This window comes from Alphaproteobacteria bacterium (genome assembly GCA_026400645.1).
Taxonomy (GTDB): domain Bacteria; phylum Pseudomonadota; class Alphaproteobacteria; order Paracaedibacterales; family CAIULA01; genus JAPLOP01.
In genome coordinates, this window is sequence record JAPLOP010000037.1 from 1 (window position 1) to 57,671 (window position 57,671).

The following is a 57,671-nucleotide window of genomic DNA, read 5'->3' on the forward strand; positions in this document are numbered from 1 at the left end:
AGGCTGAACTTCGTCAGGCCGTGATCAAATATAATACGTATCGTCCTCATCGGAACTTGAAGGGATTAACACCTATGGAGTATATTCGGGATATCTGTTCCGAGGCTGCAGCGGAGTCTCATTTGATGTGAACCCGCACAACTGAAATGTTTCCCTTGCAAAGATACGGTCGCTAGTATTAAAGTTAACGGGTGATCGGGGTCGTAGCTCAGTTGGGAGAGCGCTACAATGGCATTGTAGAGGTCAGGGGTTCGATTCCCCTCGGCTCCACCAGATCTTTAGTCTTTATAACATATCCCCAACCAAACAAAATGTTGATCCAATGAGAGAAAAAAGTGATTACGATCAAGCTTTGGAGGCAGATCGTCCCGCAAAGAATGCAAGCCCCTACGATAGCTTAAAGCATCTAAAGATTTTAAAGAGCTATATCGCCCCCTATAAATTGCAAGTATTCCTGGCGTCAGTTTCTCTTGTGCTGGCGGCTGCCATGATTTTGGGTATTGGTGTTGGCCTTAAACACTTGATTGATCAGGGATTTGTCACGCAAAACTCTGACCGGCTTTTGATGATCCTTTTGGGTCTTTTTGGGTGTGTTGTTCTGCTGTCTTTGTCCAGTTTCGGGCGCACGTATTATGTATCATGGCTTGGTGAGCGAATCGTTGCTAATCTTCGGCTTGATGTGTTTCGTCATATGTTGCAGCTGGAGGTCAGCTTTTTTGAGCAAGTTCGCGTTGGGGAATTGATTTCACGACTTACAACAGATACCAGCTTGATTCAGATCCTGATCGGAACATCGGCGGCTGTGGCTGTCCGAAATATCCTGATTTTGGCAGGGGGGCTTTCGATGATGATTTTGATTTCACCGTTGTTAACGTTGTATTGTCTGGCAGTGATCCCCCTTGTTTTGATTCCAATTAGCCTGTTGGGGCGGCGGGTTCGTGTGGGATCCAAAATTGCGCAAAGTTCTCTTGCGGGGATGAGCGGGTATATTGATGAATTCAGAGGATACATTTTCATCGGCAGTTCATCGAAATTTGACACGATCTTGGCTAACATGCATCGTTATGATTCTGGTATTTACGGCCATTGTCCTTGTCTTTTGGATTGGGGTGCATGGGGTGACACAAGGGGATATGACGGCCGGAAGCTTGTCCGCGTTTATATTTTATGCCACAGCTGCAGCCGGATCAGCCGGATCATTCAGTGAGATTGTTGGCGATTTGCAGCGGGCAGCCGGGGCCGCAGATCGTTTGATTGAAATTCTGTCAATAGCGCCAACGCTGAACAGTGCCAACCCACGTTCGTTGCCAAAGCCCGCAAAGGGAATCTTGGCAGTTCATGGAATATCCTTTGCTTACCCTAACCATCCAGAACGTCCTATTTTAAAGAAATTAACCCTGTCCGTTTCCCCGGGTGAAAATGTGGCCATTGTTGGGCCATCAGGGGCCGGGAAAAGTACGCTTTTTGCCCTGTTGTTGCGGTTTTATGATCCGCAATCGGGTTCTATTTATGTTGATGGGATCGATATCAAGGATGTTCCGTTGCAGGAATTGCGCCAAAGAATTGGTGTCGTTAAACAGGAAACCGCTTTATTTTCCACAACCATTTATCAAAATATCTTGTATGGTCGCCCTGATGCCAACGAGGAAGACGTTTGGGAGGCTGCTGAACGGGTAAGGTTGAATGATTTTTTGACAACACTGCCCCACGGCATTCACACAGAAATTGGAACGCGGGGGGTTCGGTTGTCTGGTGGGCAAAAGCAGCGCATTGCCATAGCGCGGGCCATTTTACGGAATCCAAAGATTTTATTGCTGGACGAGGCAACAAGTGCCCTTGATGCTGAAAGCGAACAAGCGGTTCAAAGGGGGTTGAGTCATTTGATGGCATCAAGGACAACCCTGGTGATTGCGCATCGATTGGCAACGGTCCTGAGGGCGGATCGAATTGTCGTGATGGATCAAGGGGCGATCAGGGCCATTGGGACGCATGCGGAGCTTATTGACCAAGACAGTTTGTATCGCCAGCTTGCTTTGCTGCAATTTTCCGATGGGTTGATGCTGGGTGAACAAAATTCTCTTCGGAATTATTAAAGAACAGTTGGGATAGTCATGGCGATTATTTCGGCGATTGTGACAGGGATTTTTCTTTATCTGATGATCTGGCTGGTCGTTTTCCTGACGGTGTTGCCGTTGTGGATCAAGGTGGAGGATGAGCATCCCATTGGTTTTGCAACAAGCGCGCCATCGAATCCGCACATCAAAAGAAAGCTTGTTTTGGCAACGTATAGTTCATTTGTCATTTGGTGTGTAGCTTTGGCTTTGATTACCATTTTAACCCCATCTTAACTATTTCAGTGTAGGCTCAGATTAATAAAGATTAATTGAGCACATGCAATGACTGTTAATCCTGACGAATTTATGGCCGATGAATTTAAAGCCAGGCACGGATATTTACCCCTGTCGATTCAGGAGGAAGGATATCTGGCATTCTGTCAAAAACACCACATGAAAAATCCCTGGACCATTTGGGGAGAAATTCGATTTCGGGCGGATCCGGATCATGTTGTTTTGTTTGAGCAGGCGATCAATTTGGTTGTTCAGGCCCATGATATTTTGCGGACCAGTTTTCGGTATGATGGAGAACGGTGGGAGCGGGCTATTGCTGATAGCATGGTGTATTCATTGCCGTGTCATGATATTAAAGATCTGGAGGATGCGGAGAAGGCAGAGATTTTGGAGAATTTTTCCAAACTCAATCGACTGGCGGCGTTTCCAGTTTATGTGGCACCATTGTTTAGGTTGAATTTGATTCGGGTTACGGGTGATGAGTTTGTTCTTTTCAGCACTATCGAGCATTTGATATCTGACGGACTGTCATCTGGATTTTTGCTGGACCAGATATTTTTCATCTATCAATCGTTAATCGATGGGGAAACAAACAATGCCCCCGCTAAGCCCTATCTAACCTCAGTTCGACGTAAGAATCCCCAAAAACCTTGTCTTTTCCAGGAAAATCCTGGGTTGCTTTGTCGCTCCGCTCCTCGCAATGACGTCTTTGCGATGAGGGCGAAGCCCGAGGAAGCAATCCAGATAAGGGTTTTTTGGGGATTCTTACGTCGAACTCAGCTTAATGAATAGGCTGTTGGTCTTGAACGGTTAAAGAAAAACCAGCAATAGCACAAAGCACTTTCAGTGTTCTGAATTCGGGCTCCACTTTTCCTGCTAGTATACGGTAAAGGTGTTCCCGATTAAGGTGTGCCTTTTCAGCGATGCGTGTCACTGTATGATTTCGGGCCCGCAAAACATGATCCAGGGCAATCGCAGCAACACGGGGGTCGTCATCCTCAAAAGCTGCCGATAAATAAAGAGAGGCCTCTGTTGGATCCTTAAGGCTATTAATTAAGTACGAATCATAATCACGAAGTTTTGGCATCGTTTGCATCCTTTAATAATTTGCAATAGACTATCGATTTCTTGATATCTTTGTTTTGGCTGGATTTATCTCCGCCACATAACAAAACAACCAAAGTGTCTTCCTGTTTTGTAAAATAGATTCGATAGCCAGGACCATAATGAACACGAAGCTCGTAAACATCGGAATCCAAATGCTTTGCATCGCCAAACAACCCAAAACGGAGCCTGTCGATGCGGGTTTTCATGATCGCGGCTGCCTTTCTGTCTTTGAGTGCTGACAACCATGTAATGAGCGAGACTCACCGGAATCATCTTCAAAATAAGATATTTGATATGTCTTCATGCTTTAATGTAGCTTACAAACAACAAAAAATCAATCCTATAAAAACTAAGTCTGACATTAACCTCAAATTAATCATTCTTCCCTATAATAAATTAAATTAGAGATAAATAAAATTTTTTAACAATCGAATTTGGGAACAGAAAGATATAGTGTTTTTCTACGTGATCAATAGAGAGATAGCTTTTTGGATGGCCACACCGCCTTCGTCTGCTCGCCATGACAACGTCATTGCGCGAAGGGCACAGCCCGACAAAGCAATCCAGAAATCGCCCTGAACTCATGAAGATTTATTGAAAATGATATAAAAGCGCCCATATTGATGTTTCGTGCCAGGATGAATTTTTGGCACCGGATCTTGTTGAGCGGTGTCATGCGGTGAATTGTGCGCCAGTTGGATTGTTGGGGCAGCTGCGGTGGTAGGTATCGGTAAATTCAGAAATCGCCTTGAACTCAGGCTCTGTCTCTAAACTCCACATCACACAAGACCATCCCCCGTCCTCCCGCGACCCTGGATCAAGTCCTAGGGCAGGCTTTGATCGCGGGATCCACAACGGAATACATGGTTCCCGTGGTCAAGCCACGGGATGACGTGGGAAATTCTTATAAACCGACAAGAAAAAGACAGATATATCACCCTGATTTCTGCGGTATTTAGAGTTCAGGGGCAGAGTCTATGAATGCTTATTGAAAACGGCACTATGTTGACCAGTCCTCTAATTTATCAGGGCCATATCGGCGCAGGCCCACACAATCAACTACTAATCATGCTTTTTAACGGATACTCTATGCGATAATGTCGGGACAGAGCATAGTGTTGATTTTTATGATTTGTTCCTGGATGATCTCTTTTTGTTTTCTCATATAATAAAATGCAAAATCTGCAATCCCTGCTGGCCCTTTTTCCAGACCAAGCATTTCCACATCAAGCTGTTGCTGTTTTTGTTGGAATTGTTGCAGCTGGGCTTGTAGATCGTATTGATTCATATAAACATCCATGACCGTGAATCCCTTGCGCGGGTAATCTCTGGTATTATAATGCTCCATTCTACGAAAAAATCAAGATGAAAAGTAAAAAAAGCGTTAAGATAAGTATGAAAAAAGTGTCATTTATGCAAAAAAATGCTAAGGTTGGGTTGGTTTTAGAACTTATTACGTCTAGATAGTTAGGTAAAGTTATGACATCGTCTTTGGTCCCAACACAAACCAGCGATATTAAGCCCATTGCCATTGAAGAGGAAATGAAGCGTTCCTACCTTGATTATGCGATGAGCGTTATTGTTTCGCGTGCGCTTCCTGATGTTCGGGATGGCTTGAAACCTGTGCACAGACGTATTTTGTATGCGATGAAGGAAGCTGGAAACGAATACAACCGGCCGTATCGAAAATCAGCCCGCGTAGTCGGAGACGTCATGGGTAAATATCACCCGCATGGGGATATGGCGATTTATGATGCAATGGTTCGTTTGACGCAAAATTTCAGCTTGCGCTTGCCCTTGATTGATGGCCAGGGAAACTTTGGGTCGATGGACGGGGATCCAGCGGCAGCATCACGGTATACCGAAGCTCGCCTAGGTCGTTCAGCACATGATTTGCTAGAGGATATCGACAAGGACACCGTCGACTTTCAACCAAACTATGACGACACATTAACAGAACCAAAAGTCCTGCCGGCCCGTTTCCCCAACCTTTTAGTTAACGGCAGTAATGGCATTGCTGTTGGTATGGCAACAAACATCCCGACCCATAATTTGGGAGAAGTGATCGATGCGTGCTGTGCGCTGATTGATAATCCCGACCTTGGGTTAGCGGAGTTGATCCAGTTCATTCAGGGGCCGGATTTTCCAACGGGTGGGACAATCATTGGGCGCCGTGGCATTTGGGAGGCTTTTCGAACAGGGCGTGGAACCATTACAGTCCGGGGTAAGACATTTTTTGAACGTGTCCGCAATGAACGTGAAGCGATCATCATTACGGAAATTCCTTTCCAGGTTAACAAAGCGCGAATGATCGAAAAATTTGCTGAGCTGGTCAAGGATAAGGTTATCGAGGGGATCAGTGACCTTCGCGATGAATCAGACAGAGATGGCGTTCGTGTTGTGGTCGAACTGAAACGGGATGCCGTTCCCGATGTTGTGCTGAATCAGCTGTATCGGTATAGCCCCCTTCAGGGTGGGTTTAGCTTTAACATGCTGGCATTGGTTCATGGGCGCCCAGAACAACTTTCGCTTAAGCGTATTCTGGAGGCCTTTTTAGAATTCAGAGAAGATGTTATTCTGCGTCGCACGCGATATGAATTGGCACGTGCCCGGGAAAAGGCCCATGTGTTGATGGGTTTTGCGATTGCTGTGGCCAATATTGACGAGGTTATTGCGCTGATTCGTGCTGCCACCGATCGCCACATCGCCAAGGCCCAATTGATGGAACGAACTTGGGATGCCCAGGTGGTCGAACCGCTGCTGGCGTTGGTTGAAACGACAGCGGCTTGCACGGATACCCAATATCGGTTGACGGACATTCAGGCGCAAGCGATTTTGGATTTGCGTTTACATCGGTTGACTGGTCTTGAACGTGACAAGATCATGGCTGACTTGCAGGAACTGGTTGAACAAATTCAGGAATTTCTGGACATCTTGGGATCACGTCAGCGGGTTCTGGATATCATGAAAGCGGAACTTGTTAAGATCAAGGAACAATTTCCAAGCCCACGTCGTACCGAAATTGAAGAAGGTGATTTCAGTGTCAACATGGAGGATCTGATCCAACGCGAAGACATGGTGATTACGGTCAGCTTGGGTGGATATATCAAGCGTGTTCCATTGTCAACGTATCGCGCGCAACGTCGCGGGGGCAAGGGGCGTTCGGGCATGACAACAAAAGACGAGGATGTCGTTAATGATGTCATTGTGGCCAACACGCACAGCCAGGTTCTGTTCTTTTCCACGCTGGGCAAAGTATACCAGATGAAGGTTTATCAATTGCCTCTTGGGTCACCCCAGGCCAAAGGCCGGGCGATGGTTAACCTTTTGCCGCTTAGTGCCGGTGAAACGATTGCAACTGTTTTGATTAAGCCGGAGGGGACAGAGGTTGACAATGCATTCCTGATGTTTGTTACATCACACGGGAATGTCCGCCGGAATCGTTTGGAGGATTTTGCGAGTATTCAATCCAATGGAAAGCGCGCCATACGTTTGGATGATGGCGAGGAACTGGTTGCCGTTAAGCTGTGCTCTGAAACCGATGATGTTCTGCTCTCAACGGCAAATGGAATTTCGAATCGATTCCATGTGACCAGTATTCGTATTTTTGCGGGGAGAGATTCCAATGGTGTTCGGGGTATTCGTCTGGGCGACAATGACACAGTTATTTCAATGGCCATTTTGGGGCAAAGTCGCTTGACGATCGAGGAACGTGATGCGTACCTGCGTCAGGCGAACAAGCTTCGTCAGCAGGCCAACCAGGCGACGGAGACCGAGTCAGGCGAGGAAGAAGCGACCGAAGGGGCGACTATTTTATTATCCCCAGAACGGTTTGCTGAATTGGCTGCGCAGGAACAATTTATTCTGACTATCACCGAAAACGGATTTGGAAAGCGAACATCGGCCCATGCTTATCGTACAACAAACCGTGGCAGCCTGGGCTTTATTAATATTACCACCAACGAAAGAAATGGCGGCGTTGTCGCATCGTTCCCCGTTGGGGCTGATGATCATATTATGCTGGTGACGAATCAGGGGCAAATTATTCGCTGCCCAGTTAGCGATATTCGGATCACAGGGCGTGCTGCATTGGGCGTTATTGTCTTTAGGATTGATGAGGGCGAAAAAGTTGTTGCTGTCAGCTTGGTTCCAGGAGAGGAAGCGGAGGATGAGCAATCTGACGCGGTTGTTGAAGGTACGGAAGCTTAAGAATGACGGTGTTTGGGGGCGCTAACGAATTCAAGCAGCATTATGCCCACACGCGGACACGTGCCCTTAAATCTGCACAACAGCATTTATTTGATACAGTGTTGCCGACGGTTGATATTTCGGATCCAGGAACCATCAAGGTGGATTTTTTTCAAAATCGGCTTTGGATTGAAATCGGCTTTGGGGGCGGTGAACATCTTTGTCAGCAGGCGCTGCAAAACCCGGACGTTATGTTTATTGGGTGTGAACCATTTGTTAATGGGGTGGCCTCCCTTTTAAAGCTGATCCATCACCATACATTAAAGAACGTATTGATTTATCAGGATGATGCCCGGCTTTTGCTTAGGACGATCCCGAATCAGTCTTGTGAGCGTATTTTTCTGCTTTTCCCAGATCCCTGGCCAAAAAAACGCCACCATAAACGCCGCTTTATCCAGGACGACACCCTGGTCGAAATCCATCGCGTTTTGAAAAGAGGCGGGGAATGGCGCATCGCAACAGACCATGCAGATTATCGCCAATGGGTTATTGATATGTTTTCATCGCCCCTTGGTCGTACGCTTTTTCAGCCTATTCATGGGGATTTCATGGATCGTCCCGATATCGAATCATGGCCCCAAACACGCTATGAACAAAAAGCCGCAGAGGCGGGGAGAGCGTCCGCGTATTTTCGATATAGGTCTGTAAGTATTGATTAAAAAATATGGACATGACCGAGTCGATTATGAATATGAAAAGAAGTCCGTTGTCTAGGCGGTTATTTTTATGTCATAATACATTTTATTATTCTCTCGTGAGAAAATATATCCATGATTCATAAATTGACGGGAATTGTCGACAGTATTGTTGATGATGGTTTAATTATAGATGTGCAGGGTGTTGGGTATTTTGCCCATGCATCGGCCAAAACAATTTCACGATTGCCGGCGGTTGGTGAAAAAACAGCCCTATTTATCGAACACATCATACGACAAGACAATCAGCAGTTGTGTGGGTTTTTGGATCCCGAAGAACGACGATGCTTTCGGTCGCTTTTGGGTGTTCAGGGGGTTGGTGTAAAAGTCGCCATTGCACTGTTGTCTGTATTATCGCCCGCTGAATTATTTTCAGCCATTATCAGCCAAGATAAAACCGCACTGACCCGAGCCCCCGGTGTTGGCGCAAAAGTTGCCGGTCGCATCATTTCAGAGTTGAAAGATAAGAATTTAGACCTATCTTTAAGTATATTAACCTCTGCTGCGCACAACACACCACCGTCCACTGTGCAGGATGCTTTACTGGGGTTGATTGGTTTGGGATATTCTAGGGCGGAGGCCACCTTGACCCTGTCCCAAATTGTTCAGGAAAAGGGAAATGCAGAATCGGCAGAGACGTTAATTCGGATGTCATTGCAAAAACTTTCTTTTGTGAAATAGGGCCCCATGGATAAAATAATCGAGACATCCCCCGAAAGCAGACTGGTTGATCGACAAAAACAACCAGATGATTTTGTGACAGAGGATTCAAAAGAATTATCCCTGCGCCCGCTATCGTTGGATGATTTCACAGGGCAAGCCACAATACGATCCAACCTGAAAGTTTTTATACAGGCAGCAAAGTCACGCCAAGAAGCACTGGATCATGTCTTGCTATTTGGCCCGCCTGGCTTGGGAAAAACGACTCTGGCGCAAATTATTGCCAAAGAAATGGGTGTGGGGTTTAGGGCAACATCCGGCCCTGTGATTGCAAAGGCGGGGGATTTGGCGGCCGTTCTCACAAATCTTCAGCCCCACGATGTGTTGTTTATTGATGAAATTCATCGCTTAAATGTGGCGGTAGAGGAAATTTTGTACCCCGCCATGGAAGATTGTAAATTAGATATCATGATTGGCGAGGGGCCAGCCGCCCGATCCATTCGCCTTGATCTGCCGCCATTTACGCTTGTTGGGGCAACGACGCGGGCGGGTCTGTTGACGCAACCCCTTCGGGAACGATTCGGGATTCCTTTGCGGTTACAGTTTTACACGCTTGCTGAATTAACCCTGATCATCCAAAGGGCGGCCCGGATATTGACTGTATCCCTTTCAGAAGAAGGAAGCACAGAAATTGCCCGACGGTCCCGGGGAACCCCCAGAATTGCCGGGCGATTGTTGCGTCGTGTGCGGGATTTTGCCGCCGTTTCAAACGAACTAACAGTCACGGAATCAATCGCGATCAATGCTCTCAATCGATTAGACGTGGATCCATTGGGGCTTGATGCCCAAGACATTCGATACCTGCGTATGATTGCCGAATTTTACAAGGGCGGACCAGCAGGTGTTGAAACACTTGCGGCTGCCCTTTCTGAAGAACGCGATACATTAGAAGATGTGATCGAGCCTTATTTAATGCAACAAGGTTTTATTCAACGAACACCCCGTGGCAGAGTCTTGACAGATCGTGCCTATACCCATATTGGGCTGCCCATTCTTGACAGCCAACCCACGAACCAACTTCTTTCCTTTAAAACAAAGAAATAATCATGCCGACATTATCTAGTGTTTCTATTTTGAACGATTTACCGAACAACGAGACTGCCCCTGGGAGGGTCATTCATAATAACTACGCCCAAAAATTTTCATCCCCTGATTGCTATTCCTTGCTGACCGTTGATTTGAAAGCCATACAGCAAAATTATCTTTATTTATGTCATCGGGTAAAATCTTCGGAATGTGCGGCTGTGATTAAAGCTGATGCGTATGGCTTGGGGGCGGATACGATTGCCCTGGCCCTTTATGAAGTAGGGTGTCGGTCTTTTTTTGTTGCCTATAGCGACGAGGCGCTCTCCCTCAGAAAAACATTAAGTCGTTGCCAACAAAAATCGACCATCTATGTCCTGAATGGACCCTATCTTCCCGGTTGGTCAGAATTTTACCATGAACACAATTTGACTCCTGTTCTGAACACAATTGACGATATAGAGGAACGGCAACATCACGCAAAGCGTATTGGGGCAACCCTACCAACCGCATTGCATATCGATACAGGGATGAATCGTCTGGGTCTGCCTTGGTTGGATTATCAACGCTTACTGACTATGAATACGGTTGGGATTGAGTGGTGTTTGATCATGAGCCATCTGTCTTGTGCGGACGATTCCACACATTCAACCAATTTTAATCAGCTTCGGTTGACGCGAACCATACGGCAAGATTTTCCATCGGTTCCATTCAGTCTGTGTAATTCGGGGGGTATTTTCCTGGGCAGCGCTTATCACTATGATCTTGTGCGCCCGGGGATGGCCCTTTACGGGTTAAACCCGACGCCGGAAGCCCCGAACCCGATGATCCCATGTGTGGGCGCCTATACCAGGGTTTTGCAAGTGCAGGATGTTCGGGCTGGAAGTGCGATCGGATATGGCGAATCCGTTACAGCCACTGGGCCCATGCGTCTTGCAACCATTGCGGCTGGATATGCGGATGGCGTGCCGTGGCGTCTGAGTAATCAAAATGGTTACGTGATGGTTAACAATAAAAAAGCCCTAATTGTTGGGCGCGTTTCTATGGATTTGGTGTCCGTTGATGTGACAGAAATCCCCGAAGTCAGGCCCGGAGATTGGGTTGCTCTTATCAACAAAGACATCCCCATTGATGATTGGGCAGGTCGCAGTGGTATGATTGGGTATGAGCTGCTGTTAAAGCTTGGGAAACGATTTCAGAAGGTTTATACCCAATCTAAACAGAAATGTTGATTTTTATGTTGGCTATTTTTTCCATAAACGGCGATTCAAAAGCCTTGCATAGAATAGCTATGCGCGTCTTTTTCACCTTGTTTCTGAAAAAACTATCTGTCATAAAATTTCAACATTTTCATTCATCTTGGGTATATACTGATAGCGTGAGTGGCAGTCAGATTGAGTTTTCGTCATGTTGACATTATTGGCCCGCATTGGGCATATTTTCCTGGGTTTGTTGGGCAATTGCGGTCGTGTTGCCCTTTTTTTATTAAGCAGCATCCGGCATGGATTTCAACCACCCTGGTATGGCCGACAAATCTTCAATCAGCTGATTCAGATCGGGTTTTATTCCTTGCCTGTTGTTGGGTTGACGGCCATTTTTACAGGGATGGTGTTAGCCCTCCAAAGCTATACAGGGTTTTCACGTTTTTCAGCGGAGGGGGCAACCGCAACGGTTGTTGTGTTGTCGATGACCCGCGAACTGGGGCCCGTTTTGGCTGGGCTTATGGTGGCCGGACGCGTTGGTGCCGCCATGGCAGCCGAAATTGGAACCATGCGTGTTACAGAACAAATTGATGCTTTGACTACGCTTGCAACCAATCCATTCAAATACCTTGTTTTCCCACGCTTGCTTGCTGGTGTCGTGATGCTGCCAATCTTGGTCCTTGTGGCCGATATCATTGGCGTGTTTGGGGGATATTTAATTTGCACCTATAAGCTAGGGTTTAATCCCGCCAATTATCTTTATCAAACTCTTAAATACCTAGAATCTCAGGATGTTATTTCCGGTTTGATTAAAGCATCCGTCTTTGGATTAATTATAACGTTGATGGGGTGTTATCATGGATATCAATCTGGACGAGGGGCAGCCGGAGTCGGACGAGCCACAACGAATGCTGTTGTTTCGGCATCGATCCTGATTTTGTTTATGAATTACGCCCTAACGTCTTTGTTGTTTGAGAAATAGTCATGACAGAAAATAATACCGAAACTGCCGCAGGGCCAGAACCAAAAATCATCGTACGAAATTTATCCAAGGCTTTTGGTAGTAATGTCGTTCTTGATGGCATTCGGTTAACGTTAAAAGCCAACGAATCATTAGCCATCATCGGTGGATCTGGCAGTGGGAAATCCGTTTTAATTAAATGCATGTTAGGATTAATTGCTCCCGACAAGGGAAACATATGGATTCAAAAGCAAGAAGTAACAAAACTATCATCATATGAACGTCAACAAGTCATGCATCGATTTGGAATGCTTTTTCAAGGTGGGGCACTATTTGACAGCATGACTGTGGCTGACAATATTGCCTTTGGTCTTATTCAGGGACGCGGAATGGATAGCAAATCCGCTCGAAAAATTGCCCTAGAAAAATTAGATGCCGTGGATTTATCGTCATCTGTTGCTGATGTTTATCCCGCAGAATTATCAGGTGGAATGCAAAAACGCGTCGCTTTAGCCCGGGCAATTGCCGCCAACCCAGAAATCATCTTTTTTGATGAACCCACAACAGGATTGGATCCCATCGTCAGCGGAACGATTAATCAACTCATTCGACGGTGCGTCAAGGACCTCGGGGCCTCCACCATCACAATCACCCATGACATCAAAAGTTTACGCAAAATTGCCGATCGTGTAGGATTATTATTTAAGGGAAAATTAATTTGGACCGGAACCATTGCCGAAATGGATTCAACCGACAACCCTTATGTTTATCAATTTATTAATGGACTGCCAGAGGGTCCCTTTACGCAATAAGCAGAAAGAAAGTAACATCGTATGACTTTATTCCAAATCATCGATCATTCAACCGCTGTATTTCTTAAGCCAGAAAATCGTGAGGCCATTCGGTCAAACACCGAAGACGCGCTGGATCATTTAAAAAATCTTGCTCAATCGCTGCCTCTGTTTCAAAATCTTGATGCCGATTTCACCGAAATTTATCAAATGGCAGAAAAGTATCGCCACTTTGATGACGTCGTTTTTTTGGGCACTGGCGGGTCTAGTTTGGGTGGGCAAGCGATTGCCGCCCTTAGGGATACCCAATCCCCACGCTTTCATTTTATGGATAACATCGATTCGCACACATTTAATAAACTGTTCGAGACTATAAATTTGGAAAAGACAGCGGTAATTGCCATTTCCAAATCAGGCAACACGATGGAAACATTGATGCAGTTACGTGTTTGTTTGGATATATGGAAAAAGGATTCGATTGCTGATCATTTCTTGATTGTGAGCGAGCCCTGTGACAATGCCATTCGTCAAATTGCCAAAAAATACGATATCAATTGCCTGGATCATCCGACTGACATTGGGGGGCGTTTTGCTGCGCTTACAGTTGTTGGTGCGATTCCGGCCGTGCTTTCGGGAATTGATTTCGAGGCCATGCGTCGTGGCGCAAAAACCATCGTTGACCAGATCAAAAACGCGTCCGCCGACAATTGTGCGCCACTTTATCGGGCCGGAATTCATGTTGCCTATGCCAAGCAGGGGGTCAACCAGTCGGTTTTATTTCCGTACTGTGATCGCCTGAAATTGCTCGCCAATTGGTATTGCCAGTTGTGGGCCGAAAGTTTGGGCAAGAAAAATGCAGCTGGGGAATCTTGCGGAACAACACCGATTCAGGCCCTTGGTACCGTCGACCAACATTCCCAATTGCAGCTTTATCTTGATGGGCCACGGGACAAACTGTTTACCTTTATAACGCTCAATCACCAGGAATCAATCGCCTCCATTTCAGCCTGTTCGAAACTGACCCATCCGGCCCTTGTTGCCCTTCAGGGGAAAACAATGGGGGATCTGATGCTGGCGGAACAACGCGCCACAATCGATGTCATGCGCCACCAAAATTGCTCCGTTCGTGAGATAACAATTGATCGACTGGATGCAGAATGCCTTGGCGCGCTTATGATGAATTTTGTTTTTGAAACTTTGGCGGCGGCCTATTTGTTGCAGGTTAACCCCTTTGACCAGCCGGCCGTTGAAGCCGGAAAAATATTGGCAGTTGAGTATTTGCAAAAGATTTCTTGATGCGCATTGTATTTATGGGAAGTCCGGCGTTTTCCGTTACAATTCTTGACAGCCTGGTGACGGCCGGACACGATGTTGTGGCGGTGTATTGTCAGCCGCCGCGGAAAAAGGGGCGTGGGCATACGGTCCAAAAGGGCCCCGTCCACGAACGTGCAGAGTTGCTTGGGATTCCGGTTTTAACACCAGCATCCCTTAGGACCGACGACGCGCAGCGTGAATTTCAATCGCATACTGCGGAGGTTGCCATCGTTGCGGCCTATGGGCTTATTCTGCCGACTGCGATTCTTTTGGCGCCAACACGGAGGTGTATTAATGTTCATGCATCCTTGCTTCCAAGGTGGCGTGGGGCCGCCCCGATTCAACGGGCTATTTTGGCCGGGGATACTGAAACGGGCATTACGATTATGCAAATGGATGCGGGGTTGGATACGGGGGATATTTTGGCTATGGCGTCGATCCCCGTTACAACACAGACAACTACGCAAACCCTTCATGATGAATTGTCTGTGATGGGGGCAGGTTTATTGATTCAAACGTTGCAAAATCTTGATGAAATCACACCCATTCCGCAACCCATTGAGGGCGTGACCTATGCCCATAAATTAAGCAAGGACGAGGGGCTCCTCGATTTTTCCTTGTCGGCAAATGAATTGGGCCAAAGGGTTCGGGCGCTAAATCCATGGCCCGGAACATGGTTTGATCATGACGGGATCATCGTCAAGGTTTTGGAGGCTGAGGTTTTGGATCAGCCTGCGCCCGACAATGCGGATCACCCATGGATTATCCCGTGTGGGTCGGGATTTTTGTCGTTAAAAACAGTTCAGCGCGCAGGATCGAAACCCCTGAATGCTGCCGATTTTTTGCGGGGAATCCATTAGAAGGCCACGTAAGGTTTATACCATTTTCACAAATTATTAGTGAGTTTCCTGGATGGCCACGCTCTCTTCGTTCGTTCGCCATGACGTCATGGCGAGAAGGGCGCAGCCCGACAAAGCAATCCAGAGCTCATTAAGATTTATTGAAAGGGGGATTAAGCAAATATCTTCTGACTTTTTTGAACTACATTTCGTAAAAGTCTTGACTTTTCGGCAATTTGAAATATATTAGTCGCATGATCAGAGTACAGAAAAACATCATTTTAAAAGATCTGGAAAAGAAGATCGTTCTTCTTGTTGGGCCAAGGCAATCTGGCAAAACATACCTTGCAAAGGACATTGCACACTCTTTTCCCAATAGTCTTTATTTGAATTATGATCAGATCAATGACCGCAAGATTATACGGGGTCAATCATGGCTTGACCAAACCGATCTGCTTATTTTTGATGAGCTTCATAAAATGCCGGATTGGAAAAATTACATCAAGGGTGTGTTTGACACCAAATCAGACAAGATGCGCATTCTGGTCACGGGCAGTGCACGGTTGGATATCTATGATCAGTTGGGTGATTCCCTTGCTGGGCGATATTTTCGACATCGCTTGCTGCCAGTTTCGCTTTCTGAATTAAGACAAGCATCAGAAGCGGTAAATATCGACAGACTTCTGGAACGCGGTGGATTTCCGGAACCCTATTTCACGCCTGAGGTAATTGATGCCAATAGATGGCGACTTCAATATACAAACAGCCTTCTCAGTACCGATATTTTTGAAATAGACACTATCCATAATTTAAAAGGAATGCGTCTGGTTTTTGATCTTTTGCGCAACAGGGTTGGGTCGCCGATTTCCTACAAATCCTTGGCGGAGGATGTTGGTGTATCCCCGGCAACGATTAAAAAATATATCCAGATCCTAGAGGCAGTTTTCGTCGTGTTTGCCGTGACACCTTATTCGCGCAATATCGCCAGAAGCATTTTAAAAGAACCTAAGATCTATTTTTTTGATACAGCATTGGTCCAGGCTGATGCAGGGGCTAAATTTGAAAATCTTGTAGCCGTTAGTCTGCTAAAAAATGTATATGCAAGAATGGATAACAAAGCAGAAGACTGTTCATTACATTATTTACGCACAAAGGATGGACGGGAGGTTGATTTTGCCATCACAAATAATAACGAAATCGAAACGATGATAGAAGTCAAATTATCCGATCAAACCATCGGGAAGTCGCTTCGACTATTCAAGACAAAATATCAGCATCCGGCCGTTCAGTTAGTAAAATCTATCAAAAAAGAATACCAAGATGATGAAATTCAGGTTTTAAATGCCGAGAAATATCTTTCAAATTTATATTTGTGAGCAAACCAAAGGATAAAGCATACTATGAAAAATTGTTGGATCCTGTGTGACAAGGGGAAAATGGGAACGTACCGACAATGTTTGGCTCTGGCGCAGGCATTAGAAGAATCCATTCCCCTGACTGTGGAGCATAAGCAAATTGATTTACGCTGGCCGTGGCGTTTTTTGCCCCCTCATTTTGCTTTGGGAAAACGGACCGCGGGGGATATGCAACCCGATTTATCCCAACCTTACCCGGATTTGATTATTGCGGGCGGACGTCAGGCCGTTACAGCGGCGGTGGCCCTTCGGAAAAAATCATACACAATTGTGTTTCAAAACCCCCGGATTGAACCAGGTTATTTTGATCTTGTGATTGCACCGTATCATGACAATCTGCGGGGTGAAAATGTTATTCAAACCTTGGGGGCGATTCACCCCATCAAACAAGAAACCTTGGTTGCGCGACGTGCAGAATTAAAATTGGATCCCTCGAAAACGCACGTTGCTGTATTATTGGGCGGGGACAGCAAGCATTACACCTATACAAAAGAATGCGTCCTGCGGCTGGCAGAAAATTTGATGAAAATGGCGCATGGGGGGGGAAGCCTGCTTATTACCCCATCGCGCCGGACACGTCCCGATATTCTGGATCTGTTGGCAGGGGCCATTCAATCAGTTCCCCATCAAATTTGGCATGGGGATGGTGTTAATCCGTATATCGATTACTTATCCGCAGCAGACGCTGTTGTTGTGACGGGGGATTCCATTAGCATGATGTCAGAGGCGTGCATTACCGGCAAGCCCGTTTATATTCATGAATTACCCATTAAAAACAAGCGGTTCTTGGATTTTATGGACATGCTGTATCGGCATAACCACGCAAAGCCACTGGCAGAATTTAATTCAAGGCTGGGTGATTTTCAACAGCTTGATGAGCTGGGTCGTATTATCCCCGACGTATTAAGTCGCTTGGACTTTTGTATAAAGTAAGTATATACTGCCATTAAGATTACCGTCAAAGAAAATAAGTTTATGAAAAAAATTCTCTATATTGTAATTGGTTGTATCGGACTGGCATTGGTTGGGCCCAGTTTTGTTGACTGGGGCGCTTATAAAGAACCCATTTTGCAAAAAGCACAGGAAGCAACGGGATATACCCTGGATATCAGGGGGCCTGTGCGCATTAGCTTGCTTCCTATGCCGCACTTTGTGGTTAATGATTTATCAGTTAAGGCTAAATCGGGGGATAAAACGAAAAATCTTTTTGATGCAAAAAGCATTTCCCTGCGTTTGAACGTTCTACCCCTTTTGCGGGGAAAGATAGAGATTGATCAGGTGGAGATAATCGAACCTATTGCCAATCTTGACATTGCAAAGGATGGGACCCCGAATTGGGATGTTCAGCCTGAAAAAACCCTAAAAGTAGAAGAAAAATCAAAGAAAACGACTCCGGTTACTGTAGATCGTGCCCCCTTGGAACCTTCTGTGGATTTAAAGGTCAAGCCCTCGGCATCGTCCGCGTTCGATCTGGGTTTGCAGCATGTCATCATAACAAGGGGTTCTGCGCACTATAAAGATCAGCAGAAAGAAATAGACCAAAAACTGACGAACATTAATATAGGGGGTTCGATGAAATCACTATCGGGGCCGTATGATGTTACGGGAAGTTTGGAATCCAATGGGATCGCTTTCAAGGTGGATGCCAAAATTACTCACCTTTTTGTGGAACAATTCACGCTGGCTAAGATCCTTGTGTCTGCCACCAAAGACAAAGAAAATTACGGATCACTCAAGGCGGATTGGCATTTTAAGGGGAAAAATTTCAAGGGGACTGTCTCTGTTGATTCATTGAAAATCCCTTATACGGCGGACCTTCCCAATAAAAAAATAAACTTGCTTCAGGGTATTTCTGGCATAGCGCAGGCAGAGGGATCGAAAGATCTGGCCCGAATTCCAACACTGACACTGGCTGTTGGGGGGCTTAAGCTGGCAGGGTCGGGGACATATCAGGCGGGCCATGCGGTTGTAGACCTAGCCATGACAGAGGGGGATTCTGCCCTAGCCCTGAAAGCAGATGGAAAGACAACAGATAAAATCCTTTGGGATGGGGCAATTCAGATTTCATCGCCAAAGCCACAGGGATTTTTAAAGTGGTTTGGGGTTGATGAAAAAACACCCTATTTACAGGGGGCATTTAATTTATCCACTCAGCTTCAGGCAAAAAATGATACGTACACCTTGGCGGCCCTTAAGGCTAAGCTGGGCGATATAAATACGGATGGTGCGTTCGTTTTGAAATTTGTGGACCGAAACCCATCAATTCAAGGAACTGTTTGTGTTAATGTGCTTCGTTATGCGGATTATCAAGCGGCAAATGTTGGCGCGACTGTTTCGTTGCAAAATGGAAATCTGGCTCTGACATCACTATCGGCGCAGGCCTATGGTGGAACAGTTTCTGGTGCTGCCCAGATGAACAGGGGGAATGCTTACAAGGCGCAAATCGATATTCGAAACATTAATGTGGCAAGCCTTCCGGCAACCAAGGGGGGTCCCTTGAAAAAGGGAACATTAAGCGCGTCAGCAAATCTTAGTGCCACTGGGGAAACGGCTGATGTCCTGACCCGATCGTTGACCGGTGATATGAAATTTAATTTAAGCCAGGGGATTGTTGAAACTATTGATACCAAAAAATTTGTGGCCGACCTGAAGCAAGCCCGGAACCTTGATGGATTGAGTGTTCTTTTTGATGATTTGAAAACGCGCGCTGATGTCCCATTTTCATGGCTAAAGGGGGATTTTGTTGTGCGGAATGGTCGGGTAGACAGTCAAACAATTGATTTTGTTTCTGATGATATAACGGCCCAGGGAAAGGGAACCATCGATATCCCCGCATGGCGGCTTGATTTGCAATTTGCTTTGCGTGCCAAGGAATTGCCGAAGCTTCCTCCCATTATTCTGCGCGTCAACGGTTCTTTGGATGCCCCCGGTTATGGTATTGACAAGGACCAAATGGCCAAGCTTATTGTTCAAAGGGCAGCGACGCAGGCCGTTGATGACGTTGTTCATAAAACCGTAGACAAAGCGTTGGGCCAGGATGTGGGGAATGCCGTTCGGGGACTGCTGGGTGTTGTGGTGCCCGCTAAAAAGGGCGATACGGCAGGGAAAAAATCGGAAGAACAAAAGGCTGATCAGCCAAAGCCGATTAATCCACAGGATCTGGTTAAGGGATTATTGAGCGGTAAATGGTAGAGAGGGGTCGCTTGACCCCCTCCATTATTTCGGTTCAGGCACCCCCTTACGAACACCCGCTTGTAGCGCCACAGGTATTGCATTTCAGGCAGGTTCCATTCCTGACCATGGTAAAGTTCCCACACTCTGCACAGGAATCCCCCTGGTATCCCTGAAGTTTCGCTTGCATTGATTTTTCGGCGGCGTCCTCTTGCTTTTTAGGGTGAGCAGCAGCAGTGGTGGTTGTTGCTGTATCTATCAATGTAGGGGATTTAGATGGCCCCCCAATCGTATCTGGTGATAAATCTGTGGGCTGGACATGGGCCAGATCGTGACGCCCCAAATAGGTGATCGCCAATTCCCGGAAAATATAATCCAGGATAGAGGTTGCCATTTTAATGGTGGCGTTCCCTTCGACCATGCCTGATGGTTCGAAACGGGTAAACGTAAATGCCTCCACATACTCCTCTAATGGGACACCATATTGCAGCCCGATCGAGATCGCCATGGCAAAGTTGTGCATCAGGGACCGAAAGGATGCCCCTTCTTTATGCATATCGATGAAAATCTCACCAAGGGCGCCGTCTTGATAATCGCCGGTTCGAAGGTAAATTTTATGCCCCCCAACAACGGCTTTTTGTGTGTACCCCGTCCGACGATTGGGTAGTTTCTGGCGTTGCGATTGGAAAATGACCTTTTCGATGATCTTTTCAACAATGCGTTCTGACACGGCCTTGGCTGCGTTCGGCACGTCAATTTCCCCAGCATCATCCCCCAAAACAATAGAACTAAGCGGTTGTGATAGTTTTGACCCATCACGATAAAGCGCATTGGCTTTAAGACCCAGCGTCCAAGACAGCAAATAGGCATCCTTGCAATCCTGTACGGTTGCTGAATTGGGCATATTGATTGTTTTTGAGATCGCCCCAGATACAAATGGCTGAACGGCCGCCATCATGTGGATGTGGCTGTTGATCGACAAAAGACGCTTTCCGATTCGACCACATGGGCTTGCGCAATCAAAAACGGGCAGATGCTCGTCCTTAAGGTGCGGGGCGCCTTCTAGTGTCATGGTTCCGCAACAATAATTGCTGGCGGCTTCGACGTCGGCCTTTGAAAATCCAAGGGCAACGATAATATCAAACATTGGATCATTCAGCTGTGCATCTGTGAAACCAAGCGTTTTTTTACAGAAATCTTCGCCCAGGACCCATTTATTAAAGGCGAATTTGATGTCAAAGGCTGTGGCCAAAGATTGTTCCAGCTTTGCCAAAATATCATCAGTTAACCCTTTGGCTTTGAGGGAATCAAAACAAATCGTTGGCGATCCCTTCAACGTTCCATGCCCAACTGCATATAGAATAATCTCGTCGATTTGTTGTTTGGTGTACCCCAGTATTTCCAGCGCATTGGGAACCATTTGATTAATGATCTTGAAATATCCACCACCCGCAAGTTTTTTGAACTTAACAAGCGCAAAGTCAGGCTCCACCCCGGTTGTATCACAATCCATAACCAGCCCAATTGTACCAGTGGGGGCAATGACGGTCGTTTGGGCGTTGCGGTAACCGTACTTTTCACCCAATTTTAGAGCATAATCCCATGCCCTTTTTGAGGCTGTGATCAATTGGGGAAGGGGGCAGTCTTTTCCCTTTAAGGCTGTTGGGAAAATTGCCAAGCCTTCGTATCCTTTTGTTTCCCCGTGTGCCGCACGACGATGATTTCGAATCACCTGCAACATGGCGTCTTTGTTTTTGGAATATCCTGAGAATACCCCTAATTCCTTGGCCATTTTGGCTGATGTGGAATAAGAAACACCCGTTAAGATTGCTGCCAGTGATCCGGCAATGGATCGTCCGGCGTCGCTGTCATAGGGGATCCCAAGGGCCATAAGCAAACCACCCAGGTTGGCATATCCCAGGCCCAAGGTTCTGAATTCATAAGAAAGTTGAGCAATTGATTTGGATGGGAATTGTGCCATTGTGACAGATATTTCCAACACAACGGTCCAAAGCGCTGTGGCGTGTTCGTACAGATCAACGTCGAATTGCCCGTTCTTGTAAAAGGTCGCCAGGTTTAAAGACGCTAGATTACACGCTGTATCATCCAAAAACATATATTCTGAACAGGGGTTGGATGCATTGATGCGGCCGCTGTTTGGGCAGGTGTGCCATTCATTGATCGTTGTGTCAAATTGCACGCCCGGATCAGCGCACGCCCATGCGGCATAGCTGACTTCCTCCCAAAGGTCGCGGGCCTTCATGGTTTTCATAACACGACCATCGGTTCTGGCCTTTAGGGTCCAGTCTTTATCATCAAGAACCGCTTTTAAAAAGTCGTTTGTGACCCTAACTGTATTATTGGAATTTTGTCCGGATACGGTGGCGTACGCCTCTGAATTCCAATCGGTATCATAAACGGGGAAATTGATTTGTGTGTGTCCCAATTGTGCCAATTGGATGGTGCGTTGGATGTAATTCTCAGCAATAAACACAGCCCTGGCGTCCTTGATGGCCATTTTTAGGGGGAGGTTCTGCTTTGGATCATATTTTTTATCGGCTGGTAAATCGGTGTTTTGGCAGGCGTCCATGATCCGTGACAAATGAAGCTTGTTCAGCTTTGACCCCGAAACCAATGCTGCAACTTTTTGTTCCTCGATTACCTTCCAGTTAATGAATTCCTCGATATCGGGGTGATCAATATCCAAAACGACCATTTTTGCGGCTCGACGCGTTGTGCCGCCAGATTTAATGGCCCCCGCAGACCGATCGCCGATCTTAAGGAAGCTCATCAATCCAGACGATTTTCCGCCCCCTGATAGGGATTCCCCAGACCCACGGATGGCGGAAAAATTACTGCCTGTACCAGATCCATATTTAAAAAGACGGGCTTCGCGAACCCAAACATCCATAATGCCGCCTTCGTTGACCAAATCATCTGTGACTTTTTGGATGAAACAGGCGTGCGGTTGCGGACGTTCATAGGACGAATCCGATGCCGTGAGCGTGCCCGTTTTGTCGTCAACGTAGAAATGCCCCTGTGAGGGGCCGTCAATTCCATAGGACCAGTAAAGCCCCGTATTAAACCATTGCGGTGAATTTGGCGCGGCCATTTGTTGGCACAGCATGTACCGAAGCTCATCATAAAACGCTTGGGCATCTGCCTCGCCATCAAAATAATTACCTTTCCACCCCCAATAGGTCCAGGCGCCAGCTAATCGGTCAAACACTTGCGTGGCAGAGGATTCGCCAATGAACGATGTCCCGGGTTTGGCTTGTTTCTTTGAAAGCCATTCGGGGACTCCGTCTTCGGCGACCAGGGTGACTTCCTGTGGGATTCCGGCTTTTCGAAAATATTTCTGCGCCAAAACATCACACGCAACCTGTGACCAGTGCGCTGGAACGTCGATGTCTTTTTGACAAAAAACGACCGACCCATCGGGGTTGCGGATCTCGCTAGTGGTTTTACGGAAGTCAATCCCGGTATAAGGGGATTGACCAGCAACAGTACAGCGGCGATGTATTTTCATTTTGGCCTTTCCATGAGCGAAAATATGGGACAATTTTTCACAAATTATACTAAATGTAGTATGTGTGATGGTTTTTCCATCGATATGTTGATGCTAATTGACCACGAACACACTAAAAAAGCAAGGCCTGAAATTTCAAAATACTATTTTTAACCCGAGGATGACAACTGCGGGGAATCCTTTGAAAGACGAAGGGTGTAAATAAAACTAAATCACACCCGCCATGATATGAACATCGACCACGGGTTTTTTACCGAATCGCTTGTTTGTTATTTGACGAATGACTTGCTTGACAGCCTCCAGGCGCGCTTTCTCATTCTTATAATCCACCAAAAGGATATCCCTTATCCCCTTGTAAAGGTCACGGGCCAGGCCATCTGTTTCCTCGCCAGGTTCTGTCACGCCCAAAATCGTAAATTGCGGGGATCGCAGCAATTGCCCGGTGTCATCAACCAGCAGACTGGTAACAATTGTTCCCTGAAGCGATAGTTTTAGGCGATCCCTTAATGGTTGACTGCCCGTCGATACCATCCGATTCCCATCTACCGCCCATCGCCCCGTTGGCAAAAGTTCAATGATTTTTGTTTGGCCCGCTTCCATTTGGATCAGGCTGCCGTTTTCCGGGATAACTGAATCGAACCCCTCGGCTTTGGCAAGCTTGGCATGTTCTTGTATATGACGTGCCTCTCCGTGAACGGGAATGGCCACCTTTGGACGAACCCAGCGATACATTTTCCGAAGCTCATCCCGCGCCGGGTGACCGGATACATGGATATCCTCGTCATTGGCGGTAACGATTTCAACGCCGGATTTCACAAGTCGATTTTGCAAAATGGCAATGCTTTTATCGTTGCCCGGAATAACGCGGGACGAGAAAAAGACGATATCATTTTTCCCAAATTTAACGACCGGATGCTGTAGGCTTGCTATGCGTGCCAGGGCAGCCCGTGGTTCGCCTTGTGAGCCTGTGCTGATGAACAAAACCTTTTCTGGGGGCATGCTCATCGCCTCTTCGTCGGTGATAAAGCTTCTAAGTTTTCCCAAATAACCGGCATATTTTGCAGCCTCAACCATTTTGAAAAGGGAGCGCCCTAGCAGTGCCACTTTTCTGCCGCATGCCTCTGCTGCCAATGCTGCCGTTTCAAGACGTGCCACATTGGATGCAAAGCACGCAACGGTAACCCGGTGGTTTGGATATTTTTCGATCTGCTTGATCATCTCATCCCGAACGTCTTGTTCTGACCCCGCCTCGCCATCGCTAAACACGTTGGTTGAATCGCAGACCATGGCCAAAATGCCCGCATCGCCCAGTTCTATCAGTCGTTGATGGTCTGTGACTTCACCAACCAATGGTGCGGGATCGATTTTCCAATCCCCGGTATGCAGAACAGTCCCAAGGGGTGTTGTGATGGCCAATGCATTTGGCTCAGGAATCGAATGCGTTAATGTAATGAATTCAATATCAAACGCGCCAATTTTGATGTTGCCACATAAAGGAACCTCGATAATTTGAACCTGGGACCCCCATGATTTTTCTTTAATCTTTCCCCGGACAATTTCCGCCGTAAATGGTGTTGCATAAATTGGACACCGCAAATAAGGCCATAAATAAGGGATTGCGCCTACGTGGTCTTCGTGTGCATGTGTTAAAACCAACCCAATCAAGTTTTTTTGAAAGGGCAAAATCGCTGTTGGATCGGGGGTCAGAACATCAATCCCCAGACGATCATAGAATGTAACACCCAAATCAACCATTAGCCACTGTTGATCATGCCCAAATAGATTGAGGTTCATTCCAATTTCGTTGGCGCCACCTAGGGGTAAAAACCAAAAATCCTTTTTGCCAGGCAGTTTCATCGTGTTTATTCCTTACCGTTTCCGCGTTGTTTTGTTGGGTTTTTATTGATTGTAGCTGAATTGATCCTAATGCCATTTTAGATGTAATAGAAGCTTTTTCTCGGTATCTGAAGATATCTAGAGGTCCATTTACAAAAAATTAAGGATGCTGTGATAGATTTAATATAATAACGTTCACTAAGCACAGGGTCTGTCATGAGCAAGCAAAGAATTAGTCTAGAATCAATCGATTTCCCCAATGCAAATCTTGATAAAGTTTTTGATCAAAACACAGGCAGGGCAATCTATACCGACCGATGGCTGCGGGATCGTTTAATTTATGCGGCAATTCTTGGCAAATACACAGACGATGCTATTTCCCCTGAAAATTATGGGGCATTTTCTTTTTTGGGTGCGTCCATTTATGATTCTGTTGCACGGTGTTTCGATGACTATGGGCGCCTGCCAATCTCATCGGATGAATTGCGGCTTTCATTGGATCGATTTGTTGTTGCCGGCACCTTAAAAGGGGAGGGGGATATTTTTTGCCTGGCGATTTCACCTCGACTGTTGGCTTCATTTTCTGACAATGTTGATTTTATCGTGCGCGATCTTAAGGCGTCCATCGAGCAAGGGGATGATCCTGTTCAACAGTGTCTTGAGGACTATGGCCACCCGACCAACCTGACTGATTTGTATCCGATTGAATCACGATACGGATTGATTCGCGCGATTCATTTATTGGACTCCTCGGAACAAAATCGTGTGGCGCTTGTTGTGAAAAATCTAAGATCATCGCACCTTTATAAAAATTCCTTGATCAATTCGATTGATTTACAACTCAACGAGGATAGTCACGCGTCGTGGGTTGCTGCCATCACGCCACACCTAAAGGATGCAACCATTTATGACTTAAGTGCTGAATTTAGCGAAGCAGTTGGTGGCCTTGGGCGGGTTCAGCAATATCATATTGGGTGGATGCGTCGCCTTGGGGCAAATGTTATTGCCTGCGAACCACAATATAAATTCCTTAGAAATGTTAAGGTTGACCCGGATGATTCCGATGAAATCGCCTTTGATCCATCCCTGTTAAGTTACCCAACAACCGTCATCAGTAAAGAAACATATCAATTTTCATTTGGTGGAAAAGAAATCCCCATGGAGGTTTCGCGTTGTCTCAATGAAAAGGGGATTTCGGTTCTGCAGTTTTCGGACGTTCCAGATCAAAATGGGGCCTACCCTTTTGGATATTCTTTCATGAGGAACGTTTATAAATACGCACAGGATCATACGCGGCACTCTCTCGAGGCGCCCGCCCATGATAACCTTCCAACGTGGATTCAGTTTGGGGCATTTTTTGCCAAGGCATTGTGGGTTTATATTCGCAACACAGAATATGCCCGTTATCAGGAATCCCAACAACAGGGAAACCCCTATCATCCCGCCATCATTAATGCAAACGAAGCCCAAACGTTACTGGTCCCCGTTTTTCGTTTGATTGACTACCGTGATGCTGTAAAACGCGGCGACACAGATTATGCAACATTTTTGCGAAACTTTATGATTTGCGGAACGACCCATACCTATAAAAACCGGGGGATTTTTGATGAAATAAAGTCCGGTGCTTACAATAAAGAAAAGCTTTATGTTTTGGGCATACCCGAAGAATTTCATTATTTATTTGCTAGCTATCCGTTAACCTCTGCAGAAACCGAGATCCCCTTTGTGACCGGAAATTCCTTTATGGATGTGACAAGTGCTGGTCTAAAAACGGCAGAGATTGCCAAGGGCGTTTCGGCATTGCATGCGAAGGAGGTTCACGCCTGGGATCCAACCGTGAAAAAGATTTATGGCATTGCGAATGGTGATGCCATCGAAGATTCAGCGAAATATTTCGTTGCTTATCTTGGGGAATTGCAAAATCGGGGGGATGTTCCAAATGATGTAGTGTATCCCTATATTCCATCGGGGGTTGTAAGGGCCGTTAAACGTTTTGCCAAAGAAAATCTAACATTAAAGAATCGTTCGCTGAAATTGAATCCCGATCAATTGGTTGTTGCCTATAGTGGGCGCTGGGTCGAGGAAAAGCGCTGCGCCGTTGCATTCAATTTCCTAACCGAGGGTCGGGATCTTATTCTGGATGATTCCAACACCGTCATTCGCCTTGTAAAGGCAGGCATTCAGGTTGTCATTTATGGCAATGTTCAGGATTACGAACCCTATATAGCGGAAAAAGCCCGGGAGCTTCAAGCCTACATAAAAAATAATTTAAAGGACTGGGCGATAAATTCCCTAAATCCACTGGGACAATTTATTTTTGTTCCGAATTTTAGTTTGGATGATCAGCTTCGTCTTTTACCGGCTGTGGATATTCAAATACAATGTTCGCAGCGGGCGACGGGCGCGTCCGAATATACGGAATCCAATGTGACGGCAAATGGGGGGCTGTCTATGGGGTCATCCTATCACGAGGGAATCATTCAAAAGCACGGGATTCCCCTAAACTTTGGTGTGACAGGATGGGGAAATTCAGTGGTGCCCGTGCTTGAAACGCCATCAAGCTATTTTGATCAAATTCTGAAAATAGACCAGTTGCGCAAGCAGTCGCTGCTTTATGACTATCAATCAAGCAGCATTTTAACTAGCTTGGCTCTTAATGCCCAACAAACAGCCGCTGAATATTTGCGCCTTTGGGAAAAGCATTATCACCCATCATCACCTTTTTATTACCAGAAGTTTGATTTGCCTTTGGTGGAGAGCCAAAATAAGCTTGCAAATGAGTAAGTTTTAGGCCAAATTTACCCCAATAGGGTGGTCAGCCCTGGACGCTATTTTGCAGTCTTGACAAAAGGGATTTTGTGGGCCACATGAAAATGTGTCAATGCTGCTTATCGCCGGAAAGTGAAAGATGAAGGAATCATTCAAGCCAATACTGATATCGTCTTCTTTTGAACGTATCCATGGTTTTTTTATTTCAAATATAAAGCAAGATTTAATGTATGCAAATAAATGATCTCTCATCAAAAATATCAAATAATCGCGCCTTTATAAGAGCGGCCATTGATAGAGTTATCGATAGAGGCTGGGTGATCCTTGGACCAGAGGTTAAACAATTTGAAACCAGTTTTGCGGCTTATCTGGGTGCACACCATTGTATCAGTGTTGCCAATGGAACGGATGCGATTGAGTTGGCTTTAAAAGCTCTTGAGGTCAACAAAGGGGACTGCGTAGCAACGGTTGCCAACGCAGGTATGTATACAACAACCGCCTTGTTGGCGATTGGTGCTTTGCCATTTTTTCTTGATGTAGACAAAATGACGCACAATACAACATTGGCCGAAGTTGAGCGCGCCATTAAAGAGGGAGCAAAGGCCGTCGTTGTTACACATCTTTATGGATTGGCCGTTCCAGAAATCGAAAATATTGCTTTGCTGTGTCGTCAAAACGGGGTTCCTCTTTTGGAGGATTGTGCACAGGCACATGGTGCAATGATGAATGGAAAGCGCGTTGGTACGTTTGGCGATGCCTCTAGTTTCAGCTTTTATCCAACAAAAAATCTTGGCGCACTTGGCGATGGCGGCGCTATCGTGACCAACAGTTCTGCTGTCGCTGAAAAAATTTCCCGTCTTCGTCAATATGGATGGACGGCAAAATATCGGGTCGAGATCCCTGGTGCACGTAATAGTCGGCTCGATGAAATGCAGGCTGCTATTCTTTTGGCTTTTCTTCCAAGTCTTGATTCCAGCAACGATCGGCGACGTGAAGTTGCAAAACAGTATAATGAAAAAATACATCATCCAAAAATCGATGTACCTGGACACCACGGAAACGGGTATGTTGCGCACTTGTACGTTGTGCGTAGTCAAGATCGGGACAGTCTGCGCGCCCATTTGCAAAGTTTAGATATTGCATCTGATGTGCATTATCCAATTCCTGATTACAGACAGCCGGTATTTGGGGGCCACTTTTCGGGGACACACCTAGAAAACACCGACTGCTTGGCTAGTGAAGTATTGACGTTGCCGTGCTATCCGGAAATGACCGACAGAGAGGTTGATCAGGTTATTTCGGCTGTCAATGCGTGGCAATCATGAAATTCTCTGTCATTATTCCGGTTTATAAAAACCAAGGGTCGATCCCACGATTGCTTCAAACATTGACATCTATGAGCCATGAATTGAACGGCCCCATGGAAGTGGTGTTTGTGGTTGATGGTAGTCCTGATGATTCTTTTGTATTGCTTCGTGATGCACTTGATGGGCTGGATTTTTCGGCACAGCTGTTGGTTCACTCCAGAAATTTTGGGTCCTTCCCTGCTATACGTTCGGGATTGATAGCGGCTCGTGGTCAGTATTTTGGCGTAATGGCGGCCGATTTACAGGAACCCCCAGATCTGCTAATTTCCTTCTTTAAGGCTCTTGATGCCGATGAATGTGATGTAACTATTGGAACGCGAATAAGTCGCAATGATCCATTTATGTCCCGACTGGCATCGGGTGTATTCTGGAAATTATACCGACGCCTGGTTGTTCACGACATGCCAGAGGGGGGTGTTGATATTTTTGGATGCAATCAACTGTTTCGCGATCAACTGGTTCGGCTGGAAGAATCTCGGTCCTCTCTAATAGCTCTTATCTTTTGGTTGGGATTTCGACGCAAGCTTATTGGCTACGAACGCCTTGCCCGCCAAGAGGGTGTCTCAGCCTGGACACTCAAAAAGAAGATTGATTTCATGATGGATAGTGTCTTTGCTTTTACCGATTACCCCATTCGATTGTTAACCAAGATTGGAATAATTGGATGTGCACTATCTGTTGTTTTTGCAGCGATTGTATTTTCTGGGCGTCTATTGGGGGCAATCACTGTTCCGGGTTATGCGGCGATCATGATTGCTGTGTTTTTTTTCGGAACGCTCAATTTGTTTGGGCTTGGTTTAATTGGAACCTATGCTTGGCGTGGCTATGAAAACAGCAAGCAACGACCGCTATCTGTTGTGTCAATGAGATTTGAAAACCACAAATGAAGCGTACGAGATAAACGATGATAGAATTAAAAAAAATTCACCCGACATTTATTGTTGGATTTTCGTTTTTATTAATTATTGGGTTTTATTTTTTTATTGAGCAAATATTAAGGCCTGTTGGTGGTGATGCTCCCTCTTATATGGAGATAGCCAGGGCATACAACTCAAAAAGTATCGTTGCTGCGCAAACTGACTCACATAGGACATTCGCTTATCCATGGATATTGTCATTGCTCATAAAGCTGTCTGGTATTGCCAATTTTCCAGATATATTGCTCATATTCGTGTTTCAAACGACGGCGTATTTGTTTGCAACGCTTCTGATAGTCTCCTCGGTTTCGAACCATTCATCCAAGTTGGCATCGATATTATTTGTGGCGCTTTGCTTTAATATTTATGTCATTCCGTATCACGGCATAACCCTTACAGACTCATTATATACGTCCATTTCCATAATGATCTTCGGTATTTTGATTCGTCTGGAATGCTTATCTGCCCCAGGAAATAACGATCTCGTTAAGTGGATTTTTTATTTAATATTTCTTTTAAGCTGGGGGATTGTCATTCGCCCGGCTGCAATTTGGCTTTCTGTGCCAGTTTTTTACTGTATAGTTCGACTGTTTACGAAGGGTTATGTTAAAATAACTGATCTAATTTTGGTTTTAATTACAGGAGCAGTCCCATTATATATTCAAATATGCTTAAATGTTTTGAATTACAAGGTAATTAGCTTTCTTCCAGCTGCAAATTTAGGGGGAATGCAAATACAGTGGGGTATTGAAAATGTTAAATACGGCACTTGGATGGGTAATGGCGGTATTGGTAATTACTACTCATCGAAGTCGATAATAGGAACTGTAACAGACCCAAGTATTAGGTGGTATTTTGGCAATCCATCCAAGGCCATAAGGTTGTTGAGTTTGAAAATGGTTGGGGCATTCGATTTTGATTACCTTATGCCCTATCCATATCGAAAATTAGCCCTTGGATGGATCCCTTCATTTTTATCATTTTCAATACTTTGGTTTGGTTCCTTGGGTGTCGTTTTTCATCTTTTTACTGGAAAATTAAGGGCACTGGGATCTCGTTTTATGCCATTGATTATTTTTCTGAGCTGGTCATCTGTTGCATTGATATCAGCGTTGGAGCTAAGATTTACACTGCCTCTTCTTAGTTATTTTATTGTTGTTGGGAGTGTTTTTATATTTTACCTGCTAAATGGTAGCAAAAAATGGATCTGTATTTCTTTTATGGGATGCATTATTTCTATGCCAATTTTTTATATTACGGCTAAATTTATCAGATCTCTTAGTAGTGTAATTTCTTAGTAATAACAAAATCACTGCGATTCTGAATTCGATTCATTTTTTATGAAATGTCAAGGAATATAAATGTTACCAACGATCAAAATTCACAATACTGCCGATGTCCAGACAACCAATATCGGATCCAGAACAACAATCTGGCAATTTGTATCCATTCTTTCGGGGGCACAAATAGGTTCCGATGTTAATATTTGCGCCCATTGTTTTATTGAAAACGATGTGATCGTTGGAAACCGAACAACAATTAAGTGCGGTGTTTATCTGTGGGATGGCATTCGTTTGGGGGATGATGTTTTTGTGGGGCCAAACGTTACTTTTAGCAATGATAAATACCCACGTTCAAAAATTTATCCAGATTCCTTTCTTGAAACCATCGTCCAAGACGAAGCCTCTATCGGTGCTGGGGCTATATTATTGCCAGGAATTACCATAGGTCGCGGAGCAATGATTGGTGCTGGCGCGGTGGTTACCAAATCCGTACCGCCCTATGCCGTTGTGGTTGGCAATCCAGCAAAAATTGTTGATTATACTAAAAAAACAACATTGGCAGACGACGTAGCCCCCTCAAAACGAATCGGCATAGGTGGTGTGACCCTGTGCCGCCTTAAACGCATCAATGACAAGCGCGGAGATCTTTCGGTTGGGGAATTTCCAACCGACATTCCATTCAACCCCAAGCGGTATTTTCTGGTTTTTAATGTTCCAGATAATGAAACCCGCGGTGAACACGCCCATCATGCGTGTCATCAATTTTTAATTTGCGTAAAGGGGAGCTGTGTGGTGACCGTTGATGACGGTGAATCCCGCCAGGAAATCTTGCTTGAATCACCCGACGTAGGTATTTATTTGCCCCCCCTAATATGGGGCGTCCAGAGAAAATACTCCAACGACGCTGTTTTGCTTGTATTTACATCAGACTATTATGATGTAGATGACTATATTCGAAATTATGCTGAATTCGTTGAGATTGCTCAGACGAAAAACCGGAAGTTAGATGTTGTGTTCATCCCCCAAGACGATCTAAGATCTAAAAATTAGTTTTCTGTCAAAGCGCGACAAATAGTGAATCTTACCCCAAACAAAAGTCATCAGGATTTTTCTGGTCCGTTAAATTTTTTCACCGTATTGCGCAGTGAATGGAGGTGGTGTCTTTTTGGGGCCATTGTTTCATTTGTGCTAGCCAGCGTTTTAGTGACTGGATTTCCCCGGGGTTTAGTGCCAAATCTTGCATATCCTTACATCTATGGTGGGGATGGTCTAAGTCATCTGTGGATGATACGGTGCATTATGGAGGGGTGGATATTTGAAAATTCCCGAAACGGATTCCCTTTTGGATCTGGTTTTCTGGATTATCCGGGATCGGACTTTGGCAATCTTCTTGTTTTAAAGTTGATTGGTTTTTTTTCCGGGGAAACCCAGTCGGTCTTTAACTTATTTTTCTTGTTGAGCTTTCCGGTGACGTTTATTACGTCCTTTTGTGTGCTGAAATCAATTGGTTTGATTCGTTGGTATGCTCTTGCCGCAGCCGCACTTTTCACATTTTTGCCGTTTCATTTTCAAAGAATACCCCACCTTTTTTATACGTGGTATTTTGTTGTTCCGTTATTTTTTTATGCAGCCTTTTTTATTGCCTATAAAACGAATAACGAAACGGTTTATGGTGGAAATTGGAAAAAGAATCTTTTTAAATTCATTTTTTTCATTAGCCTTGCGTTGTTTGGAGTTTATTATGCATTTTTTGGAGCCATAGTCTTTGCTGTTGCGGGACTTGCTGGCTGGGGCAGAAGTGGCGATATTTCCTGCATAAAGCAGTCCGCGATCGCCGTTGCCATTGTATCTTTCGGTGTATTAATAAATGTCGCCCCTAGTATTGTTTATAAGTGTATGAATGGATCGAATCCAGAAGTGGCAAGAAGGAGCTCTGCAGAGGCAGAAATTCATGGACTTAAATTGATCCAGATGGTCATTCCGCGCGCCGACCATCGGATAAAGCTTTTTTCTAAAATAACGCAAAAATACCAAGTGGGTCGCCCGCTTGTCCATGAGAACGCAACCGCTACCCTTGGAATCGTAGGGGCGTCTGGATTTTGTTTCCTTGGATTGGTTCTTTTGCTTAAACTATCGGGTCGATCAGTTGATTCACGTCTGGTGTTTTTGTCGATGATTGTTTATGTTCTTTTCTTGTTTGGTACAATTGGTGGCCTTGGGGCGATATTTTCTTTTTTCATTTCGCCCCTTATGCGCGGATGGAACCGAATTAGCGTTTTTATCGGGTTTGGTTCAATTGCTGCATTTTTTTTCATACTTCAGGATAGGATTGAACGTTTCGGCTCTCGGTCAAAATCAACAGGAGCATTCCTGGTATCGGCCGGTATTGTGCTTTTGTTGGGATTATTCGATCAAACTGTTACCAATTCTATGCCTGGTGATTCGACCAAAAGCGCCTATAAATTGGATAAAGATTTTATTGAGCAGATTGAACGGTCTGTTCCGAAAGGAAGCGCCATCTACCAATTGCCGTACATACCATTTCCAGAGGCCCCGATACTTCATCGATTGGATGAATATTGCCTAACGGCGGGTTTTATCCATTCAAAATCGCTGAATTGGAGTTACGGCGGAATAAGGGGTCGCAAGGGTGACCTTTTCTATAAAGCCCTTTCCCAAAAACCAACCGCAGAACAAATTAATACAATACGAAAAATGGGTTTTTCTGGGATTTATATTGATCGGCGCGGTTTTGCAGACAATGCGGATGCGCTCATTAATGAACTGACTGCGCTGCTTAAGGCTGAACCAACCCTAAAAAGGGCGGATGGCGAGGTTGCTTTCTTTCGATTGGAACCAATACTTTATGCCTCGGCTGAAAATACACCTTCTATGAGAAATGGATTCCATTCATGATAAACAAATGCCTTACAATCTCCTTTCTTAAATCACTATCATTCTATGCATTTCTTGTTGTATCCATTTTTCTGATTTCATTTTATATGATTCATTACGATGATTTTTACTTTGGTTCTGATGCCGCTTGTCAAGTTTTGTTCGCAAATGAGGTGTTTGAAACGGGGCAGTTTTTTCCAAAAGATTTTTATTTTGGAAACGGCGATTTTCATATTTTTCAAAAATATCTTGCTATTTTTCCGTTTCTTTATTTTTTTAAACCTGGGTATGTGCTGTATACGCTAGCGGAATTTGTGGCTACTTTCTTCTTTTTGCACAGTATTTGGCTTTTGACATCTCTTACAGAGGCCTCAGCACGAAAAAGATTGATCTTTATTGCTTTCATTTGTTCTTGTATTTCCGCACCCCTGAGGGATAGTTTGTTTGGTCTTGGAATTTATTCTGCCTATGTATCAGTTATGTTTTACATGATGTATTACAATTATCTTTATATGGTCTGCGAACAAAGTTCAAAAACATTAATGAAATTATGTTTTTTATTCTTAATATCATTTATTTCCAATCCAAAAAGGGCATTTTTTTATAATGTCATTCCTGTGACATGTGCCTCATTTTTTTATTGCTATGTCTTGCAAAATATTAAAAAAGATATTGCGCTCAGATGTCTAAAAATTCTAACCATGGTAGCTGCTGTTGGATCCGGTCTGTACTTTTACTTCCTGCACAAAGTTTACATGGTGGGGACAGTAGAATTTTTTCCACTTAATTCATTAAGAGTTATATTGAACAATATCCTTGATTTGCGTTTTTACGGACAATACATATATGATGTTCCATGTTTCTTACTATCAATAATAGGTATCATATCATTTTATATTGTTTGCATTAATAGTTTATTTCACAGAAAAGACAATGGTTTATTTTATATTTTATTATGCTCGGTAGTATCCTTTCTAAGCTCTCTGTCCTTTTTGGTTTTAAAACTGCCCGCGGATATTGCTCGAACTAGTTTTAGATACCTTGATATCTCCTTTGTGTTGTTATTGGTGATATTTTTCTTCAGTCCTCGCAAAAAAGCCTTTCTGAAGTTAGCTTATTATATCGCTATGGCCTGTTTTATTCTTAATTTCTACATGTTTGCACAGATCACAAAAAATTATGACGCTGTTATTGATCGATCAAAACAAAATGTATTATCCGATTTCTTAAGTAAAAATGATTTAAAATATGGATATGGAGCATACGAAAATGCAAACGCTGTTACTGCTTTAAGTAATAATGATGTAAAATTAAGATCTATATTATTTTATTCAAATCGTATAATTCCGTTTCGCTGGCTTTCGTCTGAGCGATGGTATAGGCAGGATGCTTGGGTTGGAAAAACGTTTCTAGCGCTAACGGCGGAAAAAGCTCATGTCATTGATTGGAATATTTTGGAAAAATATATCGGAAAACCAGAAAAAGAATTAGAATGCGGACAATTTAAAATTTTCATTTTTCCCGAAAACATAGCAAAATATTTGCCAGGATGGGACATGACTTATTTGAATAAAGCAAGTTTTCTTGCAAGCAAGGATAAAAATCATACTGCGGGGACTTATGTCGAAACATATCGCGATCTTGGCCCTGCGATAGTTGCCCAACCCAAGGAAATTGGTTATTTGCATTTTGGACCCTATGTGGACGTTGAACCCGGGGAATATGAGATTGAGTTTGATATACTGGCCGACAGTCACGACGCACAAGATGTTCTAAAGATAGACGTCGTAACCAATGCATCAACCCCACTGAAAGAAGAAAGCATGAAAGAATGCAATGGTATAAAACGCCTGCGAGTTAAGCTCGATCAGAGAATGACGCTTGAATTTCGTGTGTATTCATTGGGTTTGGTTCCTGTCGTTTTCAAAAGCGTTAGCATTCAAAATGTAAAAGGATTAAACAAAAAGGAGCAAACTTTACCATGATTTTTGTAACTGGTGGCGCGGGGTTTATTGGTTCCAATTTTATTTTGGAATGGTTTTCAAAAACAACCGAAGCCCTTTTAAATTTAGATAACTTGACCTACGCAGGAAATCTTGCAAACCTGGAATCTGTAAACGATAAGGCACACTATCATTTTGTCAAGGGGGATATTAATGATCGCACTCTCTTGAATGCTCTTTTTGATGCTCATAAACCTCGTGCGCTTATTAATTTTGCTGCAGAAAGCCACGTAGACAGATCCATTCACGGGCCTGCTATATTTATCAAAACAAACATCGAGGGAACATTTGCATTACTAGAGACGGCCAAAGAGTATTGGAGTTCCTTGGCGGCGGATGATAGGGAAAAATTCCGTTTTTTACATGTTTCAACCGATGAAGTTTATGGATCCCTGGACGAAGATGCTCCGCCATTTTCTGAGACACATCCCTATCAACCAAACAGTCCCTATTCGGCCAGCAAGGCTGCTAGCGATCATTTAGTGCGTGCATGGCATCATACTTATGGATTTCCAGTTTTAACGACGAATTGTTCAAATAATTATGGGCCCTACCAATTTCCTGAAAAGTTAATTCCCTTGACCATTGCGCGTGCTTTGCAGAATAAAAATATTCCCATTTATGGTGATGGAAAAAATATTCGCGATTGGCTGTATGTTGGGGATCACTGTAATGCCATTATGGTTGCATTGAACGAGGGAAAAGTTGGCGAGACATATAATATTGGCGGTTGGAATGAAATCAAAAACATTGATATCGTAACAACGATTTGTGATCTGCTGGACGAACTAAGGCCAGACGCCCTTGGGCCCTATAAGCGGCTCATTACGTTCATACAGGATCGCCCTGGACATGATCGTCGATATGCAATTAACGCAACAAAAATCCACAAAGACCTTGGTTGGCATCCACAGGAAACGTTTTATACAGGCATCAGAAAAACCGTTGAATGGTACCTAAGCAACCAAGACTGGGTGAAAAATATTGAAAGCGGGAGCTATCAGAATTGGATCCAGAAAAACTATAGCAATTGTTTGTAGGGGAAATTTTTGAGATGAAAAAACGTAAAGGCATTATATTGGCAGGCGGATCCGGTACCAGATTGCATCCCCTGACCACTGTTGTTTCAAAACAATTATTGCCAATTTATGATAAGCCTATGATTTATTATCCGCTGTCAACCCTGATGCTGGCTGGAATTCGGGATATTCTTATCATTTCAACGCCCCATGATATGCCTCAGTTTAAAGAATTACTGGGAGACGGATCCAAATGGGGGCTTAACTTTGAATATATCGTTCAACCTTCTCCGGATGGTTTGGCGCAAGCCTTTATTTTGGGCGAAGATTTCTTGGAAGGTGGTCCATCGGCCCTCATTTTGGGTGACAACCTGTTTTATGGCAGCAGCATCCAAAGTATACTCCATCGTTCATCCGCAAAGGAAAGTGGTGCAACAATATTCGCTTATGCTGTTCACGATCCGGAACGATACGGCGTTGTGCAATTTGATTCCCAAAACAAAGTTATTAATATCGAGGAAAAACCAAAAAAACCGCTATCGCGCTATGCAGTAACGGGTCTTTATTTTTATGATGAACACGTCGTTGAAATAGCCAAGTCTGTTAGGCCCTCTGAACGGGGTGAATTGGAAATCACAGATATCAATAATGAATATCTGCGACAATCTAATTTGTCAGTAGAGATCTTTGGGCGGGGATATACATGGCTTGATACGGGTACACACCAAGCCATGCTAGAGGCATCCCAATTCATCGCAACAATACAAAATCGCCAAGGATTTCAAATTGCAAACCCAGAGGAAATTGCATGGCGTCAAGGGTGGATTTCTCTCGATCAGCTAAAAGATCTTGGGGGGATTTTAATGAAGTCTTTATATGGAAAATACCTATTGGATTTGGAATCCTCACCAAAGGGCTCTAGCTGATAGAGGAGATTGCCTTGGACGAATTATGCAGCAGCCTTTAAAAGGTGGCAAAATTGTGCTACGAAGGAAGATACACCAATTTAAAATATGCGTAGGCTGTGGAGGTTTTTTTGAGCCAGGTTATTAAATTCCTTGTCCCTGTTGTTGTGGGATTGTGTTTGTTCTTTATGCCAATGCCGGTGGGCGTTGATCCAAAGGGCTGGCACTTGTTCGCCATTTTTGTCCCTACAATTCTGGGAATTATCTTGAAACCGCTTCCCATGGGACCTGTGGCGTTATTGGGTTTGGTGACAGCAATCCTGACGGGAACATTAGAACTAAAAGACGGATTATCAGGATTTTCTTCGCCCGAAATTTGGTTGATCGTTTTTGTATTTTTTATTGCCCGCGGAATTATTAAAACGCAACTGGGAACCCGGGTTGCCTATTTATTTGTCCGGATGCTTGGAAAACGAACACTGGGCCTTGGATACGGAATGATATTGACAGAATTATTCATAGCCCCCGGTATTCCTAGCAGTGCCGCCAGGGCGGGTGGCATCATGTATCCAATTTTGCGATCCATTTCCCAAGCCTTGGGCAGTGATCCAGAACACGGAACAGAAAGAAAACTGGGCAGCTATTTGACCCAGGTCTGCTTTCATGGAAACCTAATAACAAGTGCTATGTTTTTAACCGCTATGGCCGCAAATCCAATTGTGGTGTCCATTGCTGCAAAAAATGGGGTCACGATTACTTGGGCAAATTGGGCCTTGGCAGCCTCTGTCCCGGGGTTAACCAGCATTATTCTGATCCCGCTTATCCTGTACTTTGTTTATCCGCCAGAGGTTAAAATCCTGCCGGAGGCTGTCACCATTGCCAAACAAAAGTTGCATGAAATGGGCCCAATCAGCGGATCTGAATGGATCATGTTGGGCGTCTTTTCCATGATGTTGTTTTTGTGGATTTTTGGTAAGCAGTGGGGTATATCCACCTGCACAACGGCACTGTTGGGGTTGTGCTTATTGCTTGTCACAAAAGTCTTAACCTGGAAAGACATTCTAGAGGAACACGAAGCCTGGCATATCCTTGTGTGGGCATCCATTCTGGTCATGATGTCGGCTTATCTGGAAAAATTCGGATTCATTGCATGGTTTAGTGGATCCATGGAATCAATGGTATTAGGGTGGTCGTGGATGGCTGCTTTCATGGTATTGGCGCTTGTTTATTTTTATAGCCATTATTTCTTTGCCAGCAATACAGCCCACGTCAGCGCGATGTACGCCGCATTTTTGGCCGTATCCATTTCAGCGGGGGCACCACCCCTTTTGGCGGCGATGGTTTTAGGATTTTTAAGCAGTTTATTCTCAAGCACAACACATTATGGATCAACACCAGCTGTTATTTTGTTTGGAACGGGCTATGTGACAATGACAGCCTGGTGGAGCCTTGGGTTTTTAATCAGTATCGTCAATCTGTTGATATGGTTCGGTGTCGGCGGAATTTGGTGGAAAGCGTTGGGGATTTGGTAATGAACGCATCGCTTTCTGAAATAACGGCCGGTATTGTTGTTATCGGGAACGAGATTCTATCCGGTCGCACGCAAGATACAAACGTAGTCTATATTGCCCAGCACCTTACGGGGCTAGGAATAGATTTACAAGAGGTGCGCATCGTTCCTGACACAGAAAGCGCCATCATTAAGGCTGTCAATGAATTGCGCCCATTGTATACTTACATTTTTACAACTGGGGGTATTGGATCAACCCACGATGATATTACGGTCGTAAGCATCGCAAAAGCTTTTGAGTGTCCGTTAGTTGAAAATCCCGAAGCGATGAAAATATTGCAGGATAATTATGGTGAAACACAGTACGATTCTGTGCGTCGCCGAATGGCATTGATGCCCGACGGGGTAAGGCTAATTAATAACCCTGTGTACAAATGCCCATCGTTCCAAATAGAAAATGTTTTCGTTTTGGCTGGGCTTCCTTTGATTATGCATGATATGTTCCAATCCATCTTGCCGCGCCTCAAAAGGGGGAGGCCTATTTTCAGCTGTTCTGTAACAAGTTCCCTGTTGGAACACGTTATAACCGACGCATTATCAGAAATTCAGGATGCTCACCCCCAACTATCCATTGGCAGCTATCCCTTTCATGAAGCCAATCGTCATGGAACAAGCTTTGTTGTGCGCGGAACAAACAGAGATGACCTGACAAAGGCAATAGACGATTTGGCTGCGATGGTTCGATCTTTTGGTGCGGAACCCATTGTGGACTGTTAAAAATTAAGGCACTATTATGATATGGGTTATTTTTTGAGTACTATGTCATGCTGGTTCTTTTTGCAAAAGGGTTGATCGCGGGTTTTTCAATCGCGGCACCCGTTGGTCCAATCGGCATACTGTGTATTCAACGATCCCTTCAGGATGGATTTAAAATTGGGCTGATGACGGGGTTGGGGGCAGCCTGCGCCGATGGTTTGTATGGATTGATTGCCGGTTTTGGTCTGACATCCGTATCATCATTGTTTATGACGCATCAAAATTGGATACGGTTTATTGGTGGTACGCTTTTGCTCTATCTTGGTGTCCGATTATTCCGAACGATTCCGCCTGACCAATCGATGAAAAACCCCGATGAATTGCCGGCTCGACGATCATCGTGGTATACGTTCTCAGCAACATTCTTATTGACATTAACAAACCCAATAACGATTTTATTGTTTATTGCTGTGTTTTCTGGGCTTGAACTCAACACAACAAGCGCAAATTATGCTGAAGCTACTGTTCTTTCTATGGGTATAGTATTGGGCGCAACAGCGTGGTGGTTGTTGCTTAGCAGCGGCGTTTCCTTTATTTTTCGTCGACGCCTGAGCGTAACTGCCATGCGCAGAATTAATCAATTCTCTGGGATTGTTCTTTTAGCTTTTGGTATTTTTGTCTTAGCGATAAGATAGGGAATATTTTTATTCACCTCGGATAGTTAGGAAAATCATGGCAGGACATTCACAATTTAAAAACATCATGCACAGAAAAGGGGCTCAGGATGCAAAAAGAGCCCGAATTTTTGCAAAAATAGCCCGCGAAATTATGGTCGCTGCACGATCTGGATTGCCGGATCCGCACTCAAACCCCAGGCTTCGGACCGCCCTGGCCTGTGCCCGTGCCGCCAATATGCCCCGTGATAATGTTGAACGGGCAATGAAACGCGCAATCGGTAACGAAGACAATACTGTTTATGAAGAAGTCCGCTACGAAGGGTATGGCCCCGGTGGTGTGGCCGTTATCGTCGAAACCCTGACAGACAACCGCAACCGAACAGCATCGGAAATTCGGTCGGCATTTAACAAGCATGGCGGAAACCTGGGTGAAACCGGGGGCGTAAGCTTTATGTTTGAACGCATAGGGATGCTTAAATTTGATGCAGGCAAAGTATCTTTTGATTCCTTGTTTGAGGCAGCCGTTGAAGCCGGCGCCGACAATGTTGAGGCTCATCCTATAGAAGATTCCGATGGTTTCCTAGAAGTCACCTGTTCGATGGATTTATTTGCAATCGTTCGGGATCAATTGGTTGATAAAATTGGTGACCCTGTGGAGGCTAAAATTATTTGGCGTCCCCTCAATGCCGTGCCCTGTGCCGAAGATACCGCCCGCACCCTGATCAAGTTGGTTGATGTTTTGGAAGACAATGACGACGTTCAAAACGTTTATGCAAATTTCGATATATCGGACGAAGTATCGGCGAAATTGCTGAGTTAGGGGAGGCTTTCGAACAAAGCAAGTCGATCATATCTGTTGCATTTTATAATAAACTCCAGTACTGTTTCCTTTAATATTAACATCTGACCCTTCTGGTGAATTGCATAATCTCGCCAGTGTTTACATAGGATTTATAATGGAAAAAATATCGACCAACATCCCATCCGCAATCGAATCTCCTGAAAAGGAAAGCTTTGCAAGTCTTTTAGAAAGTTCACTGACCGAACAACGTTCCTTTGATGGTTCTGTTGTAAAGGGAATTATTATTGCCATTAAAAATGATCAAGCAATTATTGATGTTGGCTTGAAAGCAGAAGGCCGTGTCCTTTTGAAAGATATAGCGGCTCGCGGACAAATCTCAGAGATTCGCGTTGGCGATATGGTCGATGTTTATGTAGAACGCATCGAAGACAAAAATGGCGAAGCCGTCTTGAGTATTGAAAAAGCTCGACGTGAAGCCGCATGGAATGATCTCGAAAAAGCCAGCGAAACAGGCGAATTGATTGATGGTGTGATTTTCGGAAAAGTTAAGGGTGGTTTTGCCGTTGACCTGAGTGGCGCGATAGCCTTCTTGCCAGGCAGCCAAGTCGATATACGCCCCGTGCGCGATGTTGGGCCATTGATGAATATTACTCAGCCTTTCAAAATCCTGAAAATGGATAAGGCTAGAAGCAATATCGTCGTATCCAGAAGGGCCGTCCTAGAAGAATCACGCGCAGAAGCCAGAACCGAATTGGTTGCACAATTGGTCGAGGGACAAATCCTTGATGGTATTGTCAAGAATATCACTGACTATGGTGCCTTTATTGATTTGGGCGGAGTCGATGGGTTGCTTCACGTGACCGACATTTCATGGCGCCGCATTAACCACCCAAGCGATGTTTTGAAACTGGGCGAATCTATTAAAGTTCAAGTCATTCGTTTCAACAAAGAAACACAACGAATCTCATTGGGCATGAAGCAGCTTGAAGCTGATCCATGGAAGGGCGCAGAAGAACGGTTCACATCTGGTTCTCGTCACCAAGGTAAGGTTACTAATATCGCTGATTACGGTGCCTTTATCGAATTGGATAATGGAATCGAAGGGTTGATTTACGTTACAGAAATGAGCTGGACCAAGAAAAACGTTCACCCAAGCAAAATCGTTGTCGTCGGACAGGATGTTGAGGTTGTCGTTTTGGATGTTGATCTGAACAAGCGTCGTATCAGTCTTGGGTTAAAGCAGTGCGCAGAAAACCCATGGCAGAAATTCGTTGAACAACACCCAACGGGAAGCATCATCGAAGGTACAATCAAAAACATTACAGAATTTGGTTTGTTTGTTGGTGTAACAGCAGAACTTGATGGAATGATCCATCTGTCTGATCTTTCCTGGGAAAAAACGGGCGAAGAAGCGATTTCCGGATACACAAAGGGACAGTCCATCAGCGTTAAAGTTTTGGATGTTGATCCAGAGAAAGAAAGAATCAGCCTGGGTGTGAAACATCTTTCGTCTGATCCTTTTGAATCTGCTACAAATCAACTTAAAAAAGGTGACGTTGTAACAGGAACAGTTTGTCAGATCACCGACAAGGGTATCGAGGTTACGTTGGTTGATGGCTTAACCGGCTTTATTAAAAAACCAGATCTATCACGCGACAGAGAATATCAAAGATCTGAACGTTTTGCGATCGGTGAAAAAGTTGATGCAAAAATCATCACCCTTGATAAATCTGGCCGTAAAATCAATCTGTCCATCAAGGCCAGAGAGATCGACGAAGAAAAAGAAGCGCTGTCTGAATACGGTTCCTCTGATAGCGGTGCAAGTTTGGGTGATATCCTTGGTGCAGCCATGAAGAAAAAGGCCAGCACAAAAGAATAAGCACTCAGAAAAAATAAGAGACTGTTGACGAATGACCCGTTTTGACCTTGTTAAAATGATCAACCTGCACCATAATAGGTTTAGCGTTGATTTAATTGACAAGGTTTTGGACGGGATTTTTATTTTTTTCCGGCAAGAATTAGCTGCTCGTAATCGAATTGAATTGCGTGGGTTTGGCGTTTTTTATCTTCGTACTTGCGGGGCTAAAAAGGCGCGCAATCCAAAAACAGGACTGACTGTCCTTGTGCCTGCACGTCAATACGTTCATTTTAGAATGGGGAAGCAATTAAAAGACCGGATGAACCAAAATCCAAACGAACCTTGCATTTCTGAAAGTTACATATGAACTGGCTTACTAACTTTGTCCGCCCGCAGATTAAATCCCTTATTCAGCGGAATGAGCTTCCTGATAATCTGTGGACGAAATGTCCAAGTTGCGATCATATGCTCTTTCACAGGGATTTGTTGGAAAATTTAAGAGTATGCCATCACTGTAATCATCATTTACGGGTGGATGTTAAGCAGCGTTTCGAGATGCTTTTTGATGATAGTGCCTATACAGAAATGGAAACACCAAAGCCTGTAGCCGACCCACTCAAATTCAAAGATAGCAAGCGGTATATTGATCGTTTAAAAGAGTACCGACAAAAGACGGGCCGAACAGATGCCATTATTGTGGCGCATGGGTATATCGGCGGCAATTCGTGTGTTATTGCGTCTCTAGATTTTTCCTTTATGGGGGGGTCGATGGGCCTGGCCGTTGGTAGCGCCCTTGTGACCGCAGCTGTACATGCCGTAAAGATTCAAGCACCCCTGATAGTTATTACAGCGTCCGGCGGAGCCCGCATGCAGGAAGGGATTTTATCCCTCATGCAAATGCCCCGGTCTATTATTGCTGTTGAAATGGTCAAAGAAGCCGGCCTTCCTTATATCACGTTACTGACGGATCCAACCACGGGGGGTGTCAGCGCATCGTTTGCCATGTTGGGGGATATTGCTATTGCTGAACCGGGTGCTGTTATTGGTTTTGCTGGCGCCCGCGTTATCGAGGAAACGATTCGTCAAAAACTACCTGCTGGATTTCAAAAGGCTGAATATCTGCTGGATCATGGAATGATTGATATGGTTGTTCCCCGTTCCGAGCAACGATCCACATTCATAAAATTGCTTAGCCTCCTGAACAAGGGGGACCGAAAGATGCAGCTACAAATTGAATAAAGACAGTGATGCATCATGATCATTGGCATTGGGACCGATCTGTTAGATTGTCGCCGTTTGGAAAAATCCATCAGTGCTTTTGGTCAGCGATTTCTTGACCGTTTGTTTACAAATGCGGAACAAAAAAAATGCCAAGGGCGAAAAGAAGTATTTCAAAGCTATGGCAAGATATTCGCTGCAAAGGAATCGGTCTTAAAAGCCATTGGTGACACCGAGGGTGTGCGATGGCAGGACATAGAACTTAATCATTTACCGAATGGTAAGCCGACTGTTACACTGTCAGGCAGGGCCCTGGAAAACTTAAAAAAACAAATTCAAAGCGATCGTCCATTTAAATTTGATGTATCAATCAGTGATGATCCCCCCTATGCCATTGCATTCGTTGTGATATCTTGTTGATGAACCTAAAAGGAAAAAACATGCACTTCTATTCTGTTGAGGCTATCCTCTCGATTTTTAGTAAATCACCTGACAAACGCGAAACAATAAAAAATGAAGCAAAAGGTTTTTTCTTTGCCTTTGTTATTGCTATGATCATTCGAACGTTTTTGTATCAGCCATTCAGCATCCCCTCTAGTTCCATGGTTCCAACTCTGCTTGTGGGGGATTATTTATTCGTCAATAAATTTGCCTATGGATATTGCAATCACTCCTTTCCCTTTGGTCCCAACCTTTTTTCTGGGCGCATTCTGGCATCGGAACCCAAAAGGGGGGATGTCGTTGTTTTCTTTAATCCAAAGCACGATAACCTGGATTACATTAAACGGTTGGTTGGGCTGCCCGGGGATCGCGTTCAGGTTATCCAGGGAGTCCTTAATATCAACGGTCAGCCGGTAGCGCTGGAAAAAATCGAGGATTTTCATACCGTTGATGAGCAGGGTCGCTTGAGGGTTATTTCCCAATATATCGAAACGCTTCCAGGCGGGATCAAGCATCCAATTCACAAGATTGTCCCTTTTGGAAAGGGTCGCCTCGACAATACAGAGGAATTCCATGTACCCCCAGGACATTATTTTATGATGGGCGATAATCGTGACAATTCCCAGGATAGCCGGGTTGAATCCCATGTTGGGTTTGTTCCTGCAGAAAATCTGATCGGCCGTGCGGATATCCTTTTCTTTTCTACGGAAGCAAAATGGTATAGGCCCTGGGAATGGTTACTTGACCTGCGTTACCAACGATTATTGCAATTGATTAAGTAGCTGAGTTCGACGTAAAACCATTTTCAAAAATGATTAGCGAGTTTCCTGGATGGCCACGCTCTCTGCGATCGCTCGCCATGACGACGTCATTGCGATGAGGGCGAAGCCCGAGGAAGCAATCCAGGAATCAATGGTATTCGGTTAAAGAAAAAAGCACGAACTTCCCCCTCCTCAAATAACGCCTCCTGTCATCACGCGGCTTGATCGCCGCGCGGGATCCGGAATACATGGGGGTCTCCCCCCGCGTGGTCAAGCCGCGTGATGACGGGAGGTGGTCTTGTGTGGTGTGTGGGGGTTAGGGACGGAGAAGCCCCCTAACGAGTTTCCTGGATGTGGATGGCCACGCTCTCTTCGTTCGTCAGCCATCACGACGTCATTGAAAATGGCATCCCTCGCATCTCTATCACCTTTTAGGTCGCGCTTTCTTTAAAGAAACAACGCCATTTGCAAGCGACCAATGAATATAAAAGTCAGCATGATCGTGGACCAATTCGAATTGAGTGCGTAGCTCGTTCACGAGCGGCGTTCCCCTGTCGGGCGAACACTGAACACGCGCATTGTGGCTGGCAGGGTTAAAGAAAGCTGCCCACGTCCAGCTGAATAGTCAATCGTGATTGCTTTGTCTGGTATTTTGCTAAAGTTGACATTCACATCAGCGTGACCTGCATTGATATGAATATTCCTTGTGTCGGCAACAAGCGCATTCATTTGTCCGGCATCTATGGTGATGTCACCCATATCTTTTATTGTGAGCAGTTGTGTTTGACCCGTGTTTATGCCTATTTCCGTATGGTGTGGAACCATTATTTCATAATTACAGGCGCCTCTGCTTTTGGTCTGAGCGTGTTCAATTTTAAGCGTCTCGCCGACAAGGTTCATTTCATTGATACAAGCTTGACGCTCAGGGGATACGGTAACTGTAGCAGCACATTCGGGACCGGATGCAATGCAAATACGCCCATTATTATTATTGACTGTAAGATGTTTTATGGGTCCTGAAAAAACTCTGTGAAATGGGTCTGTGCGACCGTTCTCACCACAGGCAGAGGTACAACAAAACAACATTAAAAGTATTTTTTTCATTTTTTATTAAGACCCCCGATTTACGTATTTAAGTAGACCGCGGGATGATTTTTACTTCATCCCATTTGCATTTAGCACCTCTTTGACCTTTGTTGCAAGATCTTTAAGAGTAAACGGTTTTGGTAAGAAATGAATCTGGGCATCGTGGTCCAAATTCTTTCGGAACGTATCCTCGGTATATCCAGAAATGAATATCACTTTGGTCTCAGGAAGTAAATCCCGTATTTTCTTGCTGAGGGTTGGACCATCCATCTTTGGCATAACCACATCCGTGATCAATAAATCAAATTTTTCGCCCTTTTGAACGATCTCTAGCGCGCTCTCGCCGCTGTTGGCCTCTAATACGCGGTATCCTTTTTCCCGTAATGCACGTGTGCTAAAAAGCCGGACGGCATCCTCATCCTCGACCAAAAGAATCGTCTCGGCCCCGGTCAAATCACCCGACGGTTGTTCGGCATGTATTGTGTAGACTTGCTCTGGTCCCACGTAGCGTGGCAAAAAGATCTTGAATGTTGTGCCGCTGCCGACTTCGCTTTCAACGCTGACGAAACCGCCTGTTTGCTTAACGATTCCATAAACAGTCGACAGCCCAAGGCCCGTTCCGGATCCAACTTCCTTGGTGGAAAAGAAGGGTTCAAAAATGTGTTCTAAATGTTCTGATGCTATGCCACACCCTGTATCGATCGCCTCCACCAGCACATAATCACCGGCTGGGACCAAATCATGACCAATTCGATGTTGACGATGACACTGATAATGCCCCGTTCTGATGACCAGCGTTCCCCCTTGGGGCATTGCATCGCGGGCATTGACTGCCAGGTTAATGATGACTTGTTCCAGCTGGCTGGCATCAACCTTGACGGGCCACAAATCCCGCCCATGGATCATCTGCAGGTCCGTCCCGGCACCAATCAAGCGGCGCAGCAATGCCGACAATTCCGCCAATGTGTCCGTCACATTAATGACTTTGGGTTGTAGGTTCTGTTGCCTTGAAAACGCCAATAATTGCCGAACCAAATTGGCCGCGCGATTTGCATTTTGTTTGATTTGAACGACATCGGTATAGGACGGATCATTTGGCATATACCGATGCAGCAACAAATCGCAAAACCCAATCATGGCCGTCAAAAGATTGTTGAAATCGTGGGCGATACCACCGGCCAATTGACCAACAGCCTGCATCTTTTGCGATTGGATGAATTGTTGTTCCAATCGTTTTTGTTCAGAAATATCAATAAATTGGATCAGTAACGGAATTTCTTTGTTACCACGAAGGGGGTTTTCCAAAGAATCATCCAATCGGCTGATATAGGCCGTTGTAAAGGTTTTGCCCCCCTCAAAACGAACTTCGAATGGCGTGACGGGGCCCTGTTCCGTGCTTGCCAAATGCAGCTTGGTTGTCACCTCTGGTCGAAGGGACGTATGAATTAAATCATAAAGGTTATCACCAATTTTAAGAGTATCCTGATCCACAAGGACCAAGTCACTAATCATCGCGGCATAGGCGGGGTTAAAGGCAATAATCTTGCCAGTTTTTTCAGCGATAACAGCAGGGACGGGGGCTTGGGTAAAGATTGATTGGTTAAAATGAACTTCTTCTCGTGTTGACGATGATGGAAATACGCCAGGGTCAATCCGACACAGCAAGGATGCGTGAAATTTATTACTATTGGTATGTGACGGAAATAAAAATGCCTTGAATGGTTGGGATTTATAGGGCCGAATCGTGACAAGGACCACTTTATTTTCGGTGATTTTTTTCTCGTAGTCGTCGATAAAATCTTGCAAGGGGCGCCCAAGGGCCTGGTCCTTGCCAACGCACAGCCATTGGCTTAGGGTGCTGTTGGCCCCAACCAAATGACCGGTCTGGCTTCTATAAAAAATCCCAAACGGCGCAAAATCAAGAAATTTTTCCATCTGATGGTAATTTTGCTTGAGCTGACTGTATCCATCGAAATATTTGGTCATTTCTGTGAGGGACACCAAAACCAGATGCCTCCCCCCCACGGTCAAAGGATCAATTGGCGAAACCTCGGCCCGCCACCAACGTTGTTGCTGCCCTAAACCGTTGCCACCACCAACCAGCAGTACTTCACCTGTGTGATGATCCTCCACCCACTGTTTAAAAGTCACCGATTCATTGGACGGCGTCACCTTCATTAATAATTTACGCAAGAATTCCTTTTGATGTTGATAAAGGTGGGGATGTGTTGTAAAAAGTGTTTTTCCTTTTTCGTCAAACACAGCGATTTCCTGGTTTTGGCTGAGCGTGGCTGAAATAGCCTGGATTAACCCCAATTGTTGAAGTGTTTCTTTATGGTTATGTTGGGCGCCCAGAACAATAAATACACTGACTAACAAGAGGATCGTCACGATAAAAAAGCAGAGAAATACCAATGTTCCGGGGCGCGAAAGGGCTATGAATCCAAGAATCCCCTCTATTGCCGCATGGAGCATCAAGACTAAAACTGTTGTAAGGGGCATTTTCATGGATGGTATTCCGCGTTGGGGATGAGGAGTATTTTGTTGAGGTTAGTGTAACAAATTTTCTTCATGGTTAGGAAAAATTACGTACCTGCATCCCAGCCGCCTGTTGAGTTTTGCCGCCAATAGACACACGGGATCCCGGCCGCTTTATAGTGGGACTGTCGCTGCTGGGCGCGTGTTTTGTTTTCATCCAAGGTCCCTTCGAACACATCGAGGCATTTTTTAAAGGCGTCTGGTTCCTCGATCAACCCGCCTGTCGTTACAACCAGGACGTCAGCCTGATTGGGATTTTCAAGGGTCGTTGTTAACCATATCGGTTGACGCGACCTGGTGGCGGCGTCCTCTTTTATGCTGCCGTGTGGCAGAAACGCCAGCGTAGAATATGTCCACAGGGCCGCATTAACGACCCCGAGGCGTTCCTCTGAATCCAACAAAACAACCGCCCGCTGCTGGGATGAATAGACTTTCTCCAGCAGCTTTGGCAGCATTTTCTCAACGGATGTTGTGGTTAGCTCATAAAACGAAACTTCCATAGCCTGTACTTACTTTTTGGCGTTCGGATCGCGCGTGCTGTATTTTCCAAAATTGCCAAAAACGTCACGCAAAACATTGGATTCATACCCTGTCGTTTCTGTTTTCTTTTGATTTGGTTCTATGTTGGTGTTTTCGCCGTCGATTTTCTTGACTTCCCTTACGATATCCTTTGGATCAAACGCGATGACAATTGTTTGTTGTTCTAATGTTTGTGGCGTATGAAAAGACGTCGTGGATGTTTTTTTGGAAACATAGTACCAACTTTGTCTTTGGTTGGAATCTGGAAAAGTTGACGTTGTTGAGGGGCTGCCAAACTTTTCCTGGATTGTTTCCTTGGTGTCAACGCCCAGTTGGATTTTGTTCAGATCCAGTGTTTCCGGGTTATATCCGCGACTGTCTATGGTTGGCGTGCAACCAGAAAAACAAGCAATAATTAATGACAAGGGGATCAGGTGATATATTTTTTTCATGGATGAATTACACGCCTTCGTTTGATAGTTTATAGTCTATGTTTCGCATTCCCCGTTCAATATGTCAATTCATTACCAATGGAATCACCCAAAATGGGCGTTTAGGTTCAAAGTAACCAGTATAAACTCAGTTCGACATTAAGAGCCGTATTAAAACAAGACCCACCGTAGTTTTCCTTCGGCTTGACCGAGGAAACCTATAGGTTTCCCCAGTTGATAAAGATCATTTTCATTCTCTGGACCCTATGGTCAAGCCATAGGGAAACTTGCTTTTGTCTGGGTTTTATTGACTTGTTACATCGAGCTTAGGTTAGTATAAACTTTTTGCGTGAAATTTATTAAACGGTAGTGTTTAATAATTGTTGGGGATTTTCCCCGATATTCAATGAAATCACAATTTAAAAGAGTTTTAGACGTAATGAGTATAAAGAAAATAATTTTGGGCACCTTGGTAGGGTTGTTTTTGAAGGGGGTAGAGGCAGCTTCAGTGGGAGATCCCGAGGAGTGTACGCGTTCAGCCTTGTTTGAAGACATAATAAGGGAGGTAGCCGAAGACAGCATGTGCAGTTTAGACGCAGATCTTCTTTATGAGGAAACATATGGACAGGGTAAGTTGCATGATTTTTTAAAGGGCGCAGTGGATTATGAACGGGAGTTGTTCGATAATATCGTGGATCCAATTAATGATGTTGTTCACCAATTATGGGGTCCTTCGGATGGGCTTCAGTCCCTCGGTCAGGTAAAAGACGTGATGGTATATATCGCAAACAAATTCAGGGAACAGGAAGGGAAGCTGGCATGTCTGCATATTGCTGCTCCGCCACAGAATAATAAAATAAAGACATCGGTGTCTATCTCGCCATTTGTGTGTCTTGGAAATCAGAGTAAACTTTCATTTTTTTGTTTTGCTCTTTATACTCTAAATTCCCAAGGGATTTTTGGGGATCGAGTTTTTAATCAATTGGGTAAGCATGCATTTGGTGAGTCCGGTGCATGTTACATAAATATAGTTAAGCCCATAAATGATGCATTAATAGCGGGAAAGTTTAATAAGGATCTGAGGGTTGGGGGTTGCTTTTCAGATGTCAAGATAGCCATATCTGCGATACAAGAAAAACTCACTCAAAACCAGGTCCTTATAGAGAGACATAGCCGGGTTGCCCAACAAAGACTGGGTCTTGCGCGCGTTACGAACAAAACCTTTGGTCATTTTGATACCTTGCAAGCATTGGATTCTGCCACGAAAGCTGGTGCTCTTGTCACACTTTGTAACATGGCGGTTCTTGTAAAGGATCTTGTTTCGTCGTAAAACTTATAGTTGAGAAAGACTAATTACGGTACAACAAACGTGCAAACAGTTTCAAATCAACATCAATTTCACCCAGCAGCCTTTCCGTGGCCTGCAAGGGATTATGAAAACGAGGCGATAGCCCCACTGCAAGCGACACTTAAAAAAAGTGTAAGCTGCATTGGTGTTGGTGTTCATTCTGGCAAATCGTCAACATTGACACTGCGTCCAGCCACTGTTGGAACAGGGTATGTGTTTTTGCGGGGCGACTTACCCCAGGGGCAAAACACAATTCCTGCCCGTTTTGATGCTGTGAGCGACACGCGGATGTGCACAACGCTATCCAACAAGCAGGGTGCTTCCATTTCAACGGTTGAACATGTGGTTGCGGCGCTGGCGGGCGCGGGCATTACGAATGCCATCATCGAAGTCAACGGACCAGAAGTTCCCATCATGGACGGCAGTTCTTTTGTTTTTTCACAAATGATTCGCTCGACAGGGACTTTTTCCCAGGGTGAATCTGCGCCCTCTATTAAGATAGTAAAGCCTGTTCGCGTTGGTTCCGAAAATGCTTTTGCGGAATTTGTCCCATCCGAAAATCGTTCCATCACAATGACGTTTGATGCCGGTGGGCGCTTGCCTGCATCGATGAAGCAAGATGAATTTACATTCGATTATGATGCCGATGATTTTTCATCCTTGTTATGCGACGCGCGGACTTTTGGATTTTACGAGGATGCTGCAAAACTATGGGCCGCCGGACTTGCCAAGGGCGCATCCCTTAATAATACCGTCGTGATTCAGGATGATGCTGTTATGAATGTGGATGGCCTTCGGTCTCATGATGAACTGATCCGCCACAAAGTCCTTGATGCTATCGGGGATTTAGCGTTGGCGGGCGTTGTGATTCATGGACATTTTAGGGGACATAATTCTGGGCATGCCCTTAATAATCAACTGCTGAGAGCGGTTTTTTCAACACAGGGTGCATGGACTGCGGATTCTTTACCACAACAAATGTTTCTTTGATTTATCTGCTCTTTGGTATAACCTGACGTTAAGAAATTCTTAAGGTCAGAAAGTATAAAGAGTATGTTCAACATTTGTTTAAAAGATGGCAGTGAACGCCGATATGGCGCCCCCGTAACGGGCGATGAAATTGCCCACTCTATTTCCCCGCGATTGGCAAAAGAAGCCGTTGCAGTGCGTGTAAACAGTGAATTGTGGGATTTAACGCGTGTTGTTCCCAATGGCGCCACAATCGAAATCATTACCCGTAAGGATCCAGAAGCCCTGGATATTATCCGGCATGATACGGCCCACATCACCGCAGAGGCTGTCAAGGAACTTTATCCAGAAACACAGATTACCATTGGACCCTCGATTGAAAACGGGTTCTATTACGATTTTCACCGTGAAACACCCTTTACGCCAGATGATCTTGTTAAGATCGAGGCGCGCATGCGGGAAATCATCAACCGTGACGAGAAATTTATTCGCAGCGTTTGGGAGCGTGCAGACGCGATCCAATTTTTCCGCGATCAGGGCGAATTTTTCAAGGCCGAGCTGATCGAAAGCATTCCTGGGAATGAACCCATTACGCTTTACAAGCAGGGGGACTTTGTTGATCTGTGTCGTGGGCCCCATATGCCATCGACCGGTCGTGTTGGAACCGCATTCAAATTGATGAAGCTGGCGGGCGCCTATTGGCGGGGCGACCATCGGAACCCCATGTTGCAACGAATTTACGGAACTGCCTGGGCCACCGAACAACAGTTGAAAGATCATCTTTTCCAACTAGAAGAAGCCGAAAAACGCGATCATCGTCGTTTGGGTACCGAATTAAGTCTGTTTCATTTTCAGGAAGAAGCCCCCGGTAGCGTTTTCTGGCACCCAAAGGGGTGGAGCATTTATCGCACGCTCGAGGCATTTATGCGCAAACGGCTCGATAAGGTTGGATACGTAGAGGTTAAAACTCCACAAATGCTGGACCGCAGCCTGTGGGAGGCATCGGGTCACTGGGAAAAATTCCGCGAACACATGTTTACGGTTGATTCAGAATCAAAAGTGTTGGCTGTAAAACCGATGAATTGCCCGTGCCATGTTCAGATTTTCAAACAGGGTCTGAAAAGCTATCGCGATCTACCGTTGCGAATGGCGGAATTTGGATCGTGCCATCGAAATGAACCATCGGGGTCGTTGCATGGATTGATGCGCGTTCGGGCGTTTACCCAGGATGATGCCCATATTTTTTGCACACCTGAACAAATTGTTTCTGAAACGAAGATTTTTTGTGATCTGTTGATGGAGATCTACAAAGCCCTTGGGTTCACCGATGTTCGGGTGAAATTTTCCGATCGCCCAGAAAAACGGGCAGGGGATGATTCTGTTTGGGATCTGGCTGAACAATCCCTGATAACGGCGGCAACGGCGGCGGGTCTTGATTATACCCTAAATCCGGGGGAGGGGGCTTTTTATGGCCCCAAACTTGAGTTTGTGCTCAAGGATGCGCTGGGGCGCGATTGGCAGTGCGGAACGTTGCAGGTGGATTTTGTATTGCCGGAACGTTTGGATGCGTCATACATTGGCGAGGATGGCAAAAAGCACCGACCTGTCATGTTGCATCGGGCGATTTTGGGCACGTTCGAGCGGTTCATTGGGGTGTTGATCGAAAATTGCGCCGGGAAATTCCCTGTGTGGTTGGCACCGGTTCAGGCAGTCGTTGCGACGATCACCAGCGATGGAGAGGAGTATGCGACTGCTCTTTATCAGCATTTATTGGATCTTGGGATTCGAGTTACATTGGATACCCGTAACGAGAAAATCAATTACAAGGTGCGTGAACATTCCTTGCAAAAAGTACCATACTTATTGGTAGTAGGGAAAAGAGAAGCCGAGGAAAACACCGTCGCTGTGCGGCGTTTGGGCGGGGAGGCACAGCAAGTTGTCAGTCGTCAGGAAATCATTGATACGTTGATCCTGGAGGCCTGCATTCCCTAGGGGCTTTGTTGGGGATTTTACGTCGAACTGGGGTTAATACCATTTTCACTAAGAGGTAGTTCAACAAATTTGCACTTATACCGTAAATATTAATTCATGCTATTTACTATTTTAATTTAATCTCAACGAACACTCCCGTCATCCCGTGGCTTGACCACGGGAACCATGTATTCCATTGTGGATCCCGCGATCAAGTCGCGGGAGGAGTATTACCTACCCTTGTTTTGATGGTTAAATGTTTCATACAAAGCGATTGCCGCTGCATTGGATACATTTAATGTTGAAAAGTCGGGCACCGTGGCCAAGCGAACATGAAAATCGCATAAATCCTTGGTTAGGCGTCGCATTCCTTCGCCCTCGCCACCCATTAGTAAAGCGATCCTTCCATTCAGATCAATTTGATCCAACGTTTTTTCTCCGGCTTCGGAAAATCCTACAAACCAAAATCCAAATGCCTTTAATTCCTTAATGGATTGGGCCAGGTTGTTGACCACGCACCGTGGTACAAGTTCCAGCGCGCCACAGGCTGATTTTGCCAATGCACCCGATTCTTTTGGGGCATGTCGATCCGTCATAACCAACGCGCGTGCCCCAAACACGGCGGACGTGCGTAAAATTGCCCCCACATTGTGCGGGTCATTCACCTGATCCAGGACAACGATCCGTTCGTTTGGGGACAGGGCATCCTCTAGAAATTCAATCGGATGGGGTTCCAGCGGGTGAACATCCAGGACGATCCCCTGATGGACAGCTCCGGCTGGCAAAAGCCTTTCAAGATGATGACGGTCCATGATTTCCACCTTTGCTTGACCGACGGGTGGCAGCTTGTCCAGTGTGGCTTCCTGCGACAGCAATACACGCTGGATCTTTCTCATTGGGTTTGATAAAGCCATACGACAAGGGTGATAACCATATAAATACATTGAAACGTCTACTCCGATGGATGTTGTATGCGATGATATAATTTTTTATAAGCGCTTATCATCTTGTCGCTTGAAAACAGGTCAAGATATCTTGTGTGGGCATTTTCACCCATTTCTTTGGCCCTTTTTGGGTTTGCCAATAAGTCCATCAGGGCCTGTTTTAGTCCCTCTGGTTGATTGGGCTCTATTACAAAACCAGTTGTTTGATTGTGATTAATATAGCTTGTTCCTGTTCCAATTTCACATGATATTAACGGCTTTTTGTACATCGCCGCCTCTAGCAGTGAAATGCCAAATGCCTCCGATCGCAAATGTGATGGAAATACGAATCCATAACAGGCTGTCAGCAGGTCAGCTTTTTGCTGATCTGATATCGCCCCAAGGAAGTGAACGTTGGTTAATCCTGCCGCCTGTTTTTTAAGATCATGCTCGATCGGCCCGGTCCCAGCAATAACGATTTGAATGGATGTATCGCGTACAGCCTCGATCAGGGTATGCAACCCCTTATAGTATCGAAGCACGCCAACGAAGGCAAAAAATCGATCCCCAAAACGCTTTTGAAGGGATGATATTCCATCCGGTGTGGCGGCTGGATAATCCTTTTTATCAATGCCAATGGGGATAATTGATGTTTTGTTTTTGAATTGTTTTAGGATGGGACTTGTTTCCATATAGGCGGGAGACGTCGCCACAATGCAATTAACGCTTTTCAAAAACCGATACATCAATGGCTTGTAAATCGGATAAAATAGTTTTTGTTTTACAATATCAGAATGATAGGTCACGACTGTTGGGGGATTGGTGCGCGCTGCAAAATGTAGCATATCGGCAAAGGGATAGGGGAAATGATAATGAATGATGTCAAACTGTTTTGAGAGGTCACGGAATTTTTTAAAGGCGGGCAGGGACAAGGGCGTCGATGCGATGGTACAATCGGATGGACAGCGGTGAACGCGTATCCCGTCAACAACGATTGTTTCTGTGTCTTTGTTGGGCGTTAGGCAAAAAACCTCGGATACTATTCCATCCTTCAACAATCCCTTTGACAGGGTCGATATGACCTGCTCAACGCCCCCCATTGTGTCCGGAAAATAGGTTTTATAAACATGTAAGATTTTCATTGGTGTTGCCGATCCATGATGACTTTTTCAAAAATTGTCCGTAAACGATGTGCCGAATCTTCCCAAGAAAATCGATCAGCATTGGGCCTGGCTTTTTGTGACAAAGCTTGGTGTAACTTGATGTCTGTGATCAGGGTCAAAAGACCATTCTTGATCGATTCCACATTCAATGGATCGACCAAATATCCGGCATCCCCGGCAACCTCTGGCATTGATGATGTGTTAGATGTTAAAATGGGAACGCCATAGGACATGGATTCAATCAGGGGGAGGCCAAATCCTTCGTACAAGGATGGCATAGCAAGGAACAGGGCATTTGCGTAAAGCGATTGCAATATGGGGTCGTCCACATAACCCAAAAGAT

49 protein-coding genes and 1 tRNA gene (1 of these 50 running past the window's edge) are annotated in these 57,671 nt (G+C 45.0%); 38 read left to right on the top strand and 12 right to left on the bottom strand.

Annotation, left to right across the window (positions count from 1 at the left end):
- Positions 1-197 precede the first annotated feature (197 nt).
- The 5 genes from NTX76_06055 to NTX76_06075 all read left to right on the top strand — a co-directional run bounded on the left by NTX76_06055 (position 198) and on the right by NTX76_06075 (position 3,140).
- Positions 198-273, top strand: a tRNA-Ala gene (locus tag NTX76_06055).
- Positions 274-322: 49 nt separating this feature from the next.
- Positions 323-1,207 (top strand): ABC transporter transmembrane domain-containing protein, encoded by an 885-nt coding sequence (locus NTX76_06060; protein MCX7338821.1) that lies wholly within the window; start codon positions 323-325, stop codon positions 1,205-1,207.
- The gene (locus NTX76_06065) at positions 1,134-2,093 is read left to right on the top strand and encodes an ATP-binding cassette domain-containing protein (GenBank protein MCX7338822.1); all 960 of its coding nucleotides are present in this window, start codon (positions 1,134-1,136) and stop codon (positions 2,091-2,093) included. Before NTX76_06060 ends, NTX76_06065 begins: the two co-directional genes overlap by 74 nt.
- Positions 2,094-2,111: 18 nt before the next feature.
- Entirely contained in the window at positions 2,112-2,348 is a 237-nt protein-coding gene (locus NTX76_06070) for a DUF1467 family protein (GenBank protein ID MCX7338823.1), read from the top strand.
- 48 nt (positions 2,349-2,396) lie between these two features.
- Positions 2,397-3,140: a condensation domain-containing protein gene (locus NTX76_06075; protein ID MCX7338824.1), complete on the top strand. Its 744-nt coding sequence runs from the start codon at positions 2,397-2,399 to the stop codon at positions 3,138-3,140.
- Here the strand turns inward: NTX76_06075 and NTX76_06080 are convergent.
- The 3 genes from NTX76_06080 to NTX76_06090 form a co-directional block, all read right to left on the bottom strand.
- The gene (locus NTX76_06080) at positions 3,130-3,435 is read right to left on the bottom strand and encodes a putative addiction module antidote protein (GenBank protein ID MCX7338825.1); all 306 of its coding nucleotides are present in this window, start codon (positions 3,433-3,435) and stop codon (positions 3,130-3,132) included. The two genes, NTX76_06075 and NTX76_06080, sit on opposite strands and share 11 nt — an antisense overlap.
- Positions 3,419-3,706 carry a type II toxin-antitoxin system RelE/ParE family toxin gene (locus NTX76_06085; protein ID MCX7338826.1) on the bottom strand — a complete coding sequence of 96 codons (288 nt, stop codon included), beginning with the start codon at positions 3,704-3,706 and terminating at the stop codon, positions 3,419-3,421. Before NTX76_06085 ends, NTX76_06080 begins: the two co-directional genes overlap by 17 nt.
- 836 nt (positions 3,707-4,542) lie before the next feature.
- On the bottom strand, positions 4,543-4,755 hold the full coding sequence (locus NTX76_06090; GenBank protein MCX7338827.1) for a hypothetical protein: 213 nt from the start codon (positions 4,753-4,755) through the stop codon (positions 4,543-4,545).
- A gap of 179 nt (positions 4,756-4,934) precedes the next feature.
- Here NTX76_06090 and gyrA point away from each other — a divergent pair, with 179 nt between their 5' ends.
- The 12 genes from gyrA to NTX76_06150 all read left to right on the top strand — a co-directional run bounded on the left by gyrA (position 4,935) and on the right by NTX76_06150 (position 19,855).
- Positions 4,935-7,664, top strand: coding sequence for a DNA gyrase subunit A (gyrA, locus tag NTX76_06095; protein ID MCX7338828.1), 2,730 nt, complete (start codon positions 4,935-4,937; stop codon positions 7,662-7,664).
- A 2-nt stretch (positions 7,665-7,666) separates the two neighbouring features.
- A complete protein-coding gene (trmB, locus tag NTX76_06100; protein ID MCX7338829.1) occupies positions 7,667-8,362 on the top strand; it encodes a tRNA (guanosine(46)-N7)-methyltransferase TrmB in 696 nt (231 codons plus the stop codon).
- A gap of 111 nt (positions 8,363-8,473) precedes the next feature.
- Positions 8,474-9,079, top strand: a complete 606-nt coding sequence (ruvA, locus tag NTX76_06105) for a Holliday junction branch migration protein RuvA (GenBank protein MCX7338830.1) — start codon at positions 8,474-8,476, stop codon at positions 9,077-9,079.
- A 6-nt stretch (positions 9,080-9,085) separates the two neighbouring features.
- A complete protein-coding gene (gene ruvB / locus NTX76_06110; protein MCX7338831.1) occupies positions 9,086-10,162 on the top strand; it encodes a Holliday junction branch migration DNA helicase RuvB in 1,077 nt (358 codons plus the stop codon).
- 2 nt (positions 10,163-10,164) lie between these two features.
- Positions 10,165-11,373, top strand: a complete 1,209-nt coding sequence (alr, locus tag NTX76_06115; GenBank protein MCX7338832.1) for an alanine racemase — start codon at positions 10,165-10,167, stop codon at positions 11,371-11,373.
- 175 nt (positions 11,374-11,548) lie between these two features.
- Positions 11,549-12,325: an ABC transporter permease gene (locus NTX76_06120; protein MCX7338833.1), complete on the top strand. Its 777-nt coding sequence runs from the start codon at positions 11,549-11,551 to the stop codon at positions 12,323-12,325.
- 2 nt (positions 12,326-12,327) lie between these two features.
- Positions 12,328-13,116: an ATP-binding cassette domain-containing protein gene (locus NTX76_06125; GenBank protein MCX7338834.1), complete on the top strand. Its 789-nt coding sequence runs from the start codon at positions 12,328-12,330 to the stop codon at positions 13,114-13,116.
- A gap of 21 nt (positions 13,117-13,137) precedes the next feature.
- A complete protein-coding gene (locus NTX76_06130) occupies positions 13,138-14,391 on the top strand; it encodes a glucose-6-phosphate isomerase (protein MCX7338835.1) in 1,254 nt (417 codons plus the stop codon).
- On the top strand, positions 14,391-15,269 hold the full coding sequence (gene fmt, locus NTX76_06135) for a methionyl-tRNA formyltransferase (GenBank protein MCX7338836.1): 879 nt from the start codon (positions 14,391-14,393) through the stop codon (positions 15,267-15,269). The genes NTX76_06130 and fmt overlap by 1 nt, the downstream gene beginning before the upstream one ends.
- Before the next feature lie 233 nt (positions 15,270-15,502).
- Positions 15,503-16,624, top strand: a complete 1,122-nt coding sequence (locus NTX76_06140) for an ATP-binding protein (GenBank protein MCX7338837.1) — start codon at positions 15,503-15,505, stop codon at positions 16,622-16,624.
- Positions 16,625-16,648: 24 nt separating this feature from the next.
- Positions 16,649-17,596 (top strand): mitochondrial fission ELM1 family protein, encoded by a 948-nt coding sequence (locus NTX76_06145; GenBank protein MCX7338838.1) that lies wholly within the window; start codon positions 16,649-16,651, stop codon positions 17,594-17,596.
- A 42-nt stretch (positions 17,597-17,638) separates the two neighbouring features.
- A complete protein-coding gene (locus NTX76_06150) occupies positions 17,639-19,855 on the top strand; it encodes an AsmA family protein (GenBank protein MCX7338839.1) in 2,217 nt (738 codons plus the stop codon).
- Between the two features lie 46 nt (positions 19,856-19,901).
- Here NTX76_06150 and NTX76_06155 read toward each other — a convergent pair whose 3' ends face one another.
- Entirely contained in the window at positions 19,902-23,363 is a 3,462-nt protein-coding gene (locus NTX76_06155; protein ID MCX7338840.1) for a vitamin B12-dependent ribonucleotide reductase, read from the bottom strand.
- Between the two features lie 207 nt (positions 23,364-23,570).
- On the bottom strand, positions 23,571-25,220 hold the full coding sequence (locus NTX76_06160; GenBank protein MCX7338841.1) for a ribonuclease J: 1,650 nt from the start codon (positions 25,218-25,220) through the stop codon (positions 23,571-23,573).
- A 195-nt stretch (positions 25,221-25,415) separates the two neighbouring features.
- Between NTX76_06160 and NTX76_06165 the strand changes: the two genes are divergently transcribed.
- From NTX76_06165 to lepB, 18 genes are all read left to right on the top strand, one after another.
- Positions 25,416-27,983: a hypothetical protein gene (locus NTX76_06165; protein MCX7338842.1), complete on the top strand. Its 2,568-nt coding sequence runs from the start codon at positions 25,416-25,418 to the stop codon at positions 27,981-27,983.
- Between the two features lie 215 nt (positions 27,984-28,198).
- On the top strand, positions 28,199-29,293 hold the full coding sequence (locus tag NTX76_06170; protein MCX7338843.1) for a DegT/DnrJ/EryC1/StrS family aminotransferase: 1,095 nt from the start codon (positions 28,199-28,201) through the stop codon (positions 29,291-29,293).
- Positions 29,290-30,222: a glycosyltransferase family 2 protein gene (locus NTX76_06175; GenBank protein ID MCX7338844.1), complete on the top strand. Its 933-nt coding sequence runs from the start codon at positions 29,290-29,292 to the stop codon at positions 30,220-30,222. The genes NTX76_06170 and NTX76_06175 overlap by 4 nt, the downstream gene beginning before the upstream one ends.
- A gap of 17 nt (positions 30,223-30,239) precedes the next feature.
- A complete protein-coding gene (locus tag NTX76_06180; GenBank protein MCX7338845.1) occupies positions 30,240-31,550 on the top strand; it encodes a hypothetical protein in 1,311 nt (436 codons plus the stop codon).
- 63 nt (positions 31,551-31,613) lie between these two features.
- Complete coding sequence (locus tag NTX76_06185; protein ID MCX7338846.1) at positions 31,614-32,585, top strand: WxcM-like domain-containing protein; 972 nt, start codon at positions 31,614-31,616, stop codon at positions 32,583-32,585.
- 24 nt (positions 32,586-32,609) lie between these two features.
- Positions 32,610-34,451: a sugar translocase gene (locus NTX76_06190; protein ID MCX7338847.1), complete on the top strand. Its 1,842-nt coding sequence runs from the start codon at positions 32,610-32,612 to the stop codon at positions 34,449-34,451.
- Between the two features lie 86 nt (positions 34,452-34,537).
- Positions 34,538-36,415 carry a hypothetical protein gene (locus NTX76_06195; GenBank protein MCX7338848.1) on the top strand — a complete coding sequence of 626 codons (1,878 nt, stop codon included), beginning with the start codon at positions 34,538-34,540 and terminating at the stop codon, positions 36,413-36,415.
- Positions 36,412-37,473 (top strand): dTDP-glucose 4,6-dehydratase, encoded by a 1,062-nt coding sequence (gene rfbB, locus NTX76_06200; GenBank protein MCX7338849.1) that lies wholly within the window; start codon positions 36,412-36,414, stop codon positions 37,471-37,473. Before NTX76_06195 ends, rfbB begins: the two co-directional genes overlap by 4 nt.
- Before the next feature lie 14 nt (positions 37,474-37,487).
- Complete coding sequence (rfbA, locus tag NTX76_06205; protein MCX7338850.1) at positions 37,488-38,378, top strand: glucose-1-phosphate thymidylyltransferase RfbA; 891 nt, start codon at positions 37,488-37,490, stop codon at positions 38,376-38,378.
- Between the two features lie 110 nt (positions 38,379-38,488).
- Complete coding sequence (locus NTX76_06210; GenBank protein ID MCX7338851.1) at positions 38,489-39,889, top strand: anion permease; 1,401 nt, start codon at positions 38,489-38,491, stop codon at positions 39,887-39,889.
- A complete protein-coding gene (locus NTX76_06215; protein MCX7338852.1) occupies positions 39,889-40,644 on the top strand; it encodes a molybdopterin-binding protein in 756 nt (251 codons plus the stop codon). The genes NTX76_06210 and NTX76_06215 overlap by 1 nt, the downstream gene beginning before the upstream one ends.
- 47 nt (positions 40,645-40,691) lie before the next feature.
- On the top strand, positions 40,692-41,318 hold the full coding sequence (locus NTX76_06220; GenBank protein ID MCX7338853.1) for a LysE family translocator: 627 nt from the start codon (positions 40,692-40,694) through the stop codon (positions 41,316-41,318).
- 37 nt (positions 41,319-41,355) lie between these two features.
- Positions 41,356-42,120, top strand: coding sequence for a YebC/PmpR family DNA-binding transcriptional regulator (locus tag NTX76_06225; protein MCX7338854.1), 765 nt, complete (start codon positions 41,356-41,358; stop codon positions 42,118-42,120).
- Between the two features lie 136 nt (positions 42,121-42,256).
- Entirely contained in the window at positions 42,257-43,981 is a 1,725-nt protein-coding gene (gene rpsA, locus NTX76_06230; GenBank protein ID MCX7338855.1) for a 30S ribosomal protein S1, read from the top strand.
- A 31-nt stretch (positions 43,982-44,012) separates the two neighbouring features.
- A complete protein-coding gene (locus tag NTX76_06235; protein MCX7338856.1) occupies positions 44,013-44,327 on the top strand; it encodes an integration host factor subunit beta in 315 nt (104 codons plus the stop codon).
- A complete protein-coding gene (gene accD, locus NTX76_06240) occupies positions 44,324-45,199 on the top strand; it encodes an acetyl-CoA carboxylase, carboxyltransferase subunit beta (protein MCX7338857.1) in 876 nt (291 codons plus the stop codon). Before NTX76_06235 ends, accD begins: the two co-directional genes overlap by 4 nt.
- A 15-nt stretch (positions 45,200-45,214) precedes the next feature.
- The gene (gene acpS, locus NTX76_06245) at positions 45,215-45,598 is read left to right on the top strand and encodes a holo-ACP synthase (protein ID MCX7338858.1); all 384 of its coding nucleotides are present in this window, start codon (positions 45,215-45,217) and stop codon (positions 45,596-45,598) included.
- 20 nt (positions 45,599-45,618) lie between these two features.
- Positions 45,619-46,401, top strand: coding sequence for a signal peptidase I (gene lepB / locus NTX76_06250; GenBank protein MCX7338859.1), 783 nt, complete (start codon positions 45,619-45,621; stop codon positions 46,399-46,401).
- Between the two features lie 513 nt (positions 46,402-46,914).
- Here lepB and NTX76_06255 read toward each other — a convergent pair.
- The 4 genes from NTX76_06255 to bamE all read right to left on the bottom strand — a co-directional run bounded on the left by NTX76_06255 (position 46,915) and on the right by bamE (position 50,975).
- Positions 46,915-47,484, bottom strand: a complete 570-nt coding sequence (locus tag NTX76_06255) for a hypothetical protein (protein MCX7338860.1) — start codon at positions 47,482-47,484, stop codon at positions 46,915-46,917.
- Positions 47,485-47,535: 51 nt separating this feature from the next.
- Positions 47,536-49,974: a response regulator gene (locus tag NTX76_06260; GenBank protein MCX7338861.1), complete on the bottom strand. Its 2,439-nt coding sequence runs from the start codon at positions 49,972-49,974 to the stop codon at positions 47,536-47,538.
- A 77-nt stretch (positions 49,975-50,051) separates the two neighbouring features.
- Positions 50,052-50,504 (bottom strand): DNA polymerase III subunit chi, encoded by a 453-nt coding sequence (locus NTX76_06265; protein ID MCX7338862.1) that lies wholly within the window; start codon positions 50,502-50,504, stop codon positions 50,052-50,054.
- A 9-nt stretch (positions 50,505-50,513) separates the two neighbouring features.
- Positions 50,514-50,975 carry an outer membrane protein assembly factor BamE gene (gene bamE, locus NTX76_06270; protein ID MCX7338863.1) on the bottom strand — a complete coding sequence of 154 codons (462 nt, stop codon included), beginning with the start codon at positions 50,973-50,975 and terminating at the stop codon, positions 50,514-50,516.
- 418 nt (positions 50,976-51,393) lie between these two features.
- Here bamE and NTX76_06275 point away from each other — a divergent pair, with 418 nt between their 5' ends.
- The 3 genes from NTX76_06275 (at position 51,394) to thrS (ending at position 55,263) form a co-directional block, all read left to right on the top strand.
- A complete protein-coding gene (locus NTX76_06275; protein ID MCX7338864.1) occupies positions 51,394-52,284 on the top strand; it encodes a hypothetical protein in 891 nt (296 codons plus the stop codon).
- A gap of 39 nt (positions 52,285-52,323) precedes the next feature.
- Complete coding sequence (gene lpxC, locus NTX76_06280) at positions 52,324-53,292, top strand: UDP-3-O-acyl-N-acetylglucosamine deacetylase (protein ID MCX7338865.1); 969 nt, start codon at positions 52,324-52,326, stop codon at positions 53,290-53,292.
- Positions 53,293-53,355: 63 nt separating this feature from the next.
- Positions 53,356-55,263, top strand: coding sequence for a threonine--tRNA ligase (thrS, locus tag NTX76_06285; protein MCX7338866.1), 1,908 nt, complete (start codon positions 53,356-53,358; stop codon positions 55,261-55,263).
- Positions 55,264-55,472: 209 nt separating this feature from the next.
- Here the strand turns inward: thrS and rlmB are convergent, their stop codons facing one another.
- The 3 genes in view from rlmB to NTX76_06300 are tightly spaced (at most 8 nt apart) and all read right to left on the bottom strand, a layout consistent with a single transcriptional unit that may run on beyond the window.
- A complete protein-coding gene (rlmB, locus tag NTX76_06290) occupies positions 55,473-56,186 on the bottom strand; it encodes a 23S rRNA (guanosine(2251)-2'-O)-methyltransferase RlmB (GenBank protein ID MCX7338867.1) in 714 nt (237 codons plus the stop codon).
- 8 nt (positions 56,187-56,194) lie between these two features.
- Entirely contained in the window at positions 56,195-57,307 is a 1,113-nt protein-coding gene (locus NTX76_06295; GenBank protein ID MCX7338868.1) for a glycosyltransferase family 4 protein, read from the bottom strand.
- Positions 57,304-57,671, bottom strand: partial view of a glycosyltransferase family 1 protein gene (locus NTX76_06300; protein ID MCX7338869.1) — the final stretch only. The gene runs 751 nt beyond the window's last position; the window shows 368 of its 1,119 coding nt (coding positions 752-1,119); the start codon falls outside the window, past its right edge — the gene reads right to left on this strand; the stop codon is at positions 57,304-57,306. Before NTX76_06300 ends, NTX76_06295 begins: the two co-directional genes overlap by 4 nt.

Excerpts from the sequence above, each read along its gene's own strand:
- NTX76_06060 (MCX7338821.1), top strand. The coding sequence starts at position 323 with ATGAGAGAAAAAAGTGATTACGATCAAGCTTTGGAGGCAGATCGTCCC.
- NTX76_06065 (MCX7338822.1), top strand. The coding sequence starts at position 1,134 with ATGACGGCCGGAAGCTTGTCCGCGTTTATATTTTATGCCACAGCTGCA.
- NTX76_06070 (MCX7338823.1), top strand. The coding sequence starts at position 2,112 with ATGGCGATTATTTCGGCGATTGTGACAGGGATTTTTCTTTATCTGATG.
- NTX76_06075 (MCX7338824.1), top strand. The coding sequence starts at position 2,397 with ATGACTGTTAATCCTGACGAATTTATGGCCGATGAATTTAAAGCCAGG.
- NTX76_06080 (MCX7338825.1), bottom strand. The coding sequence starts at position 3,435 with ATGCCAAAACTTCGTGATTATGATTCGTACTTAATTAATAGCCTTAAG.
- NTX76_06090 (MCX7338827.1), bottom strand. The coding sequence starts at position 4,755 with ATGGATGTTTATATGAATCAATACGATCTACAAGCCCAGCTGCAACAA.
- gyrA (MCX7338828.1), top strand. The coding sequence starts at position 4,935 with ATGACATCGTCTTTGGTCCCAACACAAACCAGCGATATTAAGCCCATT.
- trmB (MCX7338829.1), top strand. The coding sequence starts at position 7,667 with ATGACGGTGTTTGGGGGCGCTAACGAATTCAAGCAGCATTATGCCCAC.
- ruvA (MCX7338830.1), top strand. The coding sequence starts at position 8,474 with ATGATTCATAAATTGACGGGAATTGTCGACAGTATTGTTGATGATGGT.
- ruvB (MCX7338831.1), top strand. The coding sequence starts at position 9,086 with ATGGATAAAATAATCGAGACATCCCCCGAAAGCAGACTGGTTGATCGA.
- alr (MCX7338832.1), top strand. The coding sequence starts at position 10,165 with ATGCCGACATTATCTAGTGTTTCTATTTTGAACGATTTACCGAACAAC.
- NTX76_06120 (MCX7338833.1), top strand. The coding sequence starts at position 11,549 with ATGTTGACATTATTGGCCCGCATTGGGCATATTTTCCTGGGTTTGTTG.
- NTX76_06125 (MCX7338834.1), top strand. The coding sequence starts at position 12,328 with ATGACAGAAAATAATACCGAAACTGCCGCAGGGCCAGAACCAAAAATC.
- NTX76_06130 (MCX7338835.1), top strand. The coding sequence starts at position 13,138 with ATGACTTTATTCCAAATCATCGATCATTCAACCGCTGTATTTCTTAAG.
- fmt (MCX7338836.1), top strand. The coding sequence starts at position 14,391 with ATGCGCATTGTATTTATGGGAAGTCCGGCGTTTTCCGTTACAATTCTT.
- NTX76_06140 (MCX7338837.1), top strand. The coding sequence starts at position 15,503 with ATGATCAGAGTACAGAAAAACATCATTTTAAAAGATCTGGAAAAGAAG.
- NTX76_06145 (MCX7338838.1), top strand. The coding sequence starts at position 16,649 with ATGAAAAATTGTTGGATCCTGTGTGACAAGGGGAAAATGGGAACGTAC.
- NTX76_06150 (MCX7338839.1), top strand. The coding sequence starts at position 17,639 with ATGAAAAAAATTCTCTATATTGTAATTGGTTGTATCGGACTGGCATTG.
- NTX76_06155 (MCX7338840.1), bottom strand. The coding sequence starts at position 23,363 with ATGAAAATACATCGCCGCTGTACTGTTGCTGGTCAATCCCCTTATACC.
- NTX76_06160 (MCX7338841.1), bottom strand. The coding sequence starts at position 25,220 with ATGAAACTGCCTGGCAAAAAGGATTTTTGGTTTTTACCCCTAGGTGGC.
- NTX76_06165 (MCX7338842.1), top strand. The coding sequence starts at position 25,416 with ATGAGCAAGCAAAGAATTAGTCTAGAATCAATCGATTTCCCCAATGCA.
- NTX76_06170 (MCX7338843.1), top strand. The coding sequence starts at position 28,199 with ATGCAAATAAATGATCTCTCATCAAAAATATCAAATAATCGCGCCTTT.
- NTX76_06175 (MCX7338844.1), top strand. The coding sequence starts at position 29,290 with ATGAAATTCTCTGTCATTATTCCGGTTTATAAAAACCAAGGGTCGATC.
- NTX76_06180 (MCX7338845.1), top strand. The coding sequence starts at position 30,240 with ATGATAGAATTAAAAAAAATTCACCCGACATTTATTGTTGGATTTTCG.
- NTX76_06185 (MCX7338846.1), top strand. The coding sequence starts at position 31,614 with ATGTTACCAACGATCAAAATTCACAATACTGCCGATGTCCAGACAACC.
- NTX76_06195 (MCX7338848.1), top strand. The coding sequence starts at position 34,538 with ATGATTCATTACGATGATTTTTACTTTGGTTCTGATGCCGCTTGTCAA.
- rfbB (MCX7338849.1), top strand. The coding sequence starts at position 36,412 with ATGATTTTTGTAACTGGTGGCGCGGGGTTTATTGGTTCCAATTTTATT.
- rfbA (MCX7338850.1), top strand. The coding sequence starts at position 37,488 with ATGAAAAAACGTAAAGGCATTATATTGGCAGGCGGATCCGGTACCAGA.
- NTX76_06215 (MCX7338852.1), top strand. The coding sequence starts at position 39,889 with ATGAACGCATCGCTTTCTGAAATAACGGCCGGTATTGTTGTTATCGGG.
- NTX76_06220 (MCX7338853.1), top strand. The coding sequence starts at position 40,692 with ATGCTGGTTCTTTTTGCAAAAGGGTTGATCGCGGGTTTTTCAATCGCG.
- NTX76_06225 (MCX7338854.1), top strand. The coding sequence starts at position 41,356 with ATGGCAGGACATTCACAATTTAAAAACATCATGCACAGAAAAGGGGCT.
- rpsA (MCX7338855.1), top strand. The coding sequence starts at position 42,257 with ATGGAAAAAATATCGACCAACATCCCATCCGCAATCGAATCTCCTGAA.
- NTX76_06235 (MCX7338856.1), top strand. The coding sequence starts at position 44,013 with ATGACCCGTTTTGACCTTGTTAAAATGATCAACCTGCACCATAATAGG.
- accD (MCX7338857.1), top strand. The coding sequence starts at position 44,324 with ATGAACTGGCTTACTAACTTTGTCCGCCCGCAGATTAAATCCCTTATT.
- acpS (MCX7338858.1), top strand. The coding sequence starts at position 45,215 with ATGATCATTGGCATTGGGACCGATCTGTTAGATTGTCGCCGTTTGGAA.
- lepB (MCX7338859.1), top strand. The coding sequence starts at position 45,619 with ATGCACTTCTATTCTGTTGAGGCTATCCTCTCGATTTTTAGTAAATCA.
- NTX76_06255 (MCX7338860.1), bottom strand. The coding sequence starts at position 47,484 with ATGAAAAAAATACTTTTAATGTTGTTTTGTTGTACCTCTGCCTGTGGT.
- NTX76_06260 (MCX7338861.1), bottom strand. The coding sequence starts at position 49,974 with ATGAAAATGCCCCTTACAACAGTTTTAGTCTTGATGCTCCATGCGGCA.
- NTX76_06265 (MCX7338862.1), bottom strand. The coding sequence starts at position 50,504 with ATGGAAGTTTCGTTTTATGAGCTAACCACAACATCCGTTGAGAAAATG.
- bamE (MCX7338863.1), bottom strand. The coding sequence starts at position 50,975 with ATGAAAAAAATATATCACCTGATCCCCTTGTCATTAATTATTGCTTGT.
- NTX76_06275 (MCX7338864.1), top strand. The coding sequence starts at position 51,394 with ATGAGTATAAAGAAAATAATTTTGGGCACCTTGGTAGGGTTGTTTTTG.
- thrS (MCX7338866.1), top strand. The coding sequence starts at position 53,356 with ATGTTCAACATTTGTTTAAAAGATGGCAGTGAACGCCGATATGGCGCC.
- rlmB (MCX7338867.1), bottom strand. The coding sequence starts at position 56,186 with ATGTATTTATATGGTTATCACCCTTGTCGTATGGCTTTATCAAACCCA.
- NTX76_06295 (MCX7338868.1), bottom strand. The coding sequence starts at position 57,307 with ATGAAAATCTTACATGTTTATAAAACCTATTTTCCGGACACAATGGGG.